This window comes from Geothrix sp. (assembly GCF_030219325.1).
In the GTDB taxonomy this organism is placed as follows: domain Bacteria; phylum Acidobacteriota; class Holophagae; order Holophagales; family Holophagaceae; genus Geothrix.
Genome location: NZ_CP126625.1, coordinates 957717 through 1015387 on the forward strand (window position 1 = coordinate 957717; position 57671 = coordinate 1015387).

General features: G+C 67.6%; 46 protein-coding genes and 1 tRNA gene (1 of these 47 only partly in view). 25 read left to right on the forward strand and 22 right to left on the reverse strand.

Features of this window, described 5'->3' with window-relative positions; translation table 11 throughout:
- Window positions 1-86 precede the first annotated feature (86 nt).
- The 3 genes from QOZ81_RS04230 to QOZ81_RS04240 form a co-directional block, all read right to left on the reverse strand.
- Entirely contained in the window at window positions 87-290 is a 204-nt protein-coding gene (locus QOZ81_RS04230) for a cold-shock protein (RefSeq protein ID WP_291201156.1), read from the reverse strand.
- A gap of 265 nt (window positions 291-555) precedes the next feature.
- Entirely contained in the window at window positions 556-1392 is an 837-nt protein-coding gene (locus QOZ81_RS04235; protein WP_291201153.1) for a M28 family peptidase, read from the reverse strand.
- Window positions 1393-1783: 391 nt separating this feature from the next.
- Window positions 1784-2929, reverse strand: a complete 1146-nt coding sequence (locus QOZ81_RS04240) for an acyl-CoA dehydrogenase family protein (RefSeq protein WP_291201150.1) — start codon at window positions 2927-2929, stop codon at window positions 1784-1786.
- 164 nt (window positions 2930-3093) lie between these two features.
- Between QOZ81_RS04240 and QOZ81_RS04245 the strand changes: the two genes are divergently transcribed.
- Entirely contained in the window at window positions 3094-4449 is a 1356-nt protein-coding gene (locus QOZ81_RS04245) for an aminotransferase class I/II-fold pyridoxal phosphate-dependent enzyme (RefSeq protein ID WP_291201146.1), read from the forward strand.
- 17 nt (window positions 4450-4466) lie between these two features.
- On the forward strand, window positions 4467-5234 hold the full coding sequence (locus QOZ81_RS04250) for an SDR family NAD(P)-dependent oxidoreductase (protein WP_291201143.1): 768 nt from the start codon (window positions 4467-4469) through the stop codon (window positions 5232-5234).
- Here the strand turns inward: QOZ81_RS04250 and QOZ81_RS04255 are convergent, their stop codons facing one another.
- Window positions 5235-6380 carry an MFS transporter gene (locus tag QOZ81_RS04255; RefSeq protein ID WP_291201140.1) on the reverse strand — a complete coding sequence of 382 codons (1146 nt, stop codon included), beginning with the start codon at window positions 6378-6380 and terminating at the stop codon, window positions 5235-5237. It lies immediately after the preceding gene.
- Entirely contained in the window at window positions 6377-7579 is a 1203-nt protein-coding gene (locus QOZ81_RS04260) for an MFS transporter (protein ID WP_291201138.1), read from the reverse strand. Before QOZ81_RS04260 ends, QOZ81_RS04255 begins: the two co-directional genes overlap by 4 nt.
- A 41-nt stretch (window positions 7580-7620) precedes the next feature.
- On the opposite strand from QOZ81_RS04260, the gene QOZ81_RS04265 reads away from it, so the two are divergent.
- From QOZ81_RS04265 to QOZ81_RS04285, 5 genes are all read left to right on the forward strand, one after another.
- A complete protein-coding gene (locus QOZ81_RS04265; RefSeq protein WP_291201136.1) occupies window positions 7621-9492 on the forward strand; it encodes a Kelch repeat-containing protein in 1872 nt (623 codons plus the stop codon).
- A 60-nt stretch (window positions 9493-9552) separates the two neighbouring features.
- Window positions 9553-11076: an acyl-CoA carboxylase subunit beta gene (locus tag QOZ81_RS04270; RefSeq protein ID WP_291201134.1), complete on the forward strand. Its 1524-nt coding sequence runs from the start codon at window positions 9553-9555 to the stop codon at window positions 11074-11076.
- A gap of 66 nt (window positions 11077-11142) precedes the next feature.
- Entirely contained in the window at window positions 11143-11694 is a 552-nt protein-coding gene (locus tag QOZ81_RS04275; RefSeq protein ID WP_291201132.1) for an Ig-like domain-containing protein, read from the forward strand.
- Between the two features lie 43 nt (window positions 11695-11737).
- Window positions 11738-12259 carry a DinB family protein gene (locus tag QOZ81_RS04280; RefSeq protein ID WP_291201130.1) on the forward strand — a complete coding sequence of 174 codons (522 nt, stop codon included), beginning with the start codon at window positions 11738-11740 and terminating at the stop codon, window positions 12257-12259.
- Between the two features lie 41 nt (window positions 12260-12300).
- Window positions 12301-13113, forward strand: coding sequence for an alpha/beta fold hydrolase (locus tag QOZ81_RS04285; protein WP_291201128.1), 813 nt, complete (start codon window positions 12301-12303; stop codon window positions 13111-13113).
- Between the two features lie 21 nt (window positions 13114-13134).
- On the opposite strand, the gene QOZ81_RS04290 is transcribed toward QOZ81_RS04285, so the two are convergent.
- The gene (locus QOZ81_RS04290) at window positions 13135-15111 is read right to left on the reverse strand and encodes a TonB-dependent receptor plug domain-containing protein (protein WP_291201126.1); all 1977 of its coding nucleotides are present in this window, start codon (window positions 15109-15111) and stop codon (window positions 13135-13137) included.
- A 159-nt stretch (window positions 15112-15270) separates the two neighbouring features.
- On the opposite strand from QOZ81_RS04290, the gene QOZ81_RS04295 reads away from it, so the two are divergent.
- Window positions 15271-17907 carry a zinc-dependent metalloprotease gene (locus tag QOZ81_RS04295; protein ID WP_291201123.1) on the forward strand — a complete coding sequence of 879 codons (2637 nt, stop codon included), beginning with the start codon at window positions 15271-15273 and terminating at the stop codon, window positions 17905-17907.
- Window positions 17908-17966: 59 nt separating this feature from the next.
- Here the strand turns inward: QOZ81_RS04295 and QOZ81_RS04300 are convergent, their stop codons facing one another.
- Together QOZ81_RS04300 and dtd are read right to left on the reverse strand one after the other, a co-directional pair.
- Window positions 17967-18497 (reverse strand): outer membrane beta-barrel protein, encoded by a 531-nt coding sequence (locus QOZ81_RS04300; protein ID WP_291201120.1) that lies wholly within the window; start codon window positions 18495-18497, stop codon window positions 17967-17969.
- A 175-nt stretch (window positions 18498-18672) separates the two neighbouring features.
- Window positions 18673-19107 carry a D-aminoacyl-tRNA deacylase gene (dtd, locus tag QOZ81_RS04305; RefSeq protein WP_291201117.1) on the reverse strand — a complete coding sequence of 145 codons (435 nt, stop codon included), beginning with the start codon at window positions 19105-19107 and terminating at the stop codon, window positions 18673-18675.
- 162 nt (window positions 19108-19269) lie between these two features.
- On the opposite strand from dtd, the gene QOZ81_RS04310 reads away from it, so the two are divergent.
- The gene (locus QOZ81_RS04310) at window positions 19270-19842 is read left to right on the forward strand and encodes an SCO family protein (protein ID WP_291201114.1); all 573 of its coding nucleotides are present in this window, start codon (window positions 19270-19272) and stop codon (window positions 19840-19842) included.
- A gap of 96 nt (window positions 19843-19938) precedes the next feature.
- On the opposite strand, the gene QOZ81_RS04315 is transcribed toward QOZ81_RS04310, so the two are convergent.
- Window positions 19939-21876: a cytochrome c3 family protein gene (locus tag QOZ81_RS04315; RefSeq protein ID WP_366082990.1), complete on the reverse strand. Its 1938-nt coding sequence runs from the start codon at window positions 21874-21876 to the stop codon at window positions 19939-19941.
- Between the two features lie 463 nt (window positions 21877-22339).
- Between QOZ81_RS04315 and QOZ81_RS04320 the strand changes: the two genes are divergently transcribed.
- The 3 genes from QOZ81_RS04320 (at window position 22340) to QOZ81_RS04330 (ending at window position 29428) form a co-directional block, all read left to right on the forward strand.
- Window positions 22340-24667 (forward strand): hybrid sensor histidine kinase/response regulator, encoded by a 2328-nt coding sequence (locus QOZ81_RS04320; protein ID WP_291201108.1) that lies wholly within the window; start codon window positions 22340-22342, stop codon window positions 24665-24667.
- 142 nt (window positions 24668-24809) lie between these two features.
- Entirely contained in the window at window positions 24810-27548 is a 2739-nt protein-coding gene (locus QOZ81_RS04325) for a S9 family peptidase (RefSeq protein ID WP_291201105.1), read from the forward strand.
- Between the two features lie 143 nt (window positions 27549-27691).
- Window positions 27692-29428, forward strand: coding sequence for an AMP-binding protein (locus QOZ81_RS04330; RefSeq protein WP_291201102.1), 1737 nt, complete (start codon window positions 27692-27694; stop codon window positions 29426-29428).
- Between the two features lie 6 nt (window positions 29429-29434).
- Here QOZ81_RS04330 and murJ read toward each other — a convergent pair whose 3' ends face one another.
- On the reverse strand, window positions 29435-31036 hold the full coding sequence (murJ, locus tag QOZ81_RS04335; RefSeq protein WP_291201099.1) for a murein biosynthesis integral membrane protein MurJ: 1602 nt from the start codon (window positions 31034-31036) through the stop codon (window positions 29435-29437).
- Between the two features lie 248 nt (window positions 31037-31284).
- On the opposite strand from murJ, the gene QOZ81_RS04340 reads away from it, so the two are divergent.
- A complete protein-coding gene (locus QOZ81_RS04340) occupies window positions 31285-31692 on the forward strand; it encodes a bacteriohemerythrin (RefSeq protein ID WP_291201096.1) in 408 nt (135 codons plus the stop codon).
- Window positions 31693-31710: 18 nt separating this feature from the next.
- On the opposite strand, the gene QOZ81_RS04345 is transcribed toward QOZ81_RS04340, so the two are convergent.
- The 6 genes from QOZ81_RS04345 to acnB all read right to left on the reverse strand — a co-directional run bounded on the left by QOZ81_RS04345 (window position 31711) and on the right by acnB (window position 37574).
- Window positions 31711-31786: transfer RNA gene (locus tag QOZ81_RS04345), tRNA-Thr, on the reverse strand.
- A gap of 27 nt (window positions 31787-31813) precedes the next feature.
- Window positions 31814-33241 carry an acetyl-CoA carboxylase biotin carboxylase subunit gene (gene accC / locus QOZ81_RS04350; RefSeq protein WP_291201091.1) on the reverse strand — a complete coding sequence of 476 codons (1428 nt, stop codon included), beginning with the start codon at window positions 33239-33241 and terminating at the stop codon, window positions 31814-31816.
- A 3-nt stretch (window positions 33242-33244) separates the two neighbouring features.
- A complete protein-coding gene (gene accB / locus QOZ81_RS04355; RefSeq protein ID WP_291201088.1) occupies window positions 33245-33862 on the reverse strand; it encodes an acetyl-CoA carboxylase biotin carboxyl carrier protein in 618 nt (205 codons plus the stop codon).
- Between the two features lie 69 nt (window positions 33863-33931).
- Entirely contained in the window at window positions 33932-34399 is a 468-nt protein-coding gene (gene nusB / locus QOZ81_RS04360; protein WP_291201085.1) for a transcription antitermination factor NusB, read from the reverse strand.
- Complete coding sequence (ribH, locus tag QOZ81_RS04365; protein ID WP_291201082.1) at window positions 34400-34885, reverse strand: 6,7-dimethyl-8-ribityllumazine synthase; 486 nt, start codon at window positions 34883-34885, stop codon at window positions 34400-34402.
- 112 nt (window positions 34886-34997) lie between these two features.
- Entirely contained in the window at window positions 34998-37574 is a 2577-nt protein-coding gene (acnB, locus tag QOZ81_RS04370) for a bifunctional aconitate hydratase 2/2-methylisocitrate dehydratase (RefSeq protein ID WP_291201079.1), read from the reverse strand.
- Window positions 37575-37766: 192 nt separating this feature from the next.
- Between acnB and QOZ81_RS04375 the strand changes: the two genes are divergently transcribed.
- Entirely contained in the window at window positions 37767-38975 is a 1209-nt protein-coding gene (locus tag QOZ81_RS04375) for an HD-GYP domain-containing protein (RefSeq protein WP_291201076.1), read from the forward strand.
- A 30-nt stretch (window positions 38976-39005) separates the two neighbouring features.
- Here the strand turns inward: QOZ81_RS04375 and QOZ81_RS04380 are convergent, their stop codons facing one another.
- Both QOZ81_RS04380 and ggt read right to left on the reverse strand, forming a co-directional pair.
- Window positions 39006-41252 (reverse strand): hybrid sensor histidine kinase/response regulator, encoded by a 2247-nt coding sequence (locus tag QOZ81_RS04380; RefSeq protein ID WP_291201073.1) that lies wholly within the window; start codon window positions 41250-41252, stop codon window positions 39006-39008.
- Window positions 41253-41363: 111 nt separating this feature from the next.
- The gene (gene ggt / locus QOZ81_RS04385) at window positions 41364-43061 is read right to left on the reverse strand and encodes a gamma-glutamyltransferase (protein ID WP_291201070.1); all 1698 of its coding nucleotides are present in this window, start codon (window positions 43059-43061) and stop codon (window positions 41364-41366) included.
- A gap of 97 nt (window positions 43062-43158) precedes the next feature.
- Between ggt and QOZ81_RS04390 the strand changes: the two genes are divergently transcribed.
- From QOZ81_RS04390 to QOZ81_RS04405, 4 genes are all read left to right on the forward strand, one after another.
- A complete protein-coding gene (locus tag QOZ81_RS04390; protein ID WP_291201067.1) occupies window positions 43159-43644 on the forward strand; it encodes a DinB family protein in 486 nt (161 codons plus the stop codon).
- Window positions 43645-43657: 13 nt separating this feature from the next.
- Window positions 43658-44038 (forward strand): tautomerase family protein, encoded by a 381-nt coding sequence (locus tag QOZ81_RS04395; protein WP_291201064.1) that lies wholly within the window; start codon window positions 43658-43660, stop codon window positions 44036-44038.
- Complete coding sequence (locus QOZ81_RS04400; RefSeq protein WP_291201061.1) at window positions 44028-44816, forward strand: arylamine N-acetyltransferase family protein; 789 nt, start codon at window positions 44028-44030, stop codon at window positions 44814-44816. Before QOZ81_RS04395 ends, QOZ81_RS04400 begins: the two co-directional genes overlap by 11 nt.
- A gap of 125 nt (window positions 44817-44941) precedes the next feature.
- A complete protein-coding gene (locus QOZ81_RS04405; protein WP_291201058.1) occupies window positions 44942-46135 on the forward strand; it encodes a hypothetical protein in 1194 nt (397 codons plus the stop codon).
- Window positions 46136-46175: 40 nt separating this feature from the next.
- On the opposite strand, the gene QOZ81_RS04410 is transcribed toward QOZ81_RS04405, so the two are convergent.
- Together QOZ81_RS04410 and QOZ81_RS04415 are read right to left on the reverse strand one after the other, a co-directional pair.
- Window positions 46176-47420 carry a rhomboid family intramembrane serine protease gene (locus QOZ81_RS04410; RefSeq protein WP_291201008.1) on the reverse strand — a complete coding sequence of 415 codons (1245 nt, stop codon included), beginning with the start codon at window positions 47418-47420 and terminating at the stop codon, window positions 46176-46178.
- Between the two features lie 45 nt (window positions 47421-47465).
- Window positions 47466-48137, reverse strand: a complete 672-nt coding sequence (locus QOZ81_RS04415; protein WP_291201005.1) for an SDR family NAD(P)-dependent oxidoreductase — start codon at window positions 48135-48137, stop codon at window positions 47466-47468.
- 14 nt (window positions 48138-48151) lie between these two features.
- On the opposite strand from QOZ81_RS04415, the gene QOZ81_RS04420 reads away from it, so the two are divergent.
- The 3 genes from QOZ81_RS04420 to QOZ81_RS04430 all read left to right on the forward strand — a co-directional run bounded on the left by QOZ81_RS04420 (window position 48152) and on the right by QOZ81_RS04430 (window position 51835).
- Window positions 48152-48631 (forward strand): aminoacyl-tRNA deacylase, encoded by a 480-nt coding sequence (locus tag QOZ81_RS04420; RefSeq protein ID WP_291201002.1) that lies wholly within the window; start codon window positions 48152-48154, stop codon window positions 48629-48631.
- A 35-nt stretch (window positions 48632-48666) separates the two neighbouring features.
- Window positions 48667-51024 carry a S41 family peptidase gene (locus tag QOZ81_RS04425; protein WP_291200999.1) on the forward strand — a complete coding sequence of 786 codons (2358 nt, stop codon included), beginning with the start codon at window positions 48667-48669 and terminating at the stop codon, window positions 51022-51024.
- Window positions 51025-51244: 220 nt separating this feature from the next.
- Window positions 51245-51835 carry a DinB family protein gene (locus tag QOZ81_RS04430; RefSeq protein ID WP_291200996.1) on the forward strand — a complete coding sequence of 197 codons (591 nt, stop codon included), beginning with the start codon at window positions 51245-51247 and terminating at the stop codon, window positions 51833-51835.
- A gap of 40 nt (window positions 51836-51875) precedes the next feature.
- Here the strand turns inward: QOZ81_RS04430 and QOZ81_RS04435 are convergent, their stop codons facing one another.
- Entirely contained in the window at window positions 51876-52502 is a 627-nt protein-coding gene (locus tag QOZ81_RS04435) for a DUF5655 domain-containing protein (protein WP_291200993.1), read from the reverse strand.
- 129 nt (window positions 52503-52631) lie between these two features.
- Here QOZ81_RS04435 and acs point away from each other — a divergent pair, with 129 nt between their 5' ends.
- The 4 genes from acs to QOZ81_RS04455 all read left to right on the forward strand — a co-directional run bounded on the left by acs (window position 52632) and on the right by QOZ81_RS04455 (window position 57286).
- Window positions 52632-54563: an acetate--CoA ligase gene (acs, locus tag QOZ81_RS04440; protein WP_291200990.1), complete on the forward strand. Its 1932-nt coding sequence runs from the start codon at window positions 52632-52634 to the stop codon at window positions 54561-54563.
- Window positions 54564-54626: 63 nt separating this feature from the next.
- A complete protein-coding gene (locus QOZ81_RS04445; RefSeq protein ID WP_291200987.1) occupies window positions 54627-55115 on the forward strand; it encodes a DUF2231 domain-containing protein in 489 nt (162 codons plus the stop codon).
- A 47-nt stretch (window positions 55116-55162) separates the two neighbouring features.
- Window positions 55163-56377 carry an AmpG family muropeptide MFS transporter gene (locus QOZ81_RS04450; RefSeq protein WP_291200984.1) on the forward strand — a complete coding sequence of 405 codons (1215 nt, stop codon included), beginning with the start codon at window positions 55163-55165 and terminating at the stop codon, window positions 56375-56377.
- 297 nt (window positions 56378-56674) lie between these two features.
- Window positions 56675-57286 carry a hypothetical protein gene (locus QOZ81_RS04455; RefSeq protein ID WP_291200981.1) on the forward strand — a complete coding sequence of 204 codons (612 nt, stop codon included), beginning with the start codon at window positions 56675-56677 and terminating at the stop codon, window positions 57284-57286.
- Window positions 57287-57290: 4 nt separating this feature from the next.
- Here the strand turns inward: QOZ81_RS04455 and QOZ81_RS04460 are convergent, their stop codons facing one another.
- Window positions 57291-57671, reverse strand: the 3' portion of a protein-coding gene (locus QOZ81_RS04460) for a rhodanese-like domain-containing protein (protein ID WP_291200978.1). The gene runs 84 nt beyond the window's last position; 381 of the gene's 465 nt are visible here — the last part of the coding sequence; the start codon falls outside the window, past its right edge; the stop codon is at window positions 57291-57293.

Here is a 57671-nt window from a genome sequence, read left to right on the forward strand (position 1 = left end):
CGTCCCCGGGGCATCAGGCATCCCGATCCCGCCCTGCATCCAACGAGCCCCGGGAGAATCGGGACCTGTGTCCTGGCGCAGGCGGATCAGACCTTGCTGACGTTGGCGGCCTGGGGTCCTTTGGGACCCTGGACCACCTCGAAGCTGACGCGCTGCTTCTCCTCCAGCGAGCGAAAGCCCTTGGTTTGTACGGCGGAGTAGTGGACGAAGACATCGGCCCCACCCTCATCCGGGGTGATGAAGCCGAAGCCCTTCTCGGCGTTGAACCACTTCACGGTACCTTCGGACATGACTGTCTTCCTGGGGGCATGGCCCCGCTTGCCTGGGGGTTGATCGCGCGCTCCGCACCAGGCATGCGGACCACGGGGGCTTGAGCTCCGGAGAAAACAGGGATCCCCGACGGGAGTCCCCCCTCTTCACGGCTCTGAGGCTGATAAAGATGGCTGGTTGGAAGGGATTCTAGGGTGGGGGTTGACGGGCTTCAAGGGACAAAATGGGGTGTAGTTGCGGATCCAGGCATTACCACCAGCAGGACGGGGCACCCGGTCCAGCGAACTACCTGGCAAGTTCCCGAATGGCCCACTCCGCACCCTGGACCACCTGCGCCATCCTCCGGTAGTCGAGCTTCTCAGGCGTATCGCCTTCGGTGTGGTAGTCCCGATTCCGGTTGAAGGCGGTGTCCGTGATCATGACGGCGTGGTAGCCGCGATCCCAGTACGGGTGGTGGTCGGAGAAATCGACCCCAGGGATCCAGCGGGGACCGCTGAGGGAGCGGACCGGGAGCAGCGTGGCGGCCTGCATCGCGGACTTTATCCTGCGAGTCAGGCTGATATCGGAGAACCGCCCGACGATCGCAATGAAGTTGCCTCGGTCGGGGTACAGGAAGCTCAGCGGGAAGGGGATGTGCTGCGTATCCGGCCCGTCCTCGAAGCGGCCGATCATCTCCAGGGAGATCATGGCCCGGACCTCGGCCTTCTCGGTGGCCAGGCTCCTGGCGTGATGGGCGCTCCCCATGTCCTGGGTGCGGAAGAAGGGGGGTTCTTCCAGCGTGTAGGCCACCAGGTCCACGCGGCAGGCTGGCGGGTTCGATCCAAGGCGACGCGCCAATTCCAGGATCCCGGCGACGCCGCTGGCGTTGTCATCGGCCGCCGGGAGGTCACCGCAGGCATCGTAGTGGGCCCCGACCACGAGGCGCGGCCCGGATTCGGGACCGAAAGTGACGCCATAGTTCGTGTAGGTGCGACCCCGAGCCTCGAAGGTCTGCTTCCAGGCCCTGCCGCCCGATTGTTGGAAGGCCCCCTCGATGTATGCCCCAGCCTTCGCCAGCCCAGCCGGACTGCTCCAATCTCTCGGACGGCACTCCACGGCCAGGAATCGGACATGGGACTCCAACCTCTGCGGGTCCACTGTCCAGGCATTTTCACCGGTCCTGCGGGTGAGCACCGGTTGGGTAACGACACAGGAGATGGAGCCACTCAGTGCCACCAAGGCGATGCCCATTGCCGTCGCCAGTCGTCTCCTGAACCGCCGAGAGGCTGCGCGGTAGGTCGCGAGGAAATCGTCATTCATGGGGTTTGGTGTGTTCATGAGCGATCCCTGGGAACAGTGGTCTCGATCTCTTGAATGCGGCTTGTCCAAAATTTTGATCAATCTTCCTGCTGGATCTGCTTCGACGGGGAGCGTGGCCAACCTGGTGGTTTGAACGAATCAGCGGGTCCCCACTCGGAACCCACCATTCAGGCGCATTCCGAGTAACCCGCGAGGGTCGTCCGTTCTCTTCCGATCAATTCCCCTGCTGGATCTCTTTCGCGATGACCAGGCGTTGTATCTGGTTCGTTCCTTCATAGATCTGCAGCAGCTTGGCGTCGCGCATGCACTTCTCGACGAGGTAGTCGCGGCTGTAGCCGTTGCCGCCGAGGATCTGGACGGCATCGGTGCTGACTTCCATGGCGGTGTCGGTGGCGAAGGTCTTGGCGATGGCGCTCTGCTTGGAGTTCCTGATGCCGTTGTCGGTGAGCCAGGCGGCCTGCCAGGTGAGCAGGCGGCTGGCCTCGATCTTCTTGGCCATGTCCGCCAGCATGAAGCTGATGGCCTGGTTGGCGAAGATGGGCTGGCCGAACTGGACGCGGGTCTTCGCGTAGTCTAGGGCGATCTCGAAGGCGGCCCGCGCCACGCCCACGCCCCCGGCGGCCACGGCGGCGCGGGTCTGGTCCAGGGTCTTCATGGCGATGATGAAGCCCATGCCCTCCTTGCCGAGGATGTTCTCGGCGGGCACTTCGGCGTCGTTGAAGTAGAGCTCCACCTGGTTCGATGCGCGCTGGCCCATCTTGTCCATGGCCTTGCCCACCACCAGGCCCGGGGTGTCGCGGGGCACGATGATGCAGCTGGTGCCCCGGGCGCCCTTGCTGGGATCGGTGCTGGCGAAGAGGGCGTACCAGTCGGCATAGCCGCCGTTGGTGCAGTAGCACTTGGTGCCGTTGACGATGTACTTGTCGCCCTTCTTCTCGGCGCGGCAGCTCATGCCGCCAGCATCGGAACCGGCATTGGGCTCGGAGAGGGAGAAGGCCGCGAACTTGGGCTCCTCGGCCAGCATGCCCAGCCACTTCTTCTTCTGCTCGGGGCTCCCGGCGACCAGCACGGGGGTCATGGCCAGGCCGTTGGCCATGATGGAGGTGTAGAGGCCGGCACAGCCCCAGGCCAGTTCCTCGCAGACGATGGCCTCATCCACCTGGCTGGCGCCGGGCCCGCCACAGTCCTCGGGCACCAGGGCCTGCAGGTAGCCCTGGTCCCAGGCGGCCTTGTAGACGTCCACGGCCCACTCCCCGGTCTCGTCGTACTTGCGGGCCACGGGGCGCATGATCTTCTCGGCGAAGGTGTGGGCCCGTTCTTTCTCGGCCAGCTGTTCGGGGGAAAGGGTGAAACCAAGCATGCATGCCTCTTCAGGAAAAGGTGGGGAGGTGGCGATGGGGGAGGATCGGGACCCCCAGTCTAGCTTCCACGCCTCTCTGCGCCCAAGGCCGGTGTCCCTGACGCCGAGTAGGATGACGTCGGTCACATGGCGATCCGAGGGTAAACTTAGCGGTTGGAGTGCCCATGACCATCCGATTATCCGACCTGGGGAAGGCCGTCCTCGACACCGAGTACGCGGTGCGGGGGCCCATCGTGGCCCGGGCGGCCGAGCTTGAGAAGCTGGGGCGCGAGATCATCTACTGCAACATCGGCAACCCGCAGTCGCTGGGGCAGAAGGCGCTGACCTGGAATCGCCAGATCCTGGCCCTCTGCGAGTATCCGGAGCTCATGGAGCGGGCCCCGGGGGCCTTCCCGCCCGACGCGGTCGAGACCGCGAAGGCCATCCTCGCGGGAACTAAATACGGGCTCGGCGCCTACAGCGAGAGCCGCGGGGTGCGCTTCATCCGCGAGGCCGTGGCCGAGTTCATTCTCGAGCGCGACCACATCGGCGTGGATCCGGATGCCATCTTCCTGACCGACGGCGCCAGCAAGGGCGTGCAGACCATCCTGCGCCTGCTCATCGGCGGCCCCGGGGACGGCATCATGGTGCCCATCCCCCAGTACCCGCTCTATTCGGCCACCATCACGCTCTACGAAGGGCGCATGGTCCCCTACTTCCTGGATGAGGCCAACGGCTGGAAGCTGAGCCGCCCCATGCTGGAGGCCTCGCTCGCGCAGGCGAAGGCCGAGGGCACGGCGGTGAAGGCCATCTGCGTCATCAACCCCGGCAACCCCACTGGGGCGGTGCTCGACGAGGCCAACATTGCGATGATCATCGAGTTCGCGCAGGCCCACGGGCTCTCGATCCTGGCCGACGAGGTCTACCAGGAGAACATCTACCTGGCCGGCGACGAATTCACCTCCTTCGCGAAGGTGCTGCACCAGCTGGAGGCGAAGGACGTCTCCCTCTTCAGCTTCCACTCCTGCTCCAAGGGCTTCCTGGGCGAGTGCGGCGTGCGGGGCGGCTACTTCGAGTACCGGAACGTGCCCGACGAGGTGGCGGCGCAGATCCTGAAGCTCCAGAGCGTGAGCCTCTGCGCCAACCTGGCGGGCCAGGCCGCGACCTACGCCATGGTGCGGCCGCCGAAACCCGGCATGCCCTCCCATGCCCAGTATGCTGCGGAGCGGGGCGCCATCCTCGACACGCTCAAGCAGCGGGCCATCCTGCTGGCCGAGGGCCTGAACCGCGTGGAGGGCATCTCCTGCAACGTCATCGCGGGGGCCATGTACGCCTTCCCCAGCATCGTGCTGCCTCCCGGCCGGACCGACTTCGACTATGCCCTGGCCCTGCTGGAGCAGACGGGGATCTGTGTGGTGCCGGGCTCGGGCTTCGGCCAGGCCACAGGCACCGCCCACTTCCGCACCACCATCCTGCCGCCGACGGAGAAGATCCAGAAGGTGGTGCAGGCCCTTGGCGAATTCCACCGGAACTACCGTTGACCCTTTCAGGAGTCCCCATGCGTCCCGAGCATCCCATCGTCCTCATCACCGGCGCGTCCAGTGGCTTCGGTGCGGCCATGGCGCGCCTCCTGGCTGCCCAGGGCTGTCACCTGGCCCTGGGCGCCCGCCGCATCGAGCGCGTGCAGGCCCTGGCCGACGAGCTGGTGAAGGCCCACGGCATCAAGGCCTTCGCGGGCGCGGTGGATACCCGCGAGACGGCCAGCGTGAACGCCTTCGTCGAGGCGGCGGCCTCGGCCCTGGGCGGCCTGCACGTGCTCGTCGCCAATGCGGGTCTGGCCAGCGGCACCTACAAGATGTGGGAGACGCCGGACGAGGACCTCGAGGCCATGATGCGGACCAACATCGAAGGCGTGGTGAAGACCATCCGCGCGGGCATCCCCCACCTCCGCAAGGCAGGCTGGGGCCACGTGTTCTTCATCGGCTCCACGGCCGGCCACCAGCCCTACGAGGGAGGCAGCGTCTACTGCGCCTCGAAGTTCGGCGTGAAGGCCATGGCCCACAGCCTGCGCCTGGAGCTGAACGGCGAGCAGATCCGCGTGACCTCCGTGGATCCCGGCATGGCCGAGACGGAATTCTCGGACGTCCGCCTGAAGGATGGCGACAAGGCCAAGGCCGTCTACAAGGGCGTGAAGCCCCTCAGTGCGAACGATGTGGCCGAGTGCGTGCGGTGGTGCCTGATTCTGCCCGACCACGTGAACATCGACGAGATGCTCGTGAAGTGTCTCGACCAGGCCAGCGTGCACAAGCTGCATCGCAGGGCCTGATCAGTTCCGGCTCATCCTCAGCGCCAGCGGCAGCGCCGCGAGCATGGCCAGCGCGCCCAGGCCCCAGCCCAGTCGGTAGCCGTGGTGGCCGATGACCCAGCCGAGGCTGAAGCTGCCGAGGCCGATGCCCGCGTCGAAGGCGAAGAGCAGGGCGCCGAAGGCCGAGCCGCGCCGCTGGGGATCGACCGATTCCAGGAGCTTCGCATTGAGGAGGGTGTGCAGCATGCTGTACCCGGCGCCGTACAGCAGGGCCGCGGCGATGTGCCGCGCCATGCCGCCGGGTAGCAGCGCCAGCAGGGCCAGGCCGGTGAAGGCGCCCACCAGCATGCCGGGCAGCTTGCGGATGGGGCGCTTCCCGAAACCCCGCCGCAACATGGCGATCCGCATGAGCACCATGCCCACGGCCATGAAGGAGAGGAAGGCCGAGGGCAGGGCCATTCCCAGGGCCAGACCCTCCTGGGCCGTGTAGCTGCCGAGGGCGCCGTAGCCCAGGGCCACGCAGAACAGGATCAGGCAGGGCGTGAGGACGGCGGCGTTCGGCCACTTGAAGCCCTCCGCCCGGCCGTGGGGGTGGTCCGCGGGCAGGGTGGTGCCCAGAAGGCCCAGCAGGATGAAGAGGGCGGCCAGGTACCAGCCGATGGGCGCGAACCCCCCGTGCTGGAAGATCCACAGGCCCAGCAGCGGCCCCACGATGACGCCGCCCGGGCTGGCCAGACCGTAGAGGCTGAGGCCATCGGCCCGGCGGTCCTCCGGCAGCACGTGGGCCAGCGAGGCCATGGTGGCCGTAAGCAGGCCCGACCAGACGATGCCATGCGGAAAGGCCAGCAGGTAGAAGCCCCATCGCGAGGTCAGCAGGGCGTAGGCGCCCAGGAAGCAGGCGTAGAGCAGGGCGCAGATGACCACCAGCCGCCGGTGGCCCACCCGGTCACCCAGGGGGCCCGTGAAGAGTGCTCCGATGGCACTGCCTGCGGTGAAGAGGCTCATGAAGCGGCCGCTCTCGGCTAGGCTCGCGCCCAGCTCCCGCAGGCGCAGCGGCACTGTGGGGAAGAGCTGGAAGGCGGCAAAAAAGGTGACGAAGGTGAGCGCCCAGACCAGGGCAAAGCTGCGGGTGATGAGCCGCGTTCTGGGTACCGAAAGATCCGTCATCCCTCCAGGATGCCAGAGGGGACCGGCTCGGTTGTCATGGCGGCGCTCTTCCGGACGATGCGGCGGGCCACGGGGATGGAGAGGGCCATCAGGGTCGCCCCGATGGCCCAGCCCCACCGGAAATTGAGATGCTCCATGACCCAGCCCAGGCCCAGGGCGCCGAGAGCCGTGGCCGCGTCGAAGGCGAAGAAGAGGGCGCCCACCGCGGCTCCGGTGCGCTGGGGTGGCGTGGTGGCGAAGATGTTCATGATCAGCAGGGTGTGGACCATGCCGTAGCCCGCGCCGTAGATGAGTCCGGAGAGCAGGTGCCGGGCCATGCCGCCCGGCAGGAAGGCCAGCAGGCCATAGCCGGAGGCGGCCAGGGCGATCATGTACGGCAGCAGGGCCACGGGGCGCCGCCCCATGCCCGTCAGCCCCAGCAGGCCCCGGATGGCCATCATGCCCAGGGCGAAGCAGGTGAGAAAGGTCGAGGGCCAGGCCATTCCCAGCGCCTTCGCCTCCTGGGCGCTGTACGGGGGCATGGGGCCGAAGCCCAGGCCCACCAGCATCATCACGGCCACCGTCCCCCACACGGCCCGGTCGGGCCACTGGAACAGCGCCGTGGCCTGGATCTCGCGCGGGGCCTCCCGGGGCAGGGCGCCGATGAGCCCGTGCAGCACCGCGAACACGCCCGCCAGCAGGATCAGCATCCAGGCGAAGCCCAGGTGCGGCATCAGCCACAGGCCCACCAGGGGACCCACGGCCACCCCGCCGGGCCCGGTCAGGCCGAAGAACGACAGCCCCTGGGCCCGGTGTTCGAGGGGCAGGATGCCGCCCACCTTGGCGATGGAGGCGGTTCGCAGCGCCGACCAGAGCACGCCGTGGAGGGGCGCGAGCAGGTAGAACACCCAGCGCACCTTGAGGAAGCCGTACACCACCAGGATGGCCACCAGGGCCAGCGAGGCCACGCGCAGCACCCGTCGCTGCCCGAGCCGGTCGCCCAGGGGCCCCGTGAACAGCGAGCCGAAGCCCGAGCCCAGCATGAAAGCCGTCTGGAACCGCCCGCTCTCGGCGAGACTCGCGCCCAGGTCGCGCAGGTGCAGGGGCACCACCGGGAAGAGCTGGTACCCGGCCGCGAACACGAGGAAGTAGAACGCGCACAGGATGACGAAAGGCGCCGTCAGGAACCCGCTGCGCCTCGATGTCTCCGCGTCCGCCATCGTTTCAGGATCGCATATGCTGGAGGCCCATCGAGGCCTTCATGCGGATCATCTGCCTGCTCTTCGCAATGTTGCAAGGTCTCATGGCGCAGCCGTTGACGATGCTGCCGAAGCAGGCCCTGGTGCCCTGCGGGCAGACGCTGCAGCTGCGGATCCCCGGACAGGACCCCAAGGCGTTCCGCTGGCAGGCGGACCGCGGAACGGTCGACGAGTCCGGCCTGTTCACGGCCCCCGGGCAGTACGGCCCCTGCCGGATCAACGCCACCGACTGGCAGGATGTCAACCGCACCGTCTCCGTCGAGATCCGGGCCGTGGAGATCCGCCTGCAGTCCAGCCCCGAACTGGTGCTCAAGCCCCGCGAGGAGGGACGCATCCAGGTGGAACTGGCCTTTCGGGGCGGGGAGCTGGACCGAAAACTGCTGTGGGCCTACGGAAAGCGCCAGTCCGAAGACGACGCGGCCGGGGCGGCCCCGCCCATGCCCCACGAGGGCCGGGTGGACGCCACGGGCTGGGTCCGCGCTCCTTCCGAGGAGGGTGTCTATCCGGTGGAGATCGTTCTCGCGACCGACCCCCGCATCCGCACCGTCACGCTCCTCCGGGTGTTTCGGCCCCGGCCGGGGCGGGTGAACCCGCAAGGAGATCCCGTCTCGGTGCGGGTGCAGCCGGACAAATCCGAATGCAGGGCCGGAGAGCATCAGTCCTTCAGTGCCACGGTCATCGGGGCGGACCTGGAGCTGGTGGCCTGGAGCATCGCCGCAGGGCCGAAGGATGGCGAGCTCGATCCGCAGGGTGTCTTCCGGACACCACAACCGGGCAAATACAGGATCCGGGCCACCAGCATCGCCTATCCCGAGTGCTGGGCCGAGGCCGAGGTGACAGTCGAGTCCTCGGTGAAGTCGGTGAAAGAGGAAGAAGCGACCAAGGCCAACCGCCTGGGCATCACCATTGTTCCCGGGCCCCGGCAGACCTACGTGATCCTGGGCGGCTGGGACGGCGAGCAGATATCCGGCGAGGTGCTCCTGCACGATTCCATGGCCGGCACTTTCCAGCCCTGCGGGGCCCTGCAGGTCCCCCGGGCCCGGTCCCTGGCGGTCCCACTTTCCGACGGCACCGTCCTGGTGGTGGGCGGAATCGGGGGGAAGGGCAGCACACCGTTGCGCGACGCGGAGCGCCTGGATCCGGAGCGCAAGGTGTCCTGGCGCGTGGGCGCCCCGAAGTGGTTCCACATCGGAGGCCTCCTGCAGCCGCTGCCCGGGGGCAGCGCCCTGCTGCTGGGGGGGCACGAACCCCAGGGCCAGCCCTGTGGCGCCGAGGTGTTCGACCCGGCCACCGCCGCCTTCCGGACCGTGGACGAACGGCCCTGGCCCGTCCACGCGGCCTCGGTCCGGCTCAAGGATGGCCGAGTGCTGATCCTTGGCGGTGAACTGAACCAGAAGCCCGTCGCGGTGCTGTGGAGCTTCGATCCGGGCAAGGGCACCTTCACGCCCTTCGGCAAGCTCGCGCAGGCCCGTTCCCGCTTCACGGCGACCCTGCTGTGGGACGAGAAGGAACTGGTGGCGATCGGCGGCAGGGGCGCCCAGGGCGCGCTGGCCACGGCCGAGCGCATCGACCTCGCCAAGGGACTTTCGAGTCCCGCGGGGAGGATGCCCGCCCCGCGGGAGCGTCATGCGGCGATCCTCATTCCCACCGGTCAGATCCTCGTCTTCGGCGGGGGCGACGGCCCGCGGGCCTCGAAGACGATGGAGGATTGGAATCCCGATTCCGGCACCTTCCAGGTCCGGAGCCAGATGGGCATCGGGGTCTGGTTGCCCGTGTTGTTCCTCAACCTCGATGGCGGCGTGTTCGTCCAGGGGCTGCCCGAGGACAACCTGGCCAAGAACCCGCTGCCCGGCATCTGGCGCCTCTGGGACTGACCCTCGGCCGGGATCTCCGGGCCATGAGAAGCTGAAGCCACCCCATCCAAGGCAGGCATCATGCAACTCGACCAGTTCCGATCCGAATCCGAACGCATCAAGAAGGGCGGCGCCGCCAAGGCCCATGAGAAGAACGCCGAGGCCGGCAAGCTCTTCGCCCGCGAGCGCATCCGCCTGCTGGTGGACGAAGGCAGTTTCGTGGAGGACGGCCTTTTCGCCAACGCCCTGCACAAGGACCTGCCCGCCGACGGCGTCATCACGGGCACGGCCACGGTGGATGGGCGTCCGGTGGCGCTCATGGCCAATGACAGCACCATCAAGGCCGGCAGCTGGGGCGCCCGCACGGTGGAAAAGATCATTCGCATCCAGGAAGTGGCCATGCGCCTGAAGGTCCCCATGCTCTACCTGGTGGACAGCGCCGGGGCGCGCATCACTGACCAGCTCGACATGTTCCCGGGTCGACGCCACGCCGGCACGATCTTCCACATGGAGGTGGCGCTGTCGGGCCTGGTGCCCCAGGTCTGCCTGCTCTTCGGGCCCTCGGCCGCGGGCGGCGCCTACATCCCCGCCTTCTGCGATGTCGTGATCATGGTGGAGGGCAACGCGAGCATGTACCTGGGCTCGCCCCGCATGGCGGAGATGGTCATCGGGGAGAAGATCTCGCTGGAAGACCTCGGCGGCGCCCGCATGCACTGCTCCGTGAGCGGCTGCGGCGACTTCCTCTGCAAGACCGAGCAGGAGGCCATCGCCCTGTGCCGGCAGTACCTGGGATTCTTCCCCCAGCACTGCGAGGACGCGCTACCGACCGCCGAACCCAAGCCCGTATCCGCCAAGGCGAAGGACCTGACCACACTGGTGCCGACGGACATCATGGCCCCCTTCCAGATGAAGGACTTCATCGAAGGCCTGGTGGATGAGGGCAGCTTCCTCGAGGTGAAGAAGCTCTTTGCGGGGGAAATCATCACGGGTCTGGCGCGGCTGGACGGCAAGCCCGTGGGCATCCTGGCCAACCAGCCCCGCGTGAAGGGCGGCGTGCTCTTCGTGGACAGCGCGGACAAGGCCACGCGGTTCATGACCCTCTGCGACGCTTTTGGCATTCCCCTCGTGTTCCTCAGCGACGTGCCGGGCTTCATGATCGGCAGCGCCGTGGAGAAGCAGGGCATCATCCGCCACGGGGCCAAGATGATCAGCGCCATGGCCAGCTGCAGCACGCCGCGCATCTGCGTGGTGGTGCGCAAGGCCTACGGTGCGGGCCTCTATGCCATGAGCGGCCCGGGTTTCGACCCCGACGCCACCCTTGCCCTGCCCACGGCCAGCATCGCAGTCATGGGCGCCGAGGCTGCGGTGAACGCCGTCTTCGCCAACAAGATCGCCGAGAAGCCCGAGGAGGAGCGCGCGGCCTACGTCCAGCAGCTGCGCGACGAGTACAACGAGGACATCAACCTGAAGAAGCTGGGGGCGGATCTGCACGTGGATGCCATCGTGGATCCCGCGGACCTGCGCGGCGAACTCGTCACCCGGCTGGCCCGCGCCCGCCGCCGGGAGGTCTGGCCCGCCAAGCGCCGCCCGGTTACGCCGGTCTGAGGCCTGGGCATTGACCCCTGGCCGGCGGCCGGGCGCATAATGACCCCCTTGAGTCCTGGAGCGACCATGCGTGCCCTGAAGCCCCTCCTCGTAGCCTCTGCGGCCCTCCTGGTCGGCTGCGGGTTCAACGACATCAGCGTGTCCATCGCCCCGCGGGAGGCCACGGTGAATGCCAATGCCCAGTTCCAGTTCACGGCCGGTGTGGGCAGCGCGGGGAACAAGACCGTGTCGTGGTCGGCCTCGGATGGAACGGTGACGGACAAGGGCCTCTTCACGGCTCCTGAGGTCGGGGGCGTCTGCTACGTGACGGCGACCAGCTCCGCCGACCCCAGCAAGAGCGCCGTGGCCACGGTCATGGTGGTGGCCCCCGTGGCGGTCACCCCCAGCCAGGTCACCATCGTCCCCGGAGGCACTCAGACCTTCACCGCCGTCATCACGGCCACCGGGGACACGAACGTGACCTGGTCCGTGCTGGATGGCGCGGCCGGAGGCACCATCACCGCCACGGGCGACTACACGGCCCCGGCCGTAGCGGGCACCTATCGCGTGGTGGCCACCAGCGTGGCGGATCCCACGGTGTTCGGCATCGCCATCGTGAAGGTGGATCCGGCCATCTGATCCGCTGGCCGGAGGGTTGAATCACGCATTCCAGGAGGCAGGCATGTTCCGTCGCGTGGAGGACTTCAAGACCATCTGGCAGCAGGAGGCTGAGAAGACCCTGGCGGTCTTCGGGGCCATTCCTGACGCCGCGGCCCACCAGGCGGTGGACTCCCAGCACCGCGACCTGCGGCGCATCGCCTGGCATCTGGTGGAGACCGTCCTGGAGCTGCCGCAGAACCTGGGCCTCAAGGTGAAGGGGCCTGTCGGGCTGGGTCCCGATGGCTTCATCGCCACGCCACCGCCGCCCACCATGGCCGAGATCGCCGCCACCTACCGCGCCGTGAGCGATTCCCTGCTGGATCACATGGGCAGCTGGAGCAACACCGAGCTGGGCCGCAACTTCACCCTCTACGGGGAGACCTGGACCGGCGCCTTCGCCCTGTATGTCCTCGTCAGCCACCAGACCCACCACCGCGGCCAGATGACCGTCCTCCTGCGCCAGGCGGGCCTGCACGTGCCCAGCACCTATGGCCCCACCAAGGAGGGCTGGGCGGAGTTCGGGCTCGAAGCTCCTCGCGTCTGAGTCGGTAGGGCTATGCTGGGTGGCCATGCTCTGGAGGCCCCATGCCCTGCCGTGCCCTGCTGCTTTGCCTCGCCACGCTCTGCCTGCAGGCGGGATCGCCCCCGTTCCAAAAGGCCGGCAAGGGCCCCGGCATCCTGCTGATCCACGGCTTCGGCGGGAACAAGGAGGTCTGGGCCGGGGTGGCTGCCGAGCTGGCCCAGGACCATACGGTGCTGAGCGTGGACCTTCCCGGCAGTGGGGGGACACCGGGCCCGGTGGTGGTGGAGGGGCGCGCAGACTTTGGGGCCGTGGCGAAGGATCTGGCCGCCCTGGTCCGCAAAGAGGGACTCGCTCCCTGCCTGGTGGTGGGCCATTCCATGGGCGGCCCCATCGCCGCGCGGGCGGCGCTTGAGGACCCCGGGGCCTTCCGGGGCCTGATCCTGGTGGACAGCTTCCTGGGCGCCCTTCCGGCGGCCTACATGGAACCCACCATCACGGGCCTGGAGGCGGACCCCGCCCTGACCCTTGCGGTGTTCATGGGCCACGTCAGCGCCGGGCCCGCGCAGAACGAGCGGGTGGTGGCCGAGGCCCTGCGCGTGCCCGTGGCGGTCCTGCAGGCCTACCTGCGGGGCATGACGCTGGATCCACTGGCGGCCCGGCAGGGCGAGCTGCGCCTTCCGGTCCTGCAACTGGCGGCGGGCCGCCGCGAAACCGATCCGGCCCGGGAGGCCGCGACCCTCGCCCAGTTCGGCTTCAAGGGGCTGCCGGCCTTCCGCATGATCCACTTTCCCGGCGCCAGGCACTGGATCATGTGGGACGCGCCCGAAGCCTTCCTGGTCGCCGTCCGCGCCTTCGAGGCCGGGCTGGGGCGCTGAAGACCACCAGCGCCCCGCCACCTAGAACCGGAACCGCGCCTCCGCAGAGTAGCTGGGCCCCGCGGCGGGATAGCCGTCGATGATCGAGGCATCGTTCTGGCCTTCCCGCGCCCGGGCCACCCACGCGGCGGCATCGGTGGTGGGCTGGAGCAGGTGCTCGCCGCGCAGAACAATAGTCCAATGCCTGCCTGCCTTCACCGTGGTGGACATGCCGACATCCCGATAGACCACCTGGGTGGCGCGGACCGTGGGCGGCAGGCCGTTGGCCCGGGCGCCACCGCCTTCGCTGTCCCCGGCCGCAGCGTACTGGTGGCCCTGCAGCGTGTAGTGGACCTCGGCCCGCACCCGGCTCCAGCCCATGAAGCCCTTCAGGCCGTGGGAGGAGAAGGGGCGCCGCTGGGAGGCCAGGGTGCTGAGCGCCTGACCCTCGGGGGCGTTGAGGTCCCGGGCCTCCTGGGCCCGGACGAAGCCTTCGAGCCCGGCTTTCTGCGCCGTGCGCCAGCCGAAGGCGGCCTCGGTGCCCCGCACCCGCACCCGATCCTGGTTCGCGTAGGACTGGCCGTCGAAGGCGAGGAGGTCCTTGCCCGACTGCTGCTGGCTTTCGAGCCGGCCGTACCAGTTGCCCTGGCCCCAGCCGAGCCCGATCTGCACGAAGGTGGATTGCTCCATGCGGAGCGGCGCGGCGGTGGGCACCAGGCTGTTGCGCAGCTGCTGGAGTACCGTGGGGGCCGTGCGTGCCCCGCCCAGGGCAGAGTAGATCCGCAGGCCGTGGGCCAGCTCCTGGTTGAGGCCCAGGCGCAGCATGTGGCCCGAGGCGTCGAGCACCTCCGTATCGGTGCCGCCGACCAGAAGGGACTGCCGGTCCCGGGTGCCTCGCGCCGTTCCCAGGAGGCGCAGGCCCGGCCTGGGCTCGAAGCGCCACTCGACGCCGAGTCCCAGCTGGCGGCCCTTGGCGGAGCCCAGCACCAGCGGGTTCTCGTCCCCGTCCTGGCGGACCTCCTGGCCCTCGAGACGCAGGCTGAGGTCCGAGCGGGCCCCGGTCGCCCAGTGCAGGGACGACTGGAAGCGGGTCTCGCGGCCTTCGAATGGGCTGGGCTGGGAGGTGCCCTGCGGAGCCTGCTCGTGCCGGAACCGGGCGAGACCGAGCGTGGTCTCCAGCTGCAATCCCGGTACCAGGTCCCAGTCCACGCGGAGCTGGCCGGCGTCGCTGCGCTGGCGGCTTTCGCGGGCCGCATCGTAGACGCGGGTGGTCTCGGTGACCTGCTGGTAGGGCTCGGGCACACCGAAGAAGGTGCCCCGCCAGGCCAGGGTCCAGAGGGCGGAGCCCCACTTCTGGCCCAGCCCCAGGAAGTTGGTGACCATGCGGAAGGGGCGGTCCGTTTCGGTGGTCTGTTTCTCCTGGGCGCTGAGGTTGCCCCCGCTCAGGTAGCCACCCTCCCAGGCGAAGCCCGGCGAGGTGGTGCTCTGGCCCTGGCCGTTGCTGCCGCCGAGACCGCCGAGGTCGCCCGACAGGCCCGGTTTATCGGGCCGCCCCGTGAACAGGGCGATGGCGCCGCCCTGGCTGCCAGAGGCGGTGATCACTTCGATGCGCGTGATCCCCAGCAGGGGCACCTCGTTGAGGTTCTGGCCCAGCCGGCCCGGATCCATGCGTGGAACACCATCCATCAGCACCACCGTGTCCTGGGGGCGGCCGCCACCCAGGTAGCTGCGTGAGGGCAGGCCGGGGCCGCCCTGGCTCTGGACCTGGGAGGGCAGCTCGCGCAGGAGGAATTCCCCCAGGGTGCGGGCGCCGGAGCGCTGGATGTCGTCCTCATCGAAGACCCGCACCTGACCCGGCGTCCGGCTCAGGGCCACGGGGCGCGACTCTGCCGCCCAGGACTCCAGGGGCTTCCTGGCATCGGGATCCACCGGAGGTGCCTGCTCCTGGGCAGCGAGGGCCAGGGACAGGGTGGAAAGCAGCAGGCGCGCGACGGTCGTTGCCGCGGTCAGGACAGTCATGGGGGCTCCGGGATCAGGCTGGGGTTCCCCCATTGAAGCAGGGCCGGGGTATCCCGGTGCGGCGAATGGGGCCTCGACGACCAGGTGGGGCCTTGCCTAAACCTCATGGGGATTGGCATCGTAAGGTGATATGCACACCCAACCGTGAGGAGGATCCGTATGCCTTGTCGTTCGCGCATGACCGCGCTCCTGTCCCTGCTCTGCCTGAGCCTGGCGGCCCAGACGGCACCCAATGGAGGCAAGGCGCCCTCCGCTCCCGCCACGCCGCCGCCGGTCGCCCCGGTTCCGGGAGCCCTGAAGCCCTTCGCCGAGGTCATCAAGGACGCCAAGGAACAGAAGGGCCTCTTCACCCTCTGGACCAAGGAGGACAAGGTCTGGATCGAGGTGAAGCCCGACCAGCTCGATGCGCCCTTCTTCTTCGCCATCAGCAGCACCCGGGGCACGGGAGAGCGGGGACTCTACGGCGGCATGATGGACGACAGCTTCCTCGCCAGCTTCCGCCGCGTGGGGAACACCCTGCAGATGCTGGCCAAGAACACCACCTTCATGGCCCCGGCCGGCACGCCGGCAGCGCGGGCCGTGGCCGAGGGCTTCACGGACAGCCTGCTCGCCAGCGCCCCCGTGCTCAGCCAGCCCCACCCGGAGCGGAAGTCCTTCCTGGTGGAAGCCAACGCCCTGCTGCTGAGGGACATTCCCATGGGGGCCACGCGGCTGGAGGCCACCTATCGCCAGCCCTATGGTTTCGATCCGTCCAACAGCTTCTTCGAGAAGGTTCGCAGCACCGAGGACCAGGCCGCCTTCCGCGTCCAGGCCCACTACAGCCTGCAGCGCATCATGCTGCCGCCCCTGATGATGCCGGGCGCCCCGCCCATGCCCTCCGTGCCACCTCCGGGCACGCTGGAGGACATGCGCAGCCTCTTCCTGGGCTGGCACTTCTCGTTCGCCAAGCTGCCCGAGCAGCCCATGGCGCCCCGCCTCGCGGATGACCGGGTCGGCTACTTCACCTCCACCCGCTGGGACTTCGGCGACGACACCCGCGTCGATCCCCAGGTCCACTACGTCCACCGCTGGCGCCTGGAGAAGAAGGATCCCGCCGCGGCGCTGTCCGAGCCCAAGCAGCCCATCGTGTTCTGGCTGGACCGCAACATCCCGGAGAAGTACCGGCCGGCCATCACCGAAGGCGTGCTCATCTGGAACAAGGCCTTCGAGAAGCAGGGCTTCAAGGATGCCGTGCAGGTGAAGGTGCAGCCTGAGGACGCCGATTGGGACACTCACGATGCCCGCCACGCCTCCCTGCGCTGGCTCACGGGCACCGACATCGGCTTCGCCATCGGGCCCAGCCAGGTGGATCCCCGCACCGGCGAGATCCTCGACGCGGACATCGGCATCGGCGAAGTCTGGGCCCGGGGCACCCGCACCGACGCCCGCGAGGTCCTGCCGCCCAAGGCCCAGGAGGGCTTCGCCTTCCGGCACGACCACGACCTCTGCGTCTATGCGGCGGAGGCCCACCAGGAGATGGGCTTCGCGCTGGACCTGCTGGAGTCCCGCGGGGAGATCGCCCCCGGCAGCCCCGAGGAGGATGCCTACGTGGCCGCGGTGCTCAAGGACGTGATCACCCACGAGGTGGGCCACACCCTGGGCCTGCGCCACAACTTCCGGGCCTCGACCATCCACTCCCTGGAGCAGATCTCGAACCCCGAGTTCACCAAGGTCAACGGCCTGACCGGCTCGGTCATGGACTACAACGCCCTGAACCTCGCCCTCAAGGGCCAGCCCCAGGGTGAGTACGTGATGAGCACGCTCGGGCCCTACGACCACTGGGCCATCGAGTACGGCTACAAGACCCTGGCCCCGGCCGATGAGAAGGCCGGCCTGGCCAAGATCGCCGCGCGCAGCTCGGAGCCGCAGCTGGCCTACGGCACCGATGAGGAGGCCCTGGGCTTCATGGGCCTCGAGGGCATGGACCCCGAAGTGAACCGCCGGGATCTGGGCTCGGATCCGCTGGCCTTCTACCAGAAGCGTCTGAGCCTCTCGAAGGAACTGTGGGAGCGCCTGCAGGCCAAGACCCTCCCGGATGGCGAAGGCTACCAGTCCCTGCGCCGGGGCCTGCTCCGCGCACTGGGCCAGGTGGGCCTCTCGGCCAACCTGAGCGCCAAGTACATCGGCGGCGTGGTCCACCTGCGTGATCACGCGGGCTCCGGTCGGGCGCCCTTCACGCCCGTTCCCGCGGCGCGTCAGCGCCAGGCCCTGAAGCTGCTGGAAACCGGGATCTTCTCGGTGGAGGCCTTCAAATTCAAGCCCGAGTTTCTGGCCCGGCTCACCACGGACCGGTTCAACGGTCCGCTGAATGCCGATCCCTCCCCCGCCCAGTGGGTGCTCCGCACCCAGACCCAGGTGCTGGCCCAGGTCTTCCACCCGGCCGTGGCCCAGCGGATCCTCGACATGCCGGACAAACTGGCGAACCCCAAGGAGGCCTTCCGCCTCTCCGAACTCTACGACACGCTGCAGACCGCCATCTGGAGTGAGCTGAAGAGCGGGCGCGAGGTCTCCGTGATGCGCCGCAACCTCCAGCGGGAGCACCTCCGCCAGCTGAGCGGCCAGGTCATCCGGGCCAATCCGCTCACCCCCGCGGATTCCCGGGCCCTGGCCCGGGAGGCCCTGCGCTCCCTGCAGGCCCAGCTCAAGGCCGCCCCGGCCAAGCCCGGCTTCAGCAAGGAGACCAGGGCCCACTTCGCCGACTGCCTCGCCGTCGTCGATGAAAGCCTCAAGGCCAGCCTGCAGCGCATGTCGCTCTAGGGCCTTCCGTACACACAACGCCCCGGGAGGAATTCCTTCCGGGGCGTTGGCTTAGCACCTCAGAACCGGAACACCACCGCGCCCTGCAGGAGCGTGCTGTCGTAGGTGCGGTTGATGCTGCTCACCAGCACCCGCGCCTCGGCGCCGAGGTTGCGCGTGAACTGCCAGCCGGCGCCGGCGGTGATGCCGAGCTTGGTGGTGTGGGAACGGATGGAGCCCAGGGCGGATTCCTGCTCGGAGAACCAGCGTACCGCGCCCAGGCCCCCCACCAGATAGAAACCCTGGTCCCGGTCCTCCACGTGGTACAGGTGATCGAAGGCGAGGTTGTAGTTGCTCACCTGGGTCTTCACGCCGTTCACCGCGGGGCCCTGGCCCCAGACGTTCCAGTCGAAGCGGGTGCGGCTGGTGTGGTGCAGCCCGCGGCGGTGCAGCCCGTGGATGCCCAGGCCGAAGCCCTGCTTGCCATCCATGGCGGTCTTCAGGTCCTGGGTGGGCTGGTTCAGCGTCACCTGGCCCTGCACATCGAAGTTTCCCGCGGCCAGGGGCAGGCCGAAGGCGAGGGCGCAGAGCGCCGGGAGTCGAGCACGCATGATGCCTCCATGGGGGAAAGGTCTGACGGGTGGGATATGCCAGGGCTGTGCCAGGGGTTCAGGCGCTTTGAATTCCAGTGCGTTTCATGAATCCAGCGCACACCGACGTTGCACCCGCGCACAGGCCCGCGCCACGCGGCGTCGATCTGCAACGCACTCCGGAGTTCCTACGCTCTCAGCGCTCCAGGATGAAGGTCACGGGCCCGTCGTTCACCAGCTCCACCTCCATGTGCTCCTGGAAGAAACCGGATTTCACGCGGGGGTAGTGGGCCTTGAGCAGGTCCAGAAACTTCCGGAAGAGCACCCGGGCGGCCTCGGGGTTCATGGCCTGATCGAAGGAGGGCCGCCGGCCCCTGGCGATGCTGCCAGCCAGGGTGAACTGGCTGATGGCGAGAATCTCGCCGCCCACCTCCTGCAGGCCGAGGTTCATCTTTCCATCTGCGTCCTCGAAGATGCGCAGGGTGGCGAGCTTGGCAGCGGCCCAGGCGCAGGTCTCCTCGGTGTCCCCGGTCTCCAGGCCCACCAGCACCAGCAGGCCGGGGCCAATGGTGGCCTCCAGGTCCCCGCTCCGCACGGAGGCCCGCTGCACGCGCTGGATGACGGCTTTCATGGGCAGGTCCCTCCACCCATGACAGTGCCACAGATGGCCGGGCGGATCCCAGACCCCGCGCCAGGTCCGCAGCGTGGCGGCGGGTAGGGCCGGCACCAAGGTAAGCTGGACCGGCAAGCGGCGTCCCTCCTCAACCCGCGCGTGCATGCAGGAGCCCCCTCGATGAGTGCCACCGTCCCTGGATTTGGTCAGCTTCTCCTGGCGGCCGCGGCCTGTGTTCAGGTCGCCTCCGCCAGTGAGCCCCGGCTCCGGGTCAGCTCGGAGGTCTGCAAGCCTGCAGACGTGGTCCTGATCAACCAGGACGGCCAGAAGGTCAGGCTCAAGCAGATCCTGGAATCGGGGGATCCCGTCGTCCTGAATTTCATCTACGGCCACTGCACCACCATCTGCCCGACCCTCTCGGCGGGGTACGCCACCCTCCAGGGCAGGCTCGGCGCCAGTTCGGGGAAGGTCCACCTCATCTCCATCACCATCGATCCCGACCGCGACACGCCGAAGGCCCTGAAGGACTACATGCGACGGTTCCGGGCCAGGCCTGGCTGGGACTGCCTCACGGGGAGCCGCAGGGACATCGATGCGGCCATGCACGGCATGAACACCTTCATCCCGGACCTGTCGTCCATGGTTCCAATCACCATGATCCGCCCCGCCGGTTCGGAGCAGTGGGTCCGGATCTTCGGTCTGATGAGTTCTTCCGAGTTCATCGAGCAGTGCCGGAGGACCGGCATCCTGTGAGGGTTCATGCGGGACGGGCTTGACGAATGATCGGGCCCTGGAAACGGCAACCCCCGGTCGCCCGGGGGTTGCGTGCTTCCAGTTGATGCGAACTGATCAACCCTTGTTCGTGCCGCCGGCCTTGGCGGAAGCCAGGGTGCTTCCCTTCAGGAAGGCCTGGGCCCCCTGGACGAGCACCTTCGCCTCCTGCACCTTGTCCGCGGTGAGCGTGGGGGCATGGACGCCCCAGGAGCCGTCCTTCTTGATCGTGGCGACGATCTCGCGGGCCTGGTTGACCATCACCTGGACCTGGGCCTTCTCGGCCTTGCCGAGCTGGCTCTTGGCCAGGGCGGGCCCCAGCTCCTTGAGGGCGGCCTCGACTTCGGCCAGCCCCGACTTCACGGGGTTCTGCCAGGTCATGACCTTGTCGTAGACCATCTTCTGGTTGGTGAAGAGCAGGTCCTTCGGCATGGAGGACATGGCCGGGCTGTGGCAGCCGCCCGCGGCGGCCAGGGCGGAGTCACCCCAGCTGGTGCGACCGCAGGACCACATGAGGTCGATGTAGGGCTTGCCGTCCTTTTTGGTGAGACGCCAGGCGCCTTCGCGGTAGTTCCGGTCCTTGCCTTCGGGCGGGTTGAGGGTCTTCGCCGCAGGATCGACGAGGATCTTCCAGATGTGGGAGGCCCGCTGCGCATCGAACCCACCATAGTCCGGGTACTGGATGGAGCCGAAGTTCTCGCAGCTCCCCATCGCGGGCATGTGGCAGCTGGCGCAGCTGTTGGCCCCGTGGATCTCATTCTTGGCGAAGAAGGCGGCCTGGGTGGCGTGGCAGTCCTGGCACTTCTTCCTCAGGGCCGGGACTGTGACGGACTCGCGCCAGTCGTTCTGGGTCACTTCATGGGGGTCGTGGCAGGTGCCGCAACCCATGCCGTGTTCCTTGTGAGAGGTGTAGTAGGACTGAGAGCCTTCGGTGCCGCAGGAGGGATGGAGGCTCTTGAAATAAGCCGAGAACTGATGCTTGGGATCCTTCTTCGCCTCGTCCGAGTTCCAGGCGAAGCGCTGGTGGCAGCGCTCGCAATTGGAGGGCAAGCCGGCCCCGCGTGCGCCGACCAGGTGGGCGCCGGCACCGTGGCATTCCTCGCAGGAAATGCCCTTGTTGATGGTGTGCTTGCGGAGTTCCGCCGGCTTGCCGAGGGCGGCGAAGAGCTCGTTCTGGTTCTTGAAGTCGAACTTGAAGGAGTGGCAGACCTCGCAGTACGAACTGGCCGGCTGGAAGAGCATGCTCTTCTGGTTTTTGGCCCCGTAGGAGGAGAAGCCCCAGATCTTCGACCCGTTGTCTCCGAAGCCCTTCAGGTCGGTGGGGAAACCCGGGACGTAGGCGGCGATCTTCTTCGTCATCTCGGGCGTGATGGATTCGGCCCAGGTCCGGCTGTGCTGGTTGCCGCCGGCCACCAGGGTGCCGGTGCCGTCCTTCAGCAGACCACCCTCGATGTGGTAGGTCCCGCGGACGAGCCAGGGATCCAGGAAACCGTACTTGGTGCGGGGCGTCCCGATGACGGCGAAGATCGAGTCGGCGGTGATGCCCGGCGGGAGGACGGAGACGTCCTTGGTGCCGTAGAGCCCCTTGTTCAAGTCCTTGCCCGGGATCTCATCCATCTCGTCGGGAAAGCGGACCACCTTGGCGTGGCGGGAGCGGGACCATTTCTCGTACTGGACCGGGTGGCACTCGCCGCACTTCTTCGCACCGACGAACTTGTTGGGGAAGTCGAGAATGGATTCCATCCCAAGGCGGTAGGTGATGGCGGCGTGCCGGTTGTTCTCCTCGGCGAACTTCTTGCCTCCCCCGAACTCGACGAACTCCTCCTCGCGGTCACTGATCTGGTACTTGCCGACGAGGCGGCTGTTCTTCTCGTAGGTCGTGAAGAGCGGGTGGTTCTTCTTCAGGAAGTCGTGGAAGGCCTTCTCCTGTTCCACGTAGCCCTCGAGCGTGCGGGGGCCCTCCTCGGTCGCCTCCTTGGCGGCAGGCTTCGCCGCTGGGGTCTTGCGGGCGGCCATGGTCCCGGCGGTCGCCGGTTTGGCCGGAGCCTGGGCGGGGCCAGGCTTCTCGGTCGCATGCAGGCCCACGAGAAGGGCCAGGCCACCCATGATCACCATGAGTCTTCCCCACTTCCACTTCACAACCCACCTCCGGATATGGCCGGCCACAAGCTCCCTGCCGGGTCGAATGAGAAAAGACATTCCAACCGCTGCGATGATCCGATTGATGATCGCAAGATCGTTTAAAAGGTAGGTTCAAAAATAAACAACCATGAGGTAATCTTTAGTGATCTTGTGCACATTCCCGGCGAGAGCAGGTGCGGCCAGGCAATGCCGCCGCTCCGGTTCCAGCGGACCCGACCCGCACGCAGGGCCCGGGCCTTCCGGTGGCCAGCCTGGCTGATCTGGACATCTGGTCGCGGGGGCCGGCTCCGAGCCCGATGTCAGGGTCTATCCGCCGGGGGCCGATGAACAAACCAGCATGTCCGATCCGAAACCCATCGACCTCCGGTCCGTCTACGACGCGAGCCTCCACTTCATGGGGGTGCTTTCGCCGGAGGGGATCCTCCTGGACGCCAACCAGACCGCCTTGGGGGCCGTGGGTCTTCCGCTGGCCGAGGTCCAGGGGCGGCCCTTCTGGGAGACGCCCTGGTGGACGCATGACCCGGACCAGCAGGCCCGGCTCAGGGCCGGCATCCAGCGGGCCGCCCGGGGCGAGTCCTTCGAGATGGAGACCACCCATACCACCGCGGACGGCCGGGTCCTGGTGGTGAGCTTCAGCATCCGCCCCCTTCTGGATGAGCAGGGGCGGGTGGTGGCCCTCCTGCCGGAAGGCCGGGACATCTCCGACCTGGCGCGGGAGCGGGAGCAGCTACGCCTGTCCGAGATGCGATTCCGGTCGCTGGTCGAGCACGCGCCGGAGGCCATCGTGATCCTGGATGCCACCACCGGCCGCTTCGTGGAGGCGAACGCCCAGGCCGAGGTTCTTTTCAAGTCCGACCGGGCCCATCTGATGGCCCTGGGGCCCGCCCAGCTGAGCCCGGAAGTCCAGCCGGACGGCCGGCCCAGCGCCGAGGCCGCCCCCGCCTACATCCACCGGGCCCTGGTGGAGGGGACGGTGGAATTCGATTGGACCCACCGGACCGTGGACGGCGAGCTCGTCCCCTGTGAAATCCGCCTGCTGAAACTGCCGGGATCCGCCGGGGACCTGGTCCGGGGCAGCATGGTGGACCTGAGGCCGCGGCTGGCGAAGGAGCGCCACCTCCTGGAGAGCGAGAACAAGTTCCGCCTGCTCTTCGAGCGCAGCGTGGAGGGCCTCCTCCTGCTGGACGGGGACCGCTTCACGGACTGCAACCAGGCCGTCCTCGACCTGCTGGGCTGCACTGAACCGGAATTCCTGAGGCTCCATCCCTGGGAGCTTTCCCCGCCGGTCCAGCCCGATGGCCGCTCCAGCGAGGAGAAGGCCCGGGACATGATCGCCACGGCCCATGCCCGGGGCGTGCACCGCTTCGAGTGGATGCACCGGCGCATGTCCGGCCAGGACTTCCCCGTCGAAGTGACGCTCATCCCCATCCCCCTGGGGGGGAAGGACATCCTGTTCACCTCCTGGCGCGACATCACCGACCGCAAGAAGGCCGAGCAGGACCGGCTCCAGCTGGAGCGCCAGATGCTCCACGCGCAAAAGCTGGAGAGCCTGGGTGTCCTGGCCGGCGGCATCGCCCACGACTTCAACAACCTGCTGACCGCCATCCTGGCCAACCTCAACCTCGCAGAGGCCGGGGTCCCCGAGGACAGTCCCGTGGCTGCGCGGCTGCGGGCCACCGAGGGGGCGGCCCTCAAGGCGGCCGAGCTGACGCGTCAGATGCTCGCCTATTCGGGCAAGGGCCGGTTCGTGGTGAGAGCCCATGACCTGAACCTGGTCGTGCGGGAAGTGACGGACCTCGTGAAGGTCTCCATCGCCAAGAAGGTGAACCTGCACTTCTCGCTGGAGCAGGGCCTGCCCCTGGTGGAAGCGGACGAGGCCCAGCTTCAGCAGGTCATCCTCAATCTGGTTACCAATGCCAGTGATGCCATCGGGGATGCGGAAGGGGAGATCCGGGTCACCACCTGCGCCCGCACCCTGGACGAGACCTTCGTTTCGGCCACCTTCCCCAGCCAGGGCCTGACGCCAGGTCTCTACGCAGTGCTGGAGGTCGGGGACACCGGCGTCGGCATGACGCCCGAGGTGCTGTCCCGGATCTTCGATCCCTTCTTCACCACGAAACCCGCGGGACACGGGCTGGGGCTCTCGGCCATCCAGGGCATCCTCCGCGGGCACCGGGCCGGATTGAAGGTGTATTCGGAGCCCGGCCGCGGGACCAGCTTCCAGGTCTACCTGCCGGCGACCTCGGCGCCCCTGCCGCAGATCATCCAGCTCCGCTCAGATCACTCCGATGTCGTCTTGAGCGGCCGGGTGCTGCTGGTCGATGACGAGAACTCCATTCTGGAGGTCACGGCCAAGGCCCTGGAGCGGCTCGGATTCGACGTCGAGACGGCGGCCGATGGGCGGGAGGCGATCGAGCTGTTCTCGAAGTGTCCGGAGGTGTTCCGCCTGGCCCTGGTGGATCTGACCATGCCCAGGATGGACGGCCGGGAGTGCTTCAAGGCCCTCCGCGCCATCCGGCCCGATCTGCCGGTGGTGCTGTGCAGTGGCTTCAGCGAGCAGGAATCGGTCAAGGCCTTCCTCGGCGAGGGGCTGGCCGGGTTCATCCAGAAGCCCTACTCGATGGGCATGCTGCGGAAGGCCCTGATCGAGGCCCTGCACAGCTGATCCGCCGGGCCCCATGACCGCTGGTCCCCCCAGGGCGACCGCTGGGCCGCCGGTCTGTTCCGCACGGGCCTTCTGCTCAACAGTGGGCGCAAATCGGCGTAACCTCTTCTCCTCGCCCCATCTTTCTCAAGGAGTCCCCCCCATGAACCCTGTGTCCATGTCCCGCCTTCTCTGGCCGGGTCTCGCGCTGGTCCTGGCGCTGCCCCTGGCCGCCGGGGGCGCCGAAGCCCCGGCTCCCAAAGGAGCCAAAGCCGTCGCCGTGGAAGCCAAGCAGAACCAGCTTCCACCCCTCATCGACCGGGACAAGTTCTTCGGGAACCCCGTGATCGCCGGAGCCCAGCTCTCGCCGGATGGCAAGTGGATCGCCTTCCTCAAGCCCTACAAGGAGACGCGCAACGTCTGGGTGAAGAAGGTGGGTGAGCCCTACAGCAAGGGCCGGCTCATCACGGCGGATCCCAAGCGCCCCATCCCGGGCTTCTTCTGGAGCCGGGACGGAAGGCAGATCCTCTTCGTGCAGGACAAGGATGGCGACGAGAACTACAACGTCTACGCCGTGGACCCCGCAGCCGCGCCGGCCCCCGGCAAGGACGCCCCCGAAGCCCGCAACCTGACCGCCGCCAAGGGCGCCCGGGCGCAGATCCTCTCCGTGCCCAAGGCCGACCCCGACACGATCTATGTGGGCCTCAACGACCGGGACGCCGCCTGGCACGACGTCTACAAGGTGAAGATTTCCACGGGCGAGCGCACCCTGATCCGCAAGAACACCGAGCGCATCGCCGGCTGGGTCTTCGACAAGAAGGCCAACCTGCGCCTCGCCGTGCGCACCACGGAGAAGGGCGACACCGAGATCCTGCGCGTGGATCCCACCCGCTTCGTCAAGGTCTACGAGTGCACCGTGTTCGAATCCGCCGGCCCCGTGGCCTTCCACAAGGATGGCAAGCGGGTCTACCTGGAGACCAACAAGGGGAAGCGGAACCTCGCGGAGTTGGTGCTCTTCGATCCCGCCACGGGCGAAGAAGTGAAGCTCGAGTCCGATCCCAAGGGCCGTGTGGATTTCGGCAGCGCCATCTTCTCCGACCTTACGGATGAGCTGCTGGCCACCACCTACGAGGATGAGCGAACCCGGATCTACTGGAAGAACAAGGCCTGGGAGGCCGACTACAAGCTGCTGCAGAAGAAGCTGCCGGGTCGCGAGATCGGTCTCGGCTCCATGACCACCGATGAGCAGCTGGTCATGATCACGGCCTACAGCGACCGCGACCCCGGTTCCCGCTACCTGTTCGATCGCCGCACCAAGAAGCTCAGCCTGGAGTACATCTCTCGGGAGGACCTGCCGCGCGAGCACATGGCCGCCATGCAGCCCATCCACTACAAGTCCAGTGATGGCCTTGAGATTCCGGCCTACCTCACCCTGCCCAAGGGCGTGCCCGCCAAGGACCTTCCCCTGGTCGTGGTGCCGCATGGCGGCCCCTGGGCTCGGGACAGCTGGGGCTTCAACAACATGGCCCAGTTCCTGGCCAACCGTGGTTACGCCGTGCTGCAGCCCAATTTCCGCGCCTCCACCGGCTATGGGAAGGCATTCCTGAACGCCGGCAACAACCAGTGGGGCGATCTCATGCAGGACGACATCACCTGGGGCGTGAAGCACCTGGTGGCCAACGGCACGGTCGATTCCAAGCGCGTGGGCATCATGGGCGGCTCCTACGGCGGCTATGCCTCCCTGGCGGGCGTGGCCTTCACCCCTGACCTCTACGCCGCGGCGGTGCCCATCGTGGGGCCCTCGAACCTCCTGACCCTGCTGGAAACCATCCCCCCCTACTGGGAGTCCTTCCGCATCATCTTCCACACCCGCATGGGCAACCCCGCCACGCCCGAGGGCAAGAAGCAGCTGGAGCGCCAGTCCCCCCTGAACTCCGCCGCCAAGATTAAGACGCCCCTCCTTGTGGTGCAGGGCGCCAATGACCCCCGCGTGAAGAAGGCCGAGAGCGACCAGATCGTCATCGCCCTGCGCGACCGGGGCTTCCCCGTGGAGTACCTCTGCGCCCCGGACGAGGGCCATGGCTTCGCCCGGCCCGTCAACAGCCAGGCCATGTTCGCGGCCGCCGAGAAGTTCCTGGCCAAGTACCTGCACGCCCGCTACCAGGAAGGCGGCAAGCCCGACGTCATGCAGCGCCTGCCCGAGATCACGGTGGATCCCAAGACCGTGGTGCTGGCGAAGAAGGCTGATGCCGCCTCCGTCGCCGTGCCCAAGCCCGTGGCCAACCCCACGGCCGGTACCTTCACCTATGCCGGCACCATCGCCATGGGCCCCCAGAGCATGCCCATCTCCATGGTCCGCACCGTGAAGGAGGAGGGCGGCTCCTGGGTTGTGACGGACACGGCCAAGCTGCCCATGGGCGAGGCCGTGGACACCACCACCATGGCCAAGGACACCCTGGCGCCCCAGAAGCGGCAGGTGAAGCAGGGCCCCGTTGCCATCGAGATCGTCTTCGAGGGTAGCAAGGCCACCGGCACCATGGCCATGGGCGCCGAGCCCAAGCCCTTCAGCATCGACCTCGGCGGCGGTGCCTACGCCGACGGCTCGGGCTCCCAGGATGCCCTGGCCTGCCTGCCCCTGGCGGTGGACTACAGCGTCACCTTCCGCAACGTGGACCTGCAGAAGCAGAAGGTCCAGCTCAAGCAGGCGAAGGTCCTGGCCCAGGAAGAGGTGAAGGTGCCCGCGGGCAGCTTCAAGGCCTGGAAGGTGGAGCTCACCTCCGCCGAAGGCGATCCCGGCAGCACCACGATGTGGGTGGACACCGCCACCCGCAAGGTGCTCAAGACCGTCTCGACCCTGCCCCAGATGGGCGGCGCCGTGGTCACGGTGGAACTGCAGAACTGAATCGGACTTGCTCCAGGGACGGCCGGGCTTGCCCGGCCGTTTTCATGCCCGGACGGGCTAAGATCAAGGGTGTCTCTTCATGAAGGGACCTGGGTCGGCCGAGGGATCGGTCCGTGTCGAAATCCGTGGATGAAGGCGGTTGAGTGGACAGTGAGCGCGTGTGGTGGGCCGGGTATCCGGCGGGCGTGGGCCGCGATGCCCAGCCATTTCCCTTCGACAACCTGGGCCAGCTGGTGCGGCGGGCGGCAGAGCGGTACGGGGACCGGAAGGCCGAGACCCTCGTCCTCCCCAACGGCATGGAGGCCTCGCTCAGCTTCAAGGAGATCGACTCTCTCTCGGATGCCTTCGCAGCCTACCTGCGGCACGGCCTCCGGCTCGAAGCGGGCGCACGGGTGGCCATCCTGCTGCCGAACTGCCTGGCCTATCCCATCTGCGCCTTCGGTGCCCTGAAGGCCGGCTGCGTCGTCGTCAACACCAACCCCCTCTACACGCCCCGGGAGCTGGAGCTCCAGCTGCAGGACAGTGGGGCCGAAGTGCTGGTGGTCCTGGATCACTTCGGCGACAAGGTGACGGCCGTCGTCCCCAGGACCGCCGTGAAGACCATCGTGGTCGCGGGCATCGCGGACTTCTTCCCGTTGGTGTCGCGGACCCTCATCAAGGCCAAGCTGAAGCTCTCGGGGGCGGTGCCCGCCCTGGGCCTGCCCTTCATGCGCCTGCCCCATGCCCTGCACCAGGGCACCCTGTACCGGGCCAAGGAGCACCTCCTCCCCGATTCGGTCCAGCGCCCGGCCCCCACCCGGGACAGCCTCGCGCTGCTCCAGTACACGGGTGGCACCACCGGCACCAGCAAGGGCGCCATGCTGAGCCACGGCAACCTGCTGGCCAACATGGAGCAGATCGCCGAGATCACGAAGGTCTACCTGACCTACGGCGAGGAGACCGTGCTGACGGTGCTGCCGATGTACCACGTGATCGCCTTCACCATCAACCTGTTCTTCGCCTTCCACTCCGGCAGCCACAGCATCCTGGTGCCCAATCCGCGGCCCCTCAGGAACCTCCGCGCGGCCTTCAGGAACCACGAGATGACCTGGATGACGGCGGTGAATACGCTGCTCAAGGCGCTCCCCGACGAGGCGTGGTTCAGGCCAGAAATGACCCGGAAGATGCTTGGCGCATTCGCCGGCGGCATGCGCACCCACCCCGCGGTGCTACAGCGCTGGGAGGAGGTCACGGGCTGCCTGGTGATCGAAGGTTTCGGCCTCAGCGAAACCAGCCCCCTCGTCACCTACAACGCCGCCGTCCGGGATGGGAGCCGCCTTCGGCGCACCATGCGACAGGTGGGTGGCGTGGGTCTGCCCCTTCCGGGGACCGATGTGCGCATCGTGGATGACGCCGGCAAGGACCTCCAGTCCGGTGAGCACGGCGAGATCCTGGTGCGCGGCCCGCAGGTGATGCAGGGCTACTGGAACCAGCCCGGGGAGACGGCCCGCGCGCTCCAGGATGGCTGGCTGCGCACGGGCGACATCGGGTGCCTGGATGCCGAGGGCTACCTCGACATCACGGACCGCAAGAAGGACATGATCATCGTCAGCGGCTTCAACGTCTTCCCCAACGAGGTGGAGGCTTGCATCGCCCTGCATCCGGACGTGGCGGACGTGGCCGTGGTGGGCATCCCCAGCGAGGACACCGGCGAGGCCGTGCGGGCCTTCGTGGTGTCCCGCAAGGAGCTCTCCGTCGAGGAGATCCGCGCCCACTGCCGCAGCCTGCTGGCGAACTACAAAGTGCCGACCAGCTTCAGGTTCCTGGCGGAGATCCCCAAGAACGCCGTGGGCAAGGCCCTCCGGCGCGAGCTGCGCCTGCCCGCCGCCAGCGAGGGCTAGGAACCCTCAGCCTCGCCGGAACCGGTGCAGGATCTTCCCCGCCAGCTCCCGGGCCTCGGGATGCCCCAATCCCGCCGCCGCGATGCCGTAGGCCACGGCGCAGAGCGCCACCAGGGGCAGCAGGCGGAGCCCCAGGGCCAGGCGCGTGAAGGCGTGGGGCGCGTCCAGGGCCAGGAACCGGGCCCCGGCCCAGGCCAGCAGGCCCATGAGGACACACGCCGCGAGCGCCTTCGCCGTGGCCCGCAGCAGGGGGAGCAGGTTCAGGCCCGGCAGGCGTGGCCGCAGGCGCACCAGCAGAAGCAGCAGGCCCACGAGGCTGGAAAGCCCGTTGGCCAGGGCCAGGCCGCCGGTGCCGAGGGGTTTCAGTAGGGCGAGGCTGAGTGCGACGTTGAGGACCAGCGTAAAGCCCGCCAGGGAGGCAGGGCCGCGGTAGTCCTTGAGGGCGTAGAGGGCCTGGTTGCCCAGGCGCTGGGCGGCGACGAAGACGAGTCCCAGGGACTGGAACACCAGCGTGACGGCGGTCCAGTCCGCGGCAGCGGGTCCGTAGGCGCCGGTGCGGAAGAGCAGGGCGCAGATGGGTCGCGCGAGCACCGCCAGGCCCGCGGAGGCCGGCAGCACCAGCAGCGCCGAGGCCGAGATCGACTGGATGAGGCTGTGGTGCATGGCGGGCCAGTCCCGGGCCTCGGCCTGCCGCGAGAGTGCAGGCAGGCTGGCCGTGGCCAGACTCATGGCGAAGATGCCCATGACCATCTCGCCCATCATGCCGCTGTTGTAGAGCACGGTCTGGGCGCCGTTCGGCAGCCGCGACGCCAGCATGGTGCTGATGAGGGCATTGATGGGGTAGATGCCCGCCGCCAGCAGACCCGGGCCCATGCGCTTGAGGGCCTTGAGCACCCAGGGATCCTTCAGGTGCAGGCCGAAGGCGAGACCGAAGCCCTCCTTCCGCACGGCAGGCAGCAGCACCAGCAGCTGGAGCAGGCCGCCCGCCAGCACCGCGCAGGCACACACCATGGCCACGGTCTCGAAGGGCACCGGACCTCCGCGCTGCAGAATGCGCAGGGCCGTCCACCCGAAGGCGATGAAGGCCAGGTTCCAGAACACGGAGACCGAGGCCGCCAGGGCGAAGCGGTGGCGCAGGTTCAGCAAGCCCGCGAAGCCCGCCGTGAGACTCACCAGGGCCAGGTAGGGGAACATGATGCGGCCCAGGGTCGCGGTGAGCTGGCTCTGGGCTTCGGGCCGACCGCCCATGAGCAGGCCCGCCAGGGGCCCCATAAGGAGCAGCACGAGGGCCACGCCTCCCAGCAGGATCGCCAGGAGGGTGCCGAGGAACCTCGCCGCCACGGCCTTCAGGGCGGCCTCGCCCTCGGCGGCCTCCGCTTCCGCCAGGGTGGGCAGGAAGGCGGCCGTCATGGTGCCTTCGGCGGTGAACCGGCGCAGCAGGTTGGGCAGGCGGAAGGCCACCACGTAGGCGTCGGCCGCGGCGCCCGCGCCGAGCACGTGGCTCAGGAAGAAGGTCTGAGCCAGGCCCGTGAGCCGGCTCAGCAGGGTCATCAGGCCGACGACCCCCGCGGACCTGAGCAGACTGGGTGCGCCCGGGTCCCCGCTCATGCCTGGATCAGCAGGTCGGGGCCTGCGGGGTCTATGGCGTGCAGCACGGCCAGATGCGGAAGGAGGAGCATGGTCATGAGGATAGCCTGGGCCGGGGGTTCTCCGGGTGCCTTCTCCAGGGCACAGGGCGGTTACGATTCCGTCGAAAAGTTCCCTGGAAAAGGAGCAGGAATGCCGGATATTTCAGGCAACGCGGTTCGCCTTCGGCACTAGGATGAACACTCTCCCCGAGGTCTGGGGGTGGGCTCATGAGACGACGCAGGGAGACAGCCTTCAGTTCCACGGATCCGCGCATCGACGCGGACCACCTCGCCCTGTTCAAGCTCCTCGACCGCATGGGCACCCACCGCCGCGCCTCGGACATCGACGAGCTCAATCCCCTCCTGGACCAGCTGCTCGACCACACCTTCGACCACTTCACCCGCGAAGAGCAGATGATGCAGGCCTGGGGCTACGCCGGGACCGCCGGGCACATCCTGGAACACGAGGCCATGCGGAAGGCCTTCATCGAATCCCTGCGGCGGGTCGTCAAGGGCGACCAGGCCGTCCCCGCCTTCATCCAGCACGCCAGGGAGAGCTTCACCTACCACTTCGAGACCGCGGACATGGTCTTCATCCACTGGCTGCAGATGAACCGGCCCACGGGAACGGGGTAGAGGGTCAGACCGAAGAATTGGAGCCGCCTGCCGGAATTGAACCGGCGACCTTCTGGTTACAAATCAGATGCTCTGCCAACTGAGCTAAGGCGGCACGCAGTCAGTCTAACGGACTAGGGCCCTACCGTGGGTCGCCGGCTGGATTGCGCTTCAGCTCTTCCATGAAGGTCTCCATCCACTTGGTGGAGAAGGCGCCGGAGACGAAGTCGGGGTGGTCCATGATGCGGCGGTGCAGGGGGGCAGTGGTCTTGATGCCCTCGATGACCAGGGTGTCGAGGGCGCGGCGCATGCGGGCGATGGCCTCGGTGCGGTTGGCGCCGTAGGCGATGAGCTTGGCCACCATGGAGTCGTAGTGGGGCGGGATGACCGCGTCCTGATGCATGGCGGTGTCCACGCGGATGCCGGGGCCCCCGGGGAAGTGCAGGGCGGTGATGCGGCCGGGGCTGGGCGTGAACTTGAAGGGATCCTCGGCATTGATGCGGCACTCGATGGCGTGACCCTTCTGGACCACGTCCTCTTGGCGGAAGCTGAGCTTCTGGCCGGCGGCGATGCGCAGCTGCTCTTTGACGATGTCGATGCCCGTGACCAGCTCGGTGACGGGGTGCTCCACCTGCACGCGGGTGTTCATCTCCATGAAGAAGAAGTCGCCGCGCTTGTCCAGCAGGAACTCGATGGTGCCTGCGTTGTAGTAGCCCACGGCCTTGGCGGCGCGCACGGCGGTGTCGCAGATGCGCTGACGCAGCTCGGGCGTGAGCACGGCGCTGGGGCTCTCCTCGATGAGCTTCTGGTGGCGGCGCTGGATGGAGCACTCGCGCTCGCCCAGGTGCACCACGTTGCCGAACAGGTCGCCCATGATCTGGACTTCGATGTGGCGGGGCTCCAGGAGGTACTTCTCCATGTAGACGCTGTCATCCCCGAAGGCGCCCTTGGCCTCGCTGCGGGCCGTGTTGTAGAGGTCGGGCAGCTCCTCGGCGTTGTTGCAGATGCGCATGCCGCGCCCGCCGCCCCCGGCGCTGGCCTTGACGATGACGGGATAGCCGATCTGCTCGGCCACCACCAGGGCCTCCTCCACGGTCTCCACGAGGCCGTCGCTGCCGGGCATGAGGGGCACGCCGGCCTCGAGCATGGTGGCCTTGGCCTGGGCCTTGTTGCCCATCTTGCGGATGATCTCGGCGCTGGGGCCGATGAAGGTGATGCCGCAGGCCAGGCACACTTCCACGAAGTGCGCGTTCTCGCTGAGGAAACCGTAGCCGGGATGGATGGCCTCGGCGCCCGTGACTTCGGCGGCGGCGATGACCTGGGGGATGTTCAGGTAGGACTTCGAGGACGGCGGGGGGCCGATGCAGACTTCCTCGTCGGCGAAGCGCACGTGCAGGGCGTTGCGATCGGCCTCGGAATAGACGGCCACGGTCTGGATGCCCATCTCCTTGCAAGCCAGGATCACGCGCAGGGCGATCTCTCCGCGGTTGGCGATGAGGATCTTCTTGAAGGGGGGCGTGTCGATGGGTGCCGCGACGGCGGCAGAGGCTTTGCGTTTGATGGCGCCCATGGCTTATCCGATCCGGACCGCGAAGAGGCGCTCGCCGTACTCGACCGGCGTGCCGTTCTCCACGAGCACTTTCACGACCTCGCCCGCCACGTCGCTCTCGATCTCGTTCATGAGCTTCATGGCTTCGATGATGCAGAGGGTCTGGCCGGGCTTCACGAAGTCGCCGGGGGAGGCGAAGGGGGTGGCCGTGGGATTGGAGGCCCGGTAGAAGGTGCCGACGATGGGGCTGGTGACGTAGTGGATGCCGGGCTCGTCCACCGGGACCGCGGCGGCCTGGGGGGCTACGGGGGCAGACGGGATGTGGTGGACCTGGGGCGCCGGGGCGGCCATGACGATGGGAGCGGCCAGGGGGGCCTGGATCACGGGAGCCGGACCATCCTTGCGGATGCGGAAGCGCATGTCGCCGGCCTCGAATTCGAATTCCTGGAAGGGCTCACGGCCCACCAGGGCGATGAGGGACTTGATCTCCTCGAGCCCGATGGTCTGCACCGAAGCCTTGGCTGGGGCCTTCGCGGCAGGTGCGGCGGATTTTGACGCGGCAGGAGTGGCCTTGGTCTTGGAAGCGGGGCGGGTGGCCGCGGTTTTCTTCACGGCAGCGGACGGCTTGCGGGAGGTGCTCATCAAGGCTCCAACGATCAGGTCAGGCTGGGGAAGGGATCGAGCATACCAAACCAGGGGGGGCTGGACAGGTCACGATTCTTCTGAAGGTTCCGCCACGGGAGCCTTCTTCTTGGCCCGGGGGCCGTTTTCTTCCGGTCGGAATTCTTTGCGGGCCGCATCGAGAATGCCGTTGAGGAATTGTGTGCCCTCCTGGTCACTGAATTCCTTCACGATCTCCAGGGCCTCGTTGATGACGATGGGGAAGGGCACTTCCTTCACGAACATCAGCTCGTAGAGGCCCAGGCGCAGCAGGTTGCGGTCCACGGCGGCCATGCGGTGGATCTTCCAGTGCTCGGCGTACTTGGTGAGCACGCCGTCGATCTCCTCCATCTGGCCGTGGACCCCGTCAACCAGGCGTCGGGCGTAGTAGAAGGCGTCCCGGTTCAGATCCTGGATGGCGTAGAAACCAGCGAACACCTGATCCGGCGCGTAGCCGGTCAGGTCCATGGCGTACAACATTTGCAGGGCGTATTCACGCCCGCGACGACGAACTCCCATCTACTTCTTTCCCTTCTTGCCGCCAAGGGTGTGGGCCAGGTCCACCATCTCCAGGACGCTCTGGGCGGCTTCCCAGCCCTTGTTGCCCATCTTGGCGCCGGCCCGGTCGATGGCCTGCTCCACGCTGTCCGTGGTGAGCACACCGAAGGCCAGGGGCAGGCCGGTGTCCAGGGCCACCTGGGCGGCGCCCTTGGTCACCTCGGCGGCGATCATGTCGAAGTGCGGGGTGCCGCCGCGGATCACCGTGCCCAGCACCACGACCCCGGCATAGCGGCCGCTGGTGGCGGCGAGCTTGGCCGCCTGGGGCAGCTCGAAGCTCCCCGGGACGCGGATGAGGTCCATCTGATCTTCGGTGCCGCCGTGACGGAGGATGCAGTCCTTCGCGCCGTCGATGAGGCGCTCCACGATGAAGTCGTTCCAGCGCGAAGCCACCAGGGCGAAGCGATCGCCCTCATGCACGCGGATGTGGCCCTCAAAGATCCCCATGGGAACCCCCCGAAAGGTGGTTAAGAACTGACGAGCGTAACACAACCCGCGGCAACGGTAACTCGGAAATGGCCCGGGGCGTGCCCCGGGCCATTTCCGAGCCGGAAGGAACCTAGACCTGCACGGTGTCCGCGATCTCGCGGAAATCCGGAATCTGATCGAAGTTCATGTAGCGGTAGATGTCCTTGGCCTTGGCATCCACCACGCCGATCTGGGCCATGTACTCGGCCACGGTGGGGATCTTCCCGGTCAGGGCGCAGATGGCGGCCAGCTCGGCCGAGGCCAGGTAGACCTGGGTGTCGATGCCAAGGCGGTTGGGGAAGTTGCGGGTGGAGGTGGACACGGCCGTGCTGCCCTTGCGGATCTGGGCCTGGTTGCCCATGCAGAGCGAGCAGCCGGGCATCTCCAGGCGGGCGCCGGTGCGGCCCAGGATGCCGTAGTAGCCCTCCTGCGTGAGGATGTACTCGTCCATCTTGGTGGGCGGGGCGATCCAGAGGCGGGTGGGGATGTCGCTCTTGCCGTCCAGCAGCTTCCCGGCGGCGCGGAAGTGGCCGATGTTGGTCATGCAGGAGCCGATGAACACCTCGTCGACGGCCACGCCCGCCACCGCGGACAGAGTCTTCACGTCATCGGGATCATTGGGGCAGGCCAGCAGGGGCTCCTTCACGTCGGCCAGGTTGATCTCGATGACGGCGGCGTACTCGGCGTCGGCGTCCGGGGCCAGCAGCTCGGGCTTGGCGATCCAGGCCTGCATGGCCCGGATGCGGTTCTCCAGGGTCTCGCGGTGCTCGTAGCCGTTGGCGATCATCCACTTCATGAGCGTGATGTTGGACGTCATGTACTCGATGATCGGTTCCTTGTCCAAGTGCACGGTGCAGCCGGCGGCGGAGCGCTCGGCGGAGGCGTCGGAGAGTTCGAAGGCCTGTTCCACCTTCAGCTTGGGCAGGCCCTCGATCTCGAGGATGCGGCCGCTGAAGATGTTCTTCTTGCCCTTCTTCTCCACGGTGAGCAGGCCCTGCTGGATGGCGTAGTAGGGGATCGCGTTGACGAGATCACGCAGGGTCACTCCGGGCTGCAGCTCGCCCTTGAAGCGCACCAGCACGGATTCCGGCATGTCCAGCGGCATGACGCCCGTGGCGGCGGCGAAGGCCACCAGGCCGGAGCCCGCGGGGAAGGAGATGCCGATGGGGAAGCGGGTGTGGGAATCGCCGCCGGTGCCCACGGTGTCGGGCAGGAGCAGGCGGTTCAGCCAGCTGTGGATGACGCCATCGCCCACCTTGAGCGAGACGCCGCCGCGGTTGGTGATGAAGGGCGGCAGCTCGCGGTGGGTCTTCACATCCACGGGCTTGGGATAGGGCGCCGTGTGGCAGAAGGACTGCATCACCATGTCGGCCGAGAACTGCAGACAGGCCAGATCCTTCAGTTCATCGCGGGTCATGGGGCCCGTGGTGTCCTGGGAACCCACGGTGGTCATGTGCGGCTCGCAGTAGGTGCCGGGGCGGATGCCGGTGACGCCGCAGGCGCGTCCCACCATCTTCTGGGCCAGGGAGTAGCCCTTGCCCGTGTCTTTGGGCACGGCCGGGAGGCGGAAGATGGTGGAATCAGGCAGGCCCAGGGCCTTGCGGGCCTTGGCGGTGAGGCCGCGGCCCACGATGAGGGGGATGCGGCCCCCGGCGCGGACCTCGTCGAAGACCACGTCGGACTTCACCTTGAACTCGGCGATGACCTGGCCGTTCTTCAGGGCCTTGCCCTCATAGGGGCGCAGCTCGATGACGTCGCCCATCTCCATGCCGTTCACGTCCAGCTCGATGGGCAGGGCGCCGGCGTCCTCCATGGTGTTGTAGAAGATGGGCGCGATCTTGGTGCCCAGGCAGACGCCGCCGAAGCGCTTGTTGGGCACGAAGGGGATGTCCTCCCCCGTGAACCACAGCACCGAGTTGGTGGCGGACTTGCGGCTCGAACCCGTGCCCACCACGTCACCCACGTAGGCGATGAGGTTGCCCTTGGTCTTCAGGGCCTCCAGCTGCTTGAGGGGGCCCACCTTGCCGGGATCGTCGGGGTTGATGCCGGGGCGGGCGTTCTTCAGCATGGCCAGGGCGTGGAGCGGGATGTCAGGACGGCTCCAGGCGTCGGGGGCCGGGGACAGGTCGTCGGTGTTGGTCTCGCCGGTGACCTTGAAGACGGTGAGGGTGAGGCTCTGGGGCACCTCGGGGCGGCTGGTGAACCACTCGGCCTCGGCCCAGGACTTCAGCACGGCCTTGGCGTTGGCGTTGCCCGCGTCGGCCTTGGCCTTCACGTCGGCGAAGGCGTCGAAGACCAGCAGGGTCTTCTTGAGGCCCTCGGCGGCCAGGGTGCCGACCTGGGTGTCGTCCAGCAGGTCGATGAGGGGCTTCACGTTGAAGCCGCCCAGCATGGTGCCCAGCAGCTCGGTGGCCTTCTCGCGGGAGACCAGGGCGACCTTTTCCTTGCCGCTGGCAACATCCGCCAGGAAGGCGGCCTTCACCCGGGCGGCGTCATCCACGCCGGCCGGCACGCGGTGCGTGAGCAGGTCCAGGAGGAAGGCCTCTTCCCCAGCGGGAGGATGGGCCAGCAAATCCGCGAGCTGAGAGGTCTGGGCTTCGGTCAGTGGCAGGGGCGGGATGCCCAGGGCGGCACGTTCGGCGACATGTTGGCGATAGGCTTGAAGCACGGTCGACCCCCTGAGAGCGCCGCTGGGCGCGGTCCGAACCTCTATTCTACATCCCGGCGGGGCTGGGGCGGCGCTCCCTTCCCGGTGCTCCGGCCCGGCGGAACGGGCCAGGCGGGAGATGCCCGGGTCGGCTTTGACTCAACCTCTGGGCCCGCCGGCCGATGGAGGGGGAAGGCCGGGGGGTTGGAACGGATGGCGATCAAGCGGGTGCGGGTGGATCAACTCAAGCCGGGCATGTACATCCACGACCTGAACTGTGGCTGGCTGCAGCACGGGTTCCTCCGCCAGCAGTTCCTGCTCAAGTCCCTGGGCCAGATCGAGAAGATGCACCACCAGGGCATGCACGATGTCTACATCGACACCGGCAAGGGGGCGGACCTGCCCGGGGCGCCCACCGAGGCCGAGGTGCAGCAGGTCCTGCAGGAACAGCTGGAGGCCTCCGGGACCCAGAGGGCCATGCTTCCTACCGCCCCTGTGCCCCAGCGGGAGGAGGCCGCCGCCGCCCAGCGCATCCTGGGCGAAGCGCAGGGCGTCGTGAAGGACATGATGCATGACATCCGCCTGGGCAAGCAGGTGGATCCGGCCAAGGCCATGCCCGTGGTGGACGAGATCAACGCCTCCATGCTGCGCAATCCCGGCGCTCTGCTGAGCCTCGGGCGCATCAAACAGGCGGACACCTACACCTTCCAGCACTGTGTCAGCGTCTGCGCGCTCCTGGTGAGCTTCTCCCATGCCCTTGGCCTGGATGCCGAGGCGGTCCGCGAAGTCGGGCTGGGCGGCCTGCTGCACGATGTGGGCAAGATGAAGATCCCCAATGAGATCCTCAACAAGCCCGGGCGCCTCACGGAGGAGGAGTTCGCCGTCATGAAGTCCCATGCGGCCCTCAGCCGCGAGCTGCTGCAGGGCACGCCGGGCATCTCGGAGACCGTGATCCGCATCGCCTCCGAGCACCACGAGAAGATGGGCGGGTGCGGGTACCCCAAGGGGCTCCGGGGGAACCAGATCTCCCAGGCGGGACGCATGGCCGCCATCGTGGATGTCTACGATGCCCTCACCTCGAACCGGGTCTACCACAAGGGGATGGAGCCCTCCGATGCCCTCAAGAAACTGCTGGAGTGGAGCGGCGACCACCTGGACGGCGATCTGGTGCAGCTCTTCATCCGGGCCCTGGGCATCTACCCCGTGGGCAGCCTGGTGCGCCTGTCGGACGGCAAGCTGGCCGTGGTGGTGGAACAGCAGGAGGATCTGCTGCGGCCCACGGTGCGCGTCGTGTACGATGCCGTCCGCGGCTATGGCCTCCCTCCCAGGGACCTGGATCTCCTGGCCTCCGACCACCACATCGAATCCTTCGAGGAGCCGGCGGAGTGGGATCTCAACCCCCTGGACTACCTCCGGGCCTAGCGACCACGACCCGCCGGGGCACACCGGGGGTCAATGGGCGGTCAGCCCCCGGATCAGGGTCAGCAGATCGTCGATGGCAAAGGGTTTGTTCAGCAGGTGGGCCCGGGCATCCGCGGCGAAGGGCGTCTGGAAGGCCTCCAGGGACTGCCCGCTGGCGAGGATGAACGGAACCCGCGAGCCCGTCGCGCGGATCCGCTGGAACAGCTCCATGCCTGTGCAGCCGGGCATGCGCTGATCACTGAGCACCAGATCGAAGGCCTGGATCTGGAAGGCCTCCCAGGCCCGGTCTCCGGAGGCGGCCCGGCTCACGTGGGCTCCGGCCGCGACCAGGGCGCTCTCCAGCATGTCGAGGAGGAAGATCTCGTCCTCGGCCACGAGGATCCGCAATCCCAGGAGGGATTCGATGGGGTTCTTCCCAGAGTGCCGTGGGGCGCTGTCCGCGCCTCCGCATTCAGCCAAGGGGAAGCTCAGCGTGAACCGGGTTCCGGTGCCCACTTGGCTGTCCACGGCGATCGTTCCTCCGTGGGTCTGGACGATCCCATGCACCATGGAGAGCCCGAGCCCCGTGCCCTGGCCCACAGCCTTGGTGGTGAAGAACGGTTCGAAGATGCGGGGGAGGGCCTCTCCAGGGATGCCCTGGCCTGTGTCCTCCACCTCGAGTTCGATGCGTCCTTCCCTGGTCCGACGGGTCCGCAGGGTGAGCTGTCCCCCCTGGGGCATGGCGTCCCGAGCATTGACGGCCAGGTTCATGAGCACTTGTTCCAGCTGCAGGTGGTCGCCCTTGATGGGGGCTGGCCCGGACGCCAGGTCGGTGTTGACCTGGATGAGCCCCCCCAGGATGCAACCCAGCAGGTCCGCGGTGGCCGCCACCAGCTCGTGGAGGTCCATGGGGCGAAGGTCCGGGTCGCCATGGCGGCTGAAGGCGAGCAGGGTCCGGGTGGTCCGCGCACAGCTGGTGGCCGAGGACTCCGCCAGGATGAGCCGTTGCTGCGCGGGGTGCCCGTCCGGAAGCGTCTCCCGGACCAGGTGCATCTGGCCGAGGATGGCGCTGAGGTGGTTGTTCACGTCGTGGGCGATGCCGCCGGCAAGGGTGCCCAGGGTCTCCAGCCGTTGGCTGTGCTGGAGCTGCTCCTGCAGGGCGTGCCGCTCCCGGATTTCGGCGTGGGCCCACTGCAGGGCCTGACCCACGACCTGGAACTCGAGGACCTCGTTCGAGGGCCGGTGCGGAGCGACGCCCGCGCCGACCTCTCCCGCCGCGTTGGCGAGGTCCTGGATGTCGTCCGAGAGCCTCCGTCCCACCCGGAGGCCCCAGAGAATGGGCAGCAGCATCACCACGAAGGCGGCCGCCGTGAATCCCAGCAGCTTCCCCTGGGCCGTGGCGAGCAGGTCCGCTTCAGGGATGGCGAGGACCATGTGCCACTGGGACCCCGGGTGGCGGGGGAGTTCGCTCCGCAGGATGCGGTGGCGCAGCCCGCCGAGGAGGGCCGAGGTCGAGCCGGGCGGTGGCAGGGCCACCATGGCCTGGGAGCCATGGGCATCCGAGAGCACTTGGCCCTCCTGGTCGAGGAGCCAGAGCCGGCTGCCCTGGGTCGGCCGGAGCAGCTCGAGGAAGCCCTGGAGATCCTCGGCCACAAGATCGAGCCCCAACGCGCCTTCCAGCGGCTTTCCAGGTCTCCTCAAGGGCACGAGCCAGGTCATGACAAGCCGGTTTTCCGGAGGGCCCAGGCGATAGGGCACAGACCAACGGGGCGTCTCGAGCCCGCGGGCTTCCCGGTACCATGGCCGGCTCCTGGGATCGTAGCTGTCCAAGTCACGGTAGGTCCCGGGCGCTGGGGGCTCGAGGCCCAGGGCCCCGGCCTTCTGCCAGCCCAGCTGGAAGCTGCCACCGGGGACTCTCCGGATCACCCGGCCATGCCAACCATCCGTGCCCTGCATGAGGAGGAGGGAATGCCCCTGCTCATCCAGGAAATTGAGCAGGCGGAAATCATCCTGGCTGTGCAGCCAGGGCATGAGCAGCGAGGCGTTGGCTTCGGGAGCGTCGAATGGGAGCCTCCCCTGGGTCCAATAGCTGTGAACGAGGGAGCCACCTCGCTCCACCTCCGTCAGGCGCTGGTCCATGGCCTGGACCGCGATGCGCAGCCGGGCCTCGCCATCGCGCTGGGCCTGTCCAAGCAGGAGGGTCCGGGATCCCCACCAGACCAGCCCGAGGAGGATGGCCACGAGGGGAATTTGGATGCTCAGCAGCTGGCGGGCGAGGAGGCGGCGAAGAGGGGTCATGCCCTGTCCAGGTGGGGGAAGCGGCGGTGGAATGACGAGGGTGGCTCTGGGCAGTCTAGAACACGCCCCCCGCGGCAGCCGAGGACGGCGGTCACAAGCTGGAATAGGCCCTCAGAAGCCGGCGGCCTGCCCATCCTTCCGCGACTCCGAGGCGCCGAAGTAGACCTTCTGTTTGGGATCCCAGCGGATGGCCTGGTAGCCGCCGTAGCCGCCGAACAGCCAGCCCACGCCATGGCCACGGTTCATGAGCTCCCGCACGGTCTCGTAGGGGAAGCCGCTCTCCAGCTGGATGGTGCCGGGCAGTTTGCCCTTCTCTCCGGTGGGCTCTGGCGACCCGTCGTGGCTCATGCGCGGCGCATCGCCTGCCTCCTGGGCGTTCATGCCGAAATCGATCATGTTCATCACGATCTGGGCGTGGCCGATGGGCTGGAACTCGCCGCCCATGACGCCGTAGCTGAGGAAGGGCTGGCCGTCCTTGGTGATGAAGCCCGGGATGATGGTGTGGAAGGGCCTCTTGCCGGGGGCGTAGGTGTTGGCGTTGCCCTCCTCCAGGTTGAACAGCTCGCCGCGGTCCTGGAGGCAGAAGCCCAGGTCGCCGGGCGTCATGCCGCTGCCCATGCCGCGGTAGTTGCTCTGGATGAGGCTCACCATGTTGCCTTCACCGTCGGCGGTGGTGAGGTAGATGGTGTCGCCCTCCTTCAGGGGTGGGTGGCCCGCTTCCAGCCGGCGCGCGGCGCGGTTCTCATCGATGAGGGCGCGGCGCTGGGTGGCGTAATCCTTCGAGAGCAGCCAGGACAGCGGCACCTTCATGAAGGGGGCATCGGCGTAGAACTTCGCCCGGTCCTCGAAGGTCAGCTTCTTGGCCTCGGTGAAGAGATGCACATGCTGCGGGCTGCCGAAGGGGATCTTCGAGAAATCGTAGCCCTCGAGGATGTTCAGCATCTGCAGGGCGGCGATGCCCTGGCCGTTGGGGGGCAGCTCCCACACGTCGTAGCCGCGGTAGTTCACGCTGACCGGCTCCACCCAGTCCGAGTGGTGGGCGGCCAGATCCTCATAGCTGAGGAAACCGCCCTGGGTCTTCATGTAGGCGTCGATCTTCCGGGCGATGTCGCCCTTGTAGAAGGCGTCCCGGCCCTCTTTGGCGACGGTTTCCAGCGTCTTAGCCAGTCGCGGGTTGCGGAAGACCTCGCCGCTCTTGGGGCCCCGCTTGCCGTCGACCGTGTAGGTCTCCAGGAAGCCCGGGAACTTGCCTAGTACCGGTACGCTGCGATCCCAGTAGTAGGCGATGAGTTCGGAGACCGGGAACCCTTCCTTGGCGTAGCGGATGGCCGGGGCCAGCACCTGGGCCATGGGGAGCTTGCCGAATTTCCGGTGCAGTTCGAACCAGCCATCCACGCAGCCGGGCACGCTCACGGGCAGGGGGCCATGGGGCGGGATGTGCTTGAGCCCCAGCTTCTTGAAGTGATCGAGGGTGAGGGATTTCGGCGAGCGGCCGCTGGCGTTGAGGCCATGCAGCTTCTTCGTCTTGGCGTCCCACACGATGGCGTAGAGGTCGCCGCCCATGCCGCTGCCCGTGGGCTCCATGAGGCCCAGGGCCGCGTCCGCCGCGATGGCCGCGTCGACGGCGGAGCCGCCCTGCTTCAGCACGTCCAGGGCGATCTGGGTGACGAGGGCCTGGCTGGTGCAGGCCATGCCGTGCTGGGCCGCCACTTCGGAGCGCGTGGCGAAAGCGCGGCCGGTGACGCGGTCGCCGGCCCGAACAGACAGGGCTGTGAAACCCAGGACGAGACAGGCAGTCAGGAGGCGCATGGGAGCTCCGGGGCGTGGTTCCATGTAACCACGGTTGCCTCGCATGATGAGGCTTCATTTTTGGCGCCAAGGGACCATGCTGGAGCCGAGGTGCCCCATGTCCTTCGACGCTGTCACCCGGGAGTCCTTCCTCCGCCGCTACCGCCAGGGCGCCGCGCTGCTGCGGCAGGCCTGGAACGAAGTTCCCGCCGGGGCCCGGACCTGGCGCCCCGGCGAGGGCAAGTGGAGCGCCCACGAGGTGGTGATCCACTGCGCCGACTCGGAGACCTACGCGGCCATCCGCATCCGGCTCCTGCTGGGGGAGGCCGAGCCCTTGGTCGTGGGCTACGACGAGACCGCCTGGGCGAAGCGCTTCGACTACCACGCCTCGGATCCCGAGCTGGCCCTGCACCTGGTGGAGACCGCACGCGCCCACACGGCCGCCATGCTCGACCGGCTGCCCGAGGAGGCCTGGGGCCGCATGGGCCGCCACACCCAGAGCGGACCCTATGGAACCGATGACTGGCTGCGGAGCTACGGGGAGCACCTGGAGATCCACGCGGCCCAGATCCGACGCAACCTCGCGGCCTGGCAGAACCGCTGAATCTGGAGATCCCATGCCCCTCGTCCGCATCTCCCACCGGTCCGGCGCCTCCGAAGCCTACCGGCAGGCCCTGTCCGACGGCATCCAGGAGGCGATGGCAGGCACCGTCAACGTGCCTCCGGACGACCGTTTCCACATCCTCACCGAGCATGCGGCCGGCCTGATCTTCGATGCCCACTATCTGGGCATCGAGCGGACGCCCGACTGGGTGGCCATCCAGATCACCCTGCGCCGGGGCCGGACCGTGGAAATGAAGCAGGCCCTCTACCGCCGCATCGCCGAGAACCTGGCCCGGAATCCCGGTCTGCGCGCCGAGGACATCCTGGTCTGCCTGGTGGAGAACGACCTGGCGGACTGGTCCTTCGGCAATGGCGAAGCGCAGTATGTCCGCTGAGCTGGACCTGGGCGCCTACCTTCGGCGCATCGGCCTGAAGGAACCGCCCCTGGCGGATCTGGCGGGCCTGCGGGCGCTGCACCTTGCCCATGCCACGAGCATTCCCTTCGAGAACCTGGACATCCAGCTGGGCCTGCCCATCCATCTCGACTTGACTTCGCTGCAGGCCAAGCTGGTTCGGCAGCGGCGAGGCGGCTACTGCTTCGAGCACAACACGCTGTTCCAGGCCGTGCTGAAGGCCACCGGGTTCGAGGTCATTTCCTGCGAGGCCCGGGTGCGGCTGGGGGCGCAAGTGCTGCTCCCCCGCACCCACATGCTGCTGCTGGTGCGGCTGGGCGGGAGCGACTGGCTGGCGGACGCGGGTTTCGGGGGCGAGGGCCTGCTTGGGCCGGTGCCCCTGGACGGGGCGGCCCACGTGCAGTTCCTGAACACCTACCGGGTGGGCGAGGAGGGCGGTCTGCGCGTGCTCCAGTCCTTCCATCACGGCGCCTGGGAGGATCTCTACGCCTTCGAGCCCGCGCCGCGCTTCCCCATCGACTTCGAGCTGGCCAGCCACTACACCAGCACCCATCCCGACTCGCGCTTCATCAAGACGCTCACCGCCCAGCTGCCCGGGCCGGAGGTGCGTCGGATCCTCCGCAACCGCGCCTACGCCGAGCTGCGGGGCGATCAGGTGGCGGGCCGCGAGCTGGCGCCGGAGGAAGTGATCCCCATGCTGCGGGGGACCTTCGGGATCGACGTGCCCGAGGGGGCAAGGTTCCTGGCACTGGAGGGCTGAACCCCGCCACCCGCATGGCCGGGCCGGAAAGATGGCGGAATCCTTAAGAATCCAGCCATGCCCGTCGATGATGTCCCTGCAGGGCTGAGGCCAGGCAACCGGTCTCGTCGGACCGAGGAGGGGTCTTGGCAATGTCTCCAGTGGCAGCGAGGCCTTCGGACCACCCGGCCGGTGGCATCCGGATGGTCGTCGGCGTCCTCCTCGTGGTGAACCTCCTGGTGCTGGCCTTCACCGTGGCGATCCTGCGGTGGCACCTTCACCGAGCGGAGGAGGATGCCGGCCGCACCGCCCAGAACCTGACCCAGGTGCTGGATCGCCAGCTGTCGGGCGACCTCCAGCGGATCGATCTGGCCCTCTTCGCCCTCCGGGGCGAGATGACCCGCCAGATGAGCACCGGGGGCATCCGGGACGCGGAACTGAACGCCTACATCGCCCGCCTCTTCACCCAGTTCCCGGAGCTGAGTTCCATCCGGACCGCGAATGCCGACGGACGCATCGACCACGGCATCGGCGTCCAGCCCGGCAGCGCCTTCAGCGTGGCGGACCGGGCCTACTTCGCCGAGGCCCAGCGGAACCCCAAGGCGGGCCTGCTGATCTCCGAGCCCGTGGTGGGGCGCATCAGCGGGCAGTGGGTGCTCATCTTCGCCCGGCGCGTCGAGCGTCCCGATGGCGGGTTCGCCGGCGTAGCCTACGCGGCCACCACCCTCGACCAGTTCACCCAGTCGATGTCGCGCATGGACCTCGGCCCCCACGGCACCGTGACCCTGCGGGGCGGACAGCTGGACATCTATGCCAAATACCCCGTGAACAAGGCCCTGGGAGAGGTGGTGGGGCGGCGGGACATCTCCCCCACCTTCCAGGCTCTGTTCCAGCAGGGACGCACCTCGGCCGTGTACAAGGCCCGGGGCGGTGTCGATGGCGTGGAACGGACCTTCGCCTTCGCCAAAATCGGGCAGCACCCGCTGTACCTCCATGTGGGGCTGGGCTCCGAGGACTACCTGACCCGGTGGCGGACCGTGTCGCGCTGGAGCTGGAGCCTCGCGGGGCTCTTCACCCTGCTCACTTCGGGCCTGGCCTGGCTGCTGCACCGGGCCTGGAAGCGGGAGCGGGAGCGGGCCCGGGAGGAGGTCCAGGAGCTGCGGGGCCTGCTGCCCATCTGTGCCAGCTGCAAGAAGATCCGGGATGACGAGGGGTACTGGAACCAGATCGAATCCTACGTGCAGGCCCACTCCGCGGCCACGTTCACCCATGGCATCTGTCCTGACTGCGTGACGAAGATGTATCCCGACCTGCCCGTGCGCCACCGTCCGAGGAGCTGACCTGTCGGGGAACCCATCGAACCAGTCTGGTCGATGGCCCTCAGTCCCGCAGGCTCTTGGCCTGCCGGTCGGCGTCCGCCTGCAGGGCGTTCGCCTGTTGGATGCCCTCGAGATCTTGAAGTCGAAGGGCCTCCGAAAGCCTGTTCCACGCCTGCTCACGGGTCTCGGCATAGCGCTCGATCCGGGAGAGCAGCCTGGCCTGGATCTCGGGGAGCCCATGGACGCCCTCGAGCCGCAGGCGCGCCGAGTGCCAGGGCCGGATCACTTCCGTTTCAACGAGATGGGCGAATTCCGCATCCGAGAGGGCATTCGACCTCGCCTTCTGGAGCGCCAGGTTGTAGCTGGCCTGTACCTTGATTTCAGTTTCCGAAAACCGGGCGAGCTCCCGCTGAAGGTCCACCGTCTTCGGGCGCAGGGCCGCCGCGAGGGCCAGGATGGCAAGCCCGAAGGCCAGCACCTGGAGGTTGATCCGGGGCCTGGCTTCAGGGCCATGCACGCGGAATCGCGTCGCCATCACGAACCCACAGGCCAGCCCCCCCAGCAGACCACCCAGGTGGCCCGCCATGTCCAGCTCACGGTGGGTCAGCCCCCAGACCAGGTTGTAACCCAGGAACATCAAGGCGTTCTTTTTGAGATTCTTCGCCACGTCCTCGGGGATGTCCCGGGATCCCGCCAGCAGGTACCCGATGAGGCAGCCATAAAGCCCGAAGATCGCGCCCGACGCGCCCGCCGACACGACGAAGGGATTCCACCACATGGAGGCGATGCTGCCCGCGAGGCCGGCCAGGAGATAGACCGCGGCGAATCCGGCGGCGCCGATGAGACGCTCGATGAAGCGCCCGATGTCCCAGAGGACGTACATGTTGAAGAGGAGGTGGATGAGGCCGATGTGCAGGAAGGTGCAGGTGAACAGACGCCACCACTGGCCCGAGGTGGTGGCCGATCCAAGGTTCGCGCCCCATGTCAGGAGGTCCGGCACGCCCGGCTTGAGGAAATGGACCCCGGTCAGCAGCATCGCAAGATAGATGGCGACGTTCGCGCAGATGATGCCCATGGTCAGCGTGGGGAAGGGCGCCTTCGTCGCCAGCTGGTCCTGGAACTGGGCCAGCCGGGCCTGGGAACCATCGGGATCCTGGTTGGGATCAGGCCAGAGGTACTCGCACTTCGGGCAGATTTGGGCCCAGTGCTCCTGGACGAACCCGCAGGCAGGACAGGTCTTGGTGACAGGCTCCGGGCCCGCGGCGGCGATGGGGCGAAGCGGTGGTTCGGGGGCGGGGGCATCCATGGCAGGGCTTCTCCAACGTCGATTCACCGGGGTGGTGAAGGTCTCCTACCAGGGGATCCGCTCGCCATCCCGCCAGAAGCCGCCCGTGAGCCCGGGATCGGCCTGGAGCGCCAGCCACAGGATGCTGTCGGCGCCCTGCTGGAGGCTGCGGGGCGCCTCGGGGCCACCGAGGTCCGTACGCACCCAGCCCGGGCAGACGGCGTTGACCGCGATGCCCTGGGGCCTGAGCGCCTCCGAGAGTTGGACCGTGACGGCATTGAGGGCGGTCTTCGAGATGCAGTAGGCGGGGGCCCAGGTGGCGGGCGTCGAGAGCTGGCCGCCCCCGCTGCTGACATTCACGATGCGGCCGTCCTTGGGCATGAGGGGAGCCAGGGCCTGGATTAGGCGCAGGGGGCCCATGGTGTTCGTTTCGAGGGTGCGGTTCAGAAGCTCGACCTCGAGGGCCAGCGCATCGCCCATGCGGTCGAGCAGGATGCCCGCGTTGTTCACCAGCACCTCCAGGCGGCCGTGGCGCGCGCGGATGGAAGCCGCCGCAGCGCGGATGGAGGCGGGATCGGAGACATCCAACGGCAGCACTTCCACGCCCGGCAGGGGGTTCATGCTTGCCGGGTTCCGCACGCCGGCAAGGACCGTGAAGCCCTCCGCCCCGAGGCGGCGGGCCACCTCCCGGCCCAGGCCGCGGGAGGCTCCGGTGACGAGGGCGATGGGCTGAGTCATGGAATGATGATGCCATGTCGAAAGCGCCCTCCACCAACGCCACCCGGATCCTGAAGCAGGCCGGCCTCGCCTATACGGAGCACCTCTACCGTTACGAGGACAAGGGCGGCACGGCCGTGAGTGCCCGGGAACTGGGCGTGCCGGAACACGCCGTCATCAAGACGCTGGTGATGGAGGATGAAAAGGGGGCGCCGCTGATCATCCTCATGCACGGCGACCGCGAGGTGAGCACCAAGGAGCTGGCCCGCCAGATCGGCGCCAGGAGCGTGCAGCCCTGCAAGCCCGAGGTCGCGAACCGGCACAGCGGCTACCTGGTCGGCGGCACCAGCCCCCTCGGCCTGAAGAAGGCCATGCCCGTCCATGCCGAGGCCACCATCTTCGAGCTCGACCGCATCTACCTCAACGGCGGCAGCCGGGGGTTTCTGGTGGGGCTGGAGCCAAAGGACCTGGAGCGTGTGTTGAGTCTGAGGCGAGTTCACGTGGCACTTACTTGAAATCTGGCGCACTGAACCTACTGGTAGCTTTTGCTGTGTTCGCGACGGATCGGCTTGAGGTTCTGTTCCAGCCAGGAGACAGCATGTTCAGACTCGTTCAGGTGCTTGGACTCACGCTCACCTTGCCCCTCGTCGCGCAAGCGCCAGAGCCCGCCAAGCCTCGACTTCCCGAAGGGATCCAGAACGGGACCTTCCAAAAGGATGCGGTCGGACAGCCTCCTTCTGATTGGTTTGTGCCCAAGGTAAGTCGGGAGCTCGGATTCAAAGCGGAGACTTCAGAAGATGCTCAACTGCCCGGGAGGCGATGCGCCAAGCTCGTTTTCACGGGTGGAAACAAGCCCACCTGGCGTGATTTTGGGAATCTCATGCAATCGATTGATGCCAAGCCCTACCGAGGCAAACGCATCCGATTGAAGACCCAGCTCCGCCTGGGGGCGCTCGATCCCGATAGGCCGAGTCCAATCCAGATGTGGTTCCGAGTGGACCGGGTGGGCCAGAAGATGGGCTTCTTCGACAACATGGACAGCCGGCCGGTGCTTGCTGCGGCGTGGACACCTGCGGAGATCATTGGTGATGTGGCCCAAGATGCCGAGGCGCTAGCCCTGGGAGTCATGCTTCCACACGGGGGCCTGCAGGCCTGGATTGGCCCCGTGACCCTTGAGATCCTGGGTGATACACCCATTTTGAGGGCGGAAGGACCGAAGGTGCTCTCTCCTCGGGGAATGGAGAACCTGGGAGCCCTGGCGGTCGTCCTGAACCGGGTGCGCTACTTCCACCCCAGCGACGAAGCGGCCAAGGCGGACTGGAATCGTCTGGCCTCCGAGGGGGTGAAGGCCGTGGAAGGGGCTGCCACCCCCAAGGCGTTGGCGTTGCGGCTCCAGCGTTTCTTTGCGCCCCTGGCTCCGGGCGCCCGGTTCATGGTGGGGGGGAAGGCCCCGGTGGCTGCCCCCGTCCCTGCAGACGCGGTGTTGGCGGTGCGCTGGAACCATTTGGGGCTGGGGCAGAACAACGCGAACATCTACAAGAGCCTCCGGGAATACGCGCCCATCACCGACTGGAAGTCCAAGGGCTGGCGGGATCCAGCCTCACCCGAAACCGTGCAGCTGGCGGGGGGCGTCCAAGCCGTCCTCCCCACCGTTTGTGTTGCGAACGAAGCCAAACACACCCTGCCCAGGACCGCCCCCGTGGTGGATTCTCTGCCTGCGGGCCTGCCTGAACCCACTACCGGGTTCTTCAGCACGGCGGATGATCGCGCCACGCGCCTCGGAGACGTCATCCTGGCCTGGGGCGTGTTCCAGCACTTCTATCCCTATTTCGACGTGGTGAAAACGGACTGGCCGCGGGAACTGACCAAGGCGCTGCATGCCGCGGCCTTGGACAAGGATGCCAGCGCGTTCACCCACACCTTGAAGCGGATGACCGCGACGCTGAAGGATGGTCATGTCTGGGTGTCTGCCTCCGACCAAGACGATCCTTCCGTCCCGGCGCTCGGCTTGGTGGTCATCGACGGCCTTCCCGTGATCCGGTCCGCTGAAGGAACCGCGAAACACCTGCCCCTGGGAAGCCGCATCCTGTCCGTAGATGGCGAACCTTCAGGAAAACGGCTTGCGCGGATGAAGGAGGAAATCTCTGCCGCTGGTGAGGGCTGGATGAACCATCGCCTCGCAAGTGAATTCCTCGCTGGCGAAACGGGAACCCGAGTGAGACTGACCTATGTCACCGCCACAGGGTTCCCCGGCCAGGCGACCGTGGTGCGGGATGCGAAGTATTGGCTTCTGGAGAATGGACAACCCGCAACCAAGGTGGGGGAACTCAGGCCCGGCATCTGGTATCTCGATCTGAATCGAATTTCGGAGAAGGAATTCGAGGCGGCGCTACCCAACCTGGCGCAGGCCAAGGGCGTGGTCTTCGACCTGCGGGGCTATCCGAAAATGGGGCCCGCGTTCCTTCAGCACCTGACCGACAAACCCCTGGAAAGCGCCCGTTGGAACAAGCCTCAGATCACCCAGCCCGACGGGAAGGGCTGGACCTGGGATTCCTCGGGTCGCTGGAATCTGGAACCACTGGCTCCCCGCATTCAGGGCAAGGTGGCCTTTCTCACGGGCGGCGGCGCCATCAGCTATGCCGAGTCCTGCCTGGGCATCGTCGAAGCGTACAAGCTGGCGGAGATTGTGGGGGAGCCCACGGCGGGCACGAATGGCAATGTAAATCCCTTCTCCCTGCCTGGTGGTTTCACCATTTCCTGGACCGGCATGAAAGTGCTGAAGCACGATGGGTCGACCCACCATGGGGTTGGCATCCAGCCCACCCTGCCCGTGCGGCCCACCGTCCAGGGGCTTGCTCAGGGAAGGGATGAGGTTCTGGAAAAGGGCCTCGAGCAGGTATCCAGGTAGGCACTTGGTAAACAGGCGGTCGAGGCAGGGGCCATTGTTGACCTCATTGGTGCTCGCACCGTGCAACGCCAGGAACCACAGCTCAGATGACGCCATCGTGCTTTCCAAGCGGAGTTGCCCGACGAGTAAATCCTGAGTAACGGGCCCGACTTCCAGCATGGATGTTTGCACATGGGTGGCTTGTTGGGTGTAGGATGACCTCCCTTCTCAGGAGATCACCATGAAAATGACGGTTCTTTCCATCCTGCTCGCCCTGCCGCTGGCGGCCCAGGCCCCGGCACCCAAGGCCCCCGTGCCCGCCCCCGCCGCCGAGCCCGCCGTCGGCGCGGCCATGGACGGCACCTACCAGTGGGTGCCCATGCAGTTCATCGGCGCCGCCGAGGCCATGCCCGAGGACAAGTTCGACTGGGCCCCCAGCCAGGGCGAGTTCAAGGGGGTGAAGACCTTCGCCCAGCAGATCAAGCATGTCTCCGCCGTGAACTTCGCCATGGGCGCCATGATCCTGGGTGAGAAGCCCCCGGCGGAGGTGGGGGATATGGAGATGGGCCCCGACAGCCTCAAGACCAAGGCCGAGATCGTGAAGTACATGAAGGATTCCTTCGCCTACGCCCGGAAGGCCATCCAGAGCATCACGGCCCAGAACGGCAGCCGGCCCATCAAGAACCCCTTCGGCCAGGGGCCTGACTTCACGGCCATCGGCATGGCCACGCTTCTGGCCTTCCACGGCATGGACCACTATGGCCAGATGGTGGAGTACCTCCGCATGAACGGCATCGTGCCGCCCGCCAGCCGTCCGAGGCCCAAGTCCTGAGATTTCCCGGCCTCAACCAAACGGCGGTTGGTGTCTCTTGCTAGGCCCCATCCTGCTCGTACGCCCGTTTCAGCCAAGGTAGCGCGGCCTTCAGATCCGCTTCCGAGGCGAGTTCGAGCTTGTGGGTGATGCGGTCCTTCTTGGCGAAGCCGCCGGTGTCCTTCAGCCGGCCGCCGGGGTCTTTCACCTCTGCGGGATCGCCCAGGGCGAGGCCCAGGTCCAGCCGCGATGCGAAGGGCTTCACCTCGGCGAAGACGTGGTTCCGGTAGAAGGGGACGATGGTCTCGCAGGGGCAGATCTTCACGTCGGAGCCCAGGCCGCGCGCGTGGGCCACGATCTGCTCGAAGAGGGGGCGCAGGAGGGCCTTCTTCCCGCCGTACTGCGTATCGACATAGCCCGGTGCCGCGGCCAGGTAGCCCTCCGGCGAGTCGTCGAAGGCATGGCCCGGGGCGGCCCCGGCCCGCTGCAGGACGAACCCCGCCTGGTTGGTGCCCAGGCCGCGGGCCTTCAGCCAGCCCTTGGGGTCGGCCGGCTGTTCACGGCGAAGCAGGGTCACCCACTCCTCCAGGGTATGCCCGGTCTTGGTCTTGAAGTTGGCGAGGATGGCCTGGACATAGGCCACGCTGGGGTGGACGTCGTAGGGGGCCAGGTGGGTGGTTTTCGCCATGGGCAGGACTCCGGGGCCGGTGTAGCTGTGATGACCGTCATCGATTGTCCGCGATCTCCCGGGCCTCGTGCTACCTTCCCTCCCAACCAATCCCATCTCACCACCCGCATCCCGTTCTCGGAGCCCTCCATGAGCGAAGTGGAAATCAGCATTACCCAGCAGAAGACCATCCAGGCGCTGCAGAAGGGCGAGGCCCCCATTCCCATGAAGGGCTGGCTGGCCAAGCAGGCGGCCATCAACTACGAGGTGGAACGCGCCCTGGCCGAGGACGATCCCGCCGCCTTCTGGGCGGAGAAGGCCAAGGCCCTCGACTGGGCCGAGCCCTGGACGAAGGTCTTCGAGTTCAATCCGCCCAACCACGCCTGGTTCCTGGGCGGCAAGCTCAACGCCACGGTGAACTGCATCGACCGCCACGTCCACAGCGACCGGCGCAACAAGGCGGCCCTGCTGTGGGTGGGCGAGGACGGCGACGAGCGCTCCTACACCTACAACCGCCTCTACCGCGAGATGAACCGCTTCGCCAACACCCTGAAGCGCCTAGGCGTGAAGAAGGGCGACCGCGTCATCCTCTACATGCCGCTCACGCCGGAAGGCATCATCTCCATGCTGGCCTGCGCCCGCATCGGCGCCATCCACAGCGTGGTCTATGCGGGCATGGGCGCCCTGGCCCTCCGCACCCGCATCGAGGATGCCGGCGCCAAGGTGGTCGTCTGCTCCGATTTTACCTACCGCCGCGGGAAGGCCATCGCCCTGAAGCCCATCGTGGACGAGGCCGTGCGCGACCTGACTTCGGTGGACCACGTCATCGTCCACCGGCGCGGGTCCCGTCCCGGCGACGCGCCCGTCACCTTCGCCAGCGAGCGGGAGAAGGACTTCTACGACATCCAGCAGGGCCGCGACATCCACTGCGATCCCGAGATGGTGGACGCAGAGCACCCGCTGTTCATCCTCTACACCAGCGGGACCACCGGCAAGCCCAAGGGCGTGGTGCATGCCACGGGCGGGTACCTGGTGGGCGTGAACTACCTGAGCAAGGCCTTCTACCAGATCCAGGAGCGCGACATCTACTGGAGCACTTCGGACATCGGCTGGGTGGTGGGCCACAGCTTCATCGTCTACGGCCCCATGAGCATCGGCGCTACCGTGCTTTGCCGCGAGGGCGCGCCTGACTACCCGAGCCCCGATGTTACCTGGGAGATCTGCGAGCGCTTCGGCGTCAACGTGATGTTCACAGCCCCCACGGCCGTGCGCATGTGGATGAGCCACGGCGCCGAGGCCCCCGGGAAGTTCGACCTCAGCCGCCTGCGCCTCATGGCCTGCGCCGGGGAGCCCCTCAATCCCGAGGCCCACCGCTGGGCCCAGCAGCACCTCGTGGGCCAGGGCAACGGCCAGGTGGTGGACAACTGGTGGCAGACGGAGATCGCCGGTCCGGTCATCGGCACCTTGCCCACCTTCGAAGTGCGGCCCGGCAAGGCCGGCAAGGCCATGCCCGGAGCCCAACTGGCGGTGGTGAACAAGGACGGCTCGCCCGTGCCCGACGGCCAGGGCGGCCTGCTGGTCATCAAGTTCCCGCTGCCTTACATGCTGCGGACCGTGTGGAACGACCACAAGCGCTACGAGGACTACTGGAAGGAGATCCCCGGCTACTACACCGTGGGCGACGTGGCGGTCCGCGATGCCGACGGCTACATCGCCGTGCTGGGCCGGTCCGATGACGTGCTCAACGTTGCCGGCCACCGCATCGGCACCGCCGATGTCGAGGGTTCCCTCATTCGCCACCCGGCCGTGGCCGAGAGCGCCGTGGTGGGCATTCCCGATCCCATCAAGGGGGAGAACATCAAGGCCTTCGTGGTCGTGCGGGCGGGGGTCGCCACGGGACCCGGCCTCATCGCCAGCCTGAAGGACCACGTCCGCGAGGACCTGGGCGGCATCGCCGTGCCCTCTGACATCGAGCTCCGGGCCAGCCTCCCCAAGACCCGCTCCGGCAAGATCCTCCGCCGGGCCCTCAAGGCTGAGGCCCTGGGTCAGGATCCGGGGGACCTCAGCACCCTCGCGGATTGACCGCATCTGGGTGTCCCATTCCGGCGTAATGCTCCATGATCGAAGGTCGATCCTGGAGTCCCCATGCTGCCGCCCTGGAACCACCTCCACCCGGCCATCGTCCACTTCCCCATCGCCCTGCTCACGGTGGCCCCCCTGCTGGTGCTGCTCGGGCTGCTGTGGCCGGCCCAGCGGCGGGGCATCCACGCTGCGGCCCTGGTCCTGCTGGTGCTCGGCTTCGGCGGGCTGATGCTGGCCCTGGCCAGTGGTGACGCGGTGGAGCGGTACGCCCGCGCCACCCCGGCCCTCATGGCCGGGCTGCGCGACCACGAGCTCGCCGCGCAGAAGGCCACCCTGATCTTCGGGCTGCTGGGCGGGGGCTTCGCGGTGCTCTGGGTGCTGCCCCTGGCGCGCAGGCGCGAACTGGCCCGCCACATCGAACTCAGCCTGCTGGTCTTCTGGCTGTTCCTCGCGGCGGGCGCTGTCCTCGCCCTGGCCCGCGCCGGCCACCTCGGCGGACACCTGGTCCACGACCTGCACACCCACGCGGCCCCCGAGCCTCCGGTGAGCTGATCCCGCAGCATCTGCCCACCGCAGCGGCGCACCCGCTACCATCTCCCATGCCGTCTCGCCGCCTTCTGGTCCTCATCCTGCTCGGGTTCGCCTCGGGGCTGCCCCTGTTCCTGACGGGGTCGACCCTGAAGTTGTGGCTGACGGACGAGGGGCTGAGCCTTGGCACCATCGGGCTCTTCAGCTTCGTGACCCTGCCCTACAGCCTGAAGGTGTTCTGGGCGCCCTTCCTGGACCGCTACGCCCTGCCAGGGCTGGGTCGACGGAGAGGCTGGATGCTGCTCATGCAGGTCGGCATGGCTGTGGCCCTGTTCCTCCTGGCCCGGTCACAACCCCGCCTGGACCTCTACCGCGTGGCCGTACTCGCCCTGGCGGTGGCCGTCACCAGTGCCACCTTCGACATCGCCGTGGACGCCTGGCGGGCGGAAGCCCTGGAACAGAAATTCCTGGGCCTGGGCAACAGCATCCACATCACGGCCTACCGCGTGGCCATGCTGGTGAGCGGCGGGTTGGCGATGAGCCTGGCCCAGTTTTTCGGGTGGCGGACCAGCTACCTGCTGATGGCTTTCCTGACCTGTCTCGGGATGGCGGGCACTTGGCTGGCGGTCAATACAGATGCCGTGGCCCATGCGCCCCGCACCCTGCAGGAGGCGGTCGTGGGGCCCATGAAGGATCTGCTCCGGCGCCGGGGCATCTGGCTGCTCCTGGCCTTCACGGTGTTCTACAAGCTGGGGGACTGGCTGGCCGAGGCCATGACCATGCCCTTCCTGCTGCGGGGCATGGGCTTCACGAAGCTGCAGATCGGCACCGTGCAGAAGACCACGGCCATGGTGGCCATCATCCTGGGGGGGCTGATCGGCGGCTGGATGCTCATGCGCATGAGCCTCAGAAAGGCGCTGTGGATCTGCGGGTTCGTGCAGGCTGGCAGCATCCTCGGCTTCTGGGCCATCTCCCTGCTGGGCCGGCACCTGCCCCTGCTCGTGGCGGCGAACACTCTGGAGAACCTGGCCTATGGCATGGGCGGTAGCGCCCTGGTCGCCCTGCTCATGGGCAGCTGCAACCGCACCTATACCGGCACCCAGTACGCCCTGTTCAGTGCGCTGACGGCGCTGCCCCGGACGCTCTTCGCAGGGATGACGGGCTTCATGGCGGACTGGTACGGCTGGAAGCTCTACTTCCCCGTCTGCGCGGCGGCGGCCATCCCTGGCTTGCTGTTGCTGCTGCTCTGGGACCGCTGGGGGCTCCCCGAAGCGCCCGAGTCGTGACAAAGTCGCTTAGAGTGCCTAACAAACCCCGACGAGGCCGCGATGAAGCCAGGCAGGATGCACCCCAAGGAAGGGCCCGCGGGGCAACGTGGTTCGTTGTTCAAGGGACCTGACGCCGCGGGGCGCCTGCCTGGCTTCATCCCTCCGGGCGAGGGGCGGCGGGCGTCGCGATGCAGCGTCACGCTCGTCGCGCGTAGTACCCGCTACGCTTCGACTCGCGTTCCTCGCCTCGCTCGCCCGGCGACCCTCGCGCGACCACGTGGGGGTTTGTTACGCACTCTATACTCCGGAGGTTCCGTGATCCGTCCGCTGCTCTGCCTGACCGCCCTGTCCCTGCTTGCCCAGGGCCCGCCCCCCGTCAAGAAGCCGGTGGCCGAGTTGCCCACGGCGCCTCCCATCAGCTCGAATCCCATCAAGGAGCTGGTCCGGGCGGACCTGGGCGAAGCGGAGACCGGCACGCCCGAGGCGCTGACCGCCTCGCTCTACGCGTTCATCTCCGGCCCGAAGGACCAGAAGCGCAGCATCGAGAAGATCCGCGCCCTGTTCCACCTCCAGGCCCGCCTGGCGGTGGCGGCCAAGCACCCCGAGAAGGGCGCCTTCATGCGCCCCATGGATCTGGAGGCCTTCCTGGCCTTCGCGATTCCCCAGTGGGAGAAGGGTTTCTACGAGAAGGGCACGGCGGTGACCGTCACGAAGCAGGAGGGCATCGCCCAGGTCTGGTCGCCCTACGAGATCCGCCTGGAGGCGGACGGCCCCGCGCTCTACACGGGCACCAACGCCCTGCAGTGCGTCTTCGACGGCAAGCGCTGGTGGATCATGCACCTCGCCTTCCAGAGCGCCCCCACCGAGGCCCTCGCGGCCACGCTGGACGCACCCAGGAAGCCCGCAGCGGACCAGCCGAAGAAGTAGGCCCTCACCTCGCCAGGGGCCGGTTGGTCCGCCGCCAGGCCTTCATGCCGCCCCGCATCACGTAGAGCCAGGTGAAGCCCCGCTGGGTCAGCAGGTCGAAGGCCTGATGGGCCAGTTCGTCGGTCTCATCCACCAGGACCAGGGCCCGACGGGCCTTGGGATCCGGGGCTGTGAACCGCTGCGGGAACTCCGCGAAGGGCACGTGCAGGCAGCCGCGGATGTGTCCCGTCCGGAAGTCCTCGGCACTCCGCAGGTCCACCACCAGGGCGCCGGATCCCGTGACCAGTTCCTCCACCTGCACTGGATCCAGGACCGGGCGCCCCTTCCCCCGGCGCCGGGAGGCGATCCGGGGCAGGACCACCAGGAAGAGGATCAGGAGGCAGAG

Coding starts and splice junctions, on each gene's coding strand:
- QOZ81_RS04410 (WP_291201008.1), bottom strand. CDS start 47,420: ATGGATGCCCCCGCCCCCGAACCACCGCTTCGCCCCATCGCCGCCGCG.
- QOZ81_RS04315 (WP_366082990.1), bottom strand. CDS start 21,876: ATGGCCGCCCGCAAGACCCCAGCGGCGAAGCCTGCCGCCAAGGAGGCG.
- QOZ81_RS04430 (WP_291200996.1), top strand. CDS start 51,245: ATGAAAATGACGGTTCTTTCCATCCTGCTCGCCCTGCCGCTGGCGGCC.
- ribH (WP_291201082.1), bottom strand. CDS start 34,885: ATGGGGATCTTTGAGGGCCACATCCGCGTGCATGAGGGCGATCGCTTC.
- QOZ81_RS04435 (WP_291200993.1), bottom strand. CDS start 52,502: ATGGCGAAAACCACCCACCTGGCCCCCTACGACGTCCACCCCAGCGTG.
- QOZ81_RS04445 (WP_291200987.1), top strand. CDS start 54,627: ATGCTGCCGCCCTGGAACCACCTCCACCCGGCCATCGTCCACTTCCCC.
- QOZ81_RS04275 (WP_291201132.1), top strand. CDS start 11,143: ATGCGTGCCCTGAAGCCCCTCCTCGTAGCCTCTGCGGCCCTCCTGGTC.
- QOZ81_RS04280 (WP_291201130.1), top strand. CDS start 11,738: ATGTTCCGTCGCGTGGAGGACTTCAAGACCATCTGGCAGCAGGAGGCT.
- QOZ81_RS04380 (WP_291201073.1), bottom strand. CDS start 41,252: ATGACCCCTCTTCGCCGCCTCCTCGCCCGCCAGCTGCTGAGCATCCAA.
- QOZ81_RS04340 (WP_291201096.1), top strand. CDS start 31,285: ATGAGACGACGCAGGGAGACAGCCTTCAGTTCCACGGATCCGCGCATC.
- QOZ81_RS04420 (WP_291201002.1), top strand. CDS start 48,152: ATGTCGAAAGCGCCCTCCACCAACGCCACCCGGATCCTGAAGCAGGCC.
- QOZ81_RS04310 (WP_291201114.1), top strand. CDS start 19,270: ATGAGTGCCACCGTCCCTGGATTTGGTCAGCTTCTCCTGGCGGCCGCG.
- QOZ81_RS04320 (WP_291201108.1), top strand. CDS start 22,340: ATGTCCGATCCGAAACCCATCGACCTCCGGTCCGTCTACGACGCGAGC.
- murJ (WP_291201099.1), bottom strand. CDS start 31,036: ATGAGCGGGGACCCGGGCGCACCCAGTCTGCTCAGGTCCGCGGGGGTC.
- QOZ81_RS04265 (WP_291201136.1), top strand. CDS start 7,621: ATGCGGATCATCTGCCTGCTCTTCGCAATGTTGCAAGGTCTCATGGCG.
- QOZ81_RS04300 (WP_291201120.1), bottom strand. CDS start 18,497: ATGCGTGCTCGACTCCCGGCGCTCTGCGCCCTCGCCTTCGGCCTGCCC.
- QOZ81_RS04285 (WP_291201128.1), top strand. CDS start 12,301: ATGCCCTGCCGTGCCCTGCTGCTTTGCCTCGCCACGCTCTGCCTGCAG.
- QOZ81_RS04325 (WP_291201105.1), top strand. CDS start 24,810: ATGAACCCTGTGTCCATGTCCCGCCTTCTCTGGCCGGGTCTCGCGCTG.
- QOZ81_RS04245 (WP_291201146.1), top strand. CDS start 3,094: ATGACCATCCGATTATCCGACCTGGGGAAGGCCGTCCTCGACACCGAG.
- QOZ81_RS04250 (WP_291201143.1), top strand. CDS start 4,467: ATGCGTCCCGAGCATCCCATCGTCCTCATCACCGGCGCGTCCAGTGGC.
- QOZ81_RS04390 (WP_291201067.1), top strand. CDS start 43,159: ATGTCCTTCGACGCTGTCACCCGGGAGTCCTTCCTCCGCCGCTACCGC.
- QOZ81_RS04290 (WP_291201126.1), bottom strand. CDS start 15,111: ATGACTGTCCTGACCGCGGCAACGACCGTCGCGCGCCTGCTGCTTTCC.
- nusB (WP_291201085.1), bottom strand. CDS start 34,399: ATGGGAGTTCGTCGTCGCGGGCGTGAATACGCCCTGCAAATGTTGTAC.
- QOZ81_RS04375 (WP_291201076.1), top strand. CDS start 37,767: ATGGCGATCAAGCGGGTGCGGGTGGATCAACTCAAGCCGGGCATGTAC.
- QOZ81_RS04270 (WP_291201134.1), top strand. CDS start 9,553: ATGCAACTCGACCAGTTCCGATCCGAATCCGAACGCATCAAGAAGGGC.
- accC (WP_291201091.1), bottom strand. CDS start 33,241: ATGGGCGCCATCAAACGCAAAGCCTCTGCCGCCGTCGCGGCACCCATC.
- dtd (WP_291201117.1), bottom strand. CDS start 19,107: ATGAAAGCCGTCATCCAGCGCGTGCAGCGGGCCTCCGTGCGGAGCGGG.
- QOZ81_RS04255 (WP_291201140.1), bottom strand. CDS start 6,380: ATGACGGATCTTTCGGTACCCAGAACGCGGCTCATCACCCGCAGCTTT.
- QOZ81_RS04240 (WP_291201150.1), bottom strand. CDS start 2,929: ATGCTTGGTTTCACCCTTTCCCCCGAACAGCTGGCCGAGAAAGAACGG.
- acs (WP_291200990.1), top strand. CDS start 52,632: ATGAGCGAAGTGGAAATCAGCATTACCCAGCAGAAGACCATCCAGGCG.
- QOZ81_RS04260 (WP_291201138.1), bottom strand. CDS start 7,579: ATGGCGGACGCGGAGACATCGAGGCGCAGCGGGTTCCTGACGGCGCCT.
- QOZ81_RS04295 (WP_291201123.1), top strand. CDS start 15,271: ATGCCTTGTCGTTCGCGCATGACCGCGCTCCTGTCCCTGCTCTGCCTG.
- ggt (WP_291201070.1), bottom strand. CDS start 43,061: ATGCGCCTCCTGACTGCCTGTCTCGTCCTGGGTTTCACAGCCCTGTCT.
- QOZ81_RS04230 (WP_291201156.1), bottom strand. CDS start 290: ATGTCCGAAGGTACCGTGAAGTGGTTCAACGCCGAGAAGGGCTTCGGC.
- QOZ81_RS04415 (WP_291201005.1), bottom strand. CDS start 48,137: ATGACTCAGCCCATCGCCCTCGTCACCGGAGCCTCCCGCGGCCTGGGC.
- QOZ81_RS04450 (WP_291200984.1), top strand. CDS start 55,163: ATGCCGTCTCGCCGCCTTCTGGTCCTCATCCTGCTCGGGTTCGCCTCG.
- QOZ81_RS04400 (WP_291201061.1), top strand. CDS start 44,028: ATGTCCGCTGAGCTGGACCTGGGCGCCTACCTTCGGCGCATCGGCCTG.
- accB (WP_291201088.1), bottom strand. CDS start 33,862: ATGAGCACCTCCCGCAAGCCGTCCGCTGCCGTGAAGAAAACCGCGGCC.
- QOZ81_RS04395 (WP_291201064.1), top strand. CDS start 43,658: ATGCCCCTCGTCCGCATCTCCCACCGGTCCGGCGCCTCCGAAGCCTAC.